General features: G+C 72.4%; 38 protein-coding genes and 1 pseudogene. 24 read left to right on the top strand and 15 right to left on the bottom strand.

The window, feature by feature from the left end; genetic code table 11:
* Window positions 1–59 precede the first annotated feature (59 nt).
* Complete coding sequence (locus ACFT2C_RS18430) at window positions 60–2,198, bottom strand: NPCBM/NEW2 domain-containing protein (protein WP_377208523.1); 2,139 nt, start codon at window positions 2,196–2,198, stop codon at window positions 60–62.
* Between the two features lie 245 nt (window positions 2,199–2,443).
* The gene (locus ACFT2C_RS18425) at window positions 2,444–3,331 is read right to left on the bottom strand and encodes a helix-turn-helix domain-containing protein (RefSeq protein ID WP_377208522.1); all 888 of its coding nucleotides are present in this window, start codon (window positions 3,329–3,331) and stop codon (window positions 2,444–2,446) included.
* A gap of 133 nt (window positions 3,332–3,464) precedes the next feature.
* Between ACFT2C_RS18425 and ACFT2C_RS18420 the strand changes: the two genes are divergently transcribed.
* From ACFT2C_RS18420 to ACFT2C_RS18395, 6 genes are read left to right on the top strand one after another with little or no spacing between them, the layout of a single operon-like run.
* Window positions 3,465–6,974: a DUF5107 domain-containing protein gene (locus ACFT2C_RS18420; protein WP_377208521.1), complete on the top strand. Its 3,510-nt coding sequence runs from the start codon at window positions 3,465–3,467 to the stop codon at window positions 6,972–6,974.
* A 44-nt stretch (window positions 6,975–7,018) separates the two neighbouring features.
* On the top strand, window positions 7,019–8,323 hold the full coding sequence (locus tag ACFT2C_RS18415) for an ABC transporter substrate-binding protein (RefSeq protein WP_377208520.1): 1,305 nt from the start codon (window positions 7,019–7,021) through the stop codon (window positions 8,321–8,323).
* Window positions 8,320–9,285 carry a carbohydrate ABC transporter permease gene (locus ACFT2C_RS18410; RefSeq protein ID WP_377208519.1) on the top strand — a complete coding sequence of 322 codons (966 nt, stop codon included), beginning with the start codon at window positions 8,320–8,322 and terminating at the stop codon, window positions 9,283–9,285. The genes ACFT2C_RS18415 and ACFT2C_RS18410 overlap by 4 nt, the downstream gene beginning before the upstream one ends.
* Window position 9,286: 1 nt before the next feature.
* Window positions 9,287–10,177 (top strand): carbohydrate ABC transporter permease, encoded by an 891-nt coding sequence (locus ACFT2C_RS18405; RefSeq protein WP_377208518.1) that lies wholly within the window; start codon window positions 9,287–9,289, stop codon window positions 10,175–10,177.
* The gene (locus tag ACFT2C_RS18400; protein ID WP_377208517.1) at window positions 10,174–12,285 is read left to right on the top strand and encodes an alpha-galactosidase; all 2,112 of its coding nucleotides are present in this window, start codon (window positions 10,174–10,176) and stop codon (window positions 12,283–12,285) included. Before ACFT2C_RS18405 ends, ACFT2C_RS18400 begins: the two co-directional genes overlap by 4 nt.
* Window positions 12,286–12,295: 10 nt before the next feature.
* Window positions 12,296–13,171: a hypothetical protein gene (locus ACFT2C_RS18395; RefSeq protein ID WP_377208516.1), complete on the top strand. Its 876-nt coding sequence runs from the start codon at window positions 12,296–12,298 to the stop codon at window positions 13,169–13,171.
* Here the strand turns inward: ACFT2C_RS18395 and ACFT2C_RS18390 are convergent.
* Window positions 13,137–14,909, bottom strand: coding sequence for an HNH endonuclease (locus ACFT2C_RS18390; protein WP_377208515.1), 1,773 nt, complete (start codon window positions 14,907–14,909; stop codon window positions 13,137–13,139). The genes ACFT2C_RS18395 and ACFT2C_RS18390 overlap by 35 nt on opposite strands.
* Before the next feature lie 184 nt (window positions 14,910–15,093).
* The gene (locus ACFT2C_RS18385) at window positions 15,094–15,906 is read right to left on the bottom strand and encodes a DeoR/GlpR family DNA-binding transcription regulator (protein ID WP_377208514.1); all 813 of its coding nucleotides are present in this window, start codon (window positions 15,904–15,906) and stop codon (window positions 15,094–15,096) included.
* Window positions 15,907–16,126: 220 nt separating this feature from the next.
* Here ACFT2C_RS18385 and ACFT2C_RS18380 point away from each other — a divergent pair, with 220 nt between their 5' ends.
* From ACFT2C_RS18380 to ACFT2C_RS18350, 7 genes are all read left to right on the top strand, one after another.
* The gene (locus ACFT2C_RS18380; RefSeq protein ID WP_377208513.1) at window positions 16,127–17,419 is read left to right on the top strand and encodes an ABC transporter substrate-binding protein; all 1,293 of its coding nucleotides are present in this window, start codon (window positions 16,127–16,129) and stop codon (window positions 17,417–17,419) included.
* 71 nt (window positions 17,420–17,490) lie between these two features.
* On the top strand, window positions 17,491–18,411 hold the full coding sequence (locus ACFT2C_RS18375) for a carbohydrate ABC transporter permease (protein WP_377208512.1): 921 nt from the start codon (window positions 17,491–17,493) through the stop codon (window positions 18,409–18,411).
* Window positions 18,412–18,413: 2 nt separating this feature from the next.
* Complete coding sequence (locus ACFT2C_RS18370; protein ID WP_377208511.1) at window positions 18,414–19,307, top strand: carbohydrate ABC transporter permease; 894 nt, start codon at window positions 18,414–18,416, stop codon at window positions 19,305–19,307.
* 42 nt (window positions 19,308–19,349) lie between these two features.
* Window positions 19,350–20,213, top strand: coding sequence for a ketose-bisphosphate aldolase (locus ACFT2C_RS18365; RefSeq protein WP_377208510.1), 864 nt, complete (start codon window positions 19,350–19,352; stop codon window positions 20,211–20,213).
* Between the two features lie 7 nt (window positions 20,214–20,220).
* Window positions 20,221–21,432, top strand: a complete 1,212-nt coding sequence (locus ACFT2C_RS18360; RefSeq protein WP_377208509.1) for an ADP-dependent glucokinase/phosphofructokinase — start codon at window positions 20,221–20,223, stop codon at window positions 21,430–21,432.
* A gap of 100 nt (window positions 21,433–21,532) precedes the next feature.
* Window positions 21,533–22,270, top strand: coding sequence for a sugar phosphate isomerase/epimerase family protein (locus ACFT2C_RS18355; RefSeq protein WP_377208508.1), 738 nt, complete (start codon window positions 21,533–21,535; stop codon window positions 22,268–22,270).
* The gene (locus tag ACFT2C_RS18350) at window positions 22,267–23,388 is read left to right on the top strand and encodes a Gfo/Idh/MocA family protein (RefSeq protein ID WP_377208507.1); all 1,122 of its coding nucleotides are present in this window, start codon (window positions 22,267–22,269) and stop codon (window positions 23,386–23,388) included. The genes ACFT2C_RS18355 and ACFT2C_RS18350 overlap by 4 nt, the downstream gene beginning before the upstream one ends.
* Before the next feature lie 30 nt (window positions 23,389–23,418).
* On the opposite strand, the gene ACFT2C_RS18345 is transcribed toward ACFT2C_RS18350, so the two are convergent.
* The gene (locus ACFT2C_RS18345; protein ID WP_377208506.1) at window positions 23,419–24,036 is read right to left on the bottom strand and encodes a TetR/AcrR family transcriptional regulator; all 618 of its coding nucleotides are present in this window, start codon (window positions 24,034–24,036) and stop codon (window positions 23,419–23,421) included.
* Window positions 24,037–24,099: 63 nt separating this feature from the next.
* Between ACFT2C_RS18345 and ACFT2C_RS18340 the strand changes: the two are divergent.
* The 3 genes and pseudogenes from ACFT2C_RS18340 to ACFT2C_RS18330 all read left to right on the top strand — a co-directional run.
* Window positions 24,100–24,762 (top strand): annotated as a pseudogene (locus ACFT2C_RS18340) (NADPH-dependent F420 reductase); the annotation flags it as partial.
* A gap of 242 nt (window positions 24,763–25,004) precedes the next feature.
* A complete protein-coding gene (locus tag ACFT2C_RS18335; protein ID WP_377208505.1) occupies window positions 25,005–25,766 on the top strand; it encodes a class I SAM-dependent methyltransferase in 762 nt (253 codons plus the stop codon).
* A 191-nt stretch (window positions 25,767–25,957) separates the two neighbouring features.
* The gene (locus ACFT2C_RS18330; RefSeq protein ID WP_377208504.1) at window positions 25,958–27,220 is read left to right on the top strand and encodes a ribokinase; all 1,263 of its coding nucleotides are present in this window, start codon (window positions 25,958–25,960) and stop codon (window positions 27,218–27,220) included.
* Window positions 27,221–27,390: 170 nt separating this feature from the next.
* Here ACFT2C_RS18330 and ACFT2C_RS18325 read toward each other — a convergent pair whose 3' ends face one another.
* The gene (locus tag ACFT2C_RS18325) at window positions 27,391–27,957 is read right to left on the bottom strand and encodes a GNAT family N-acetyltransferase (protein WP_377208503.1); all 567 of its coding nucleotides are present in this window, start codon (window positions 27,955–27,957) and stop codon (window positions 27,391–27,393) included.
* Window positions 27,958–28,082: 125 nt separating this feature from the next.
* Between ACFT2C_RS18325 and ACFT2C_RS18320 the strand changes: the two genes are divergently transcribed.
* Together ACFT2C_RS18320 and ACFT2C_RS18315 are read left to right on the top strand one after the other, a co-directional pair.
* The gene (locus ACFT2C_RS18320) at window positions 28,083–28,667 is read left to right on the top strand and encodes an AAA family ATPase (RefSeq protein WP_377208502.1); all 585 of its coding nucleotides are present in this window, start codon (window positions 28,083–28,085) and stop codon (window positions 28,665–28,667) included.
* Window positions 28,668–28,937: 270 nt separating this feature from the next.
* Window positions 28,938–30,548: an HNH endonuclease gene (locus ACFT2C_RS18315; protein WP_377208524.1), complete on the top strand. Its 1,611-nt coding sequence runs from the start codon at window positions 28,938–28,940 to the stop codon at window positions 30,546–30,548.
* A 50-nt stretch (window positions 30,549–30,598) separates the two neighbouring features.
* Here the strand turns inward: ACFT2C_RS18315 and ACFT2C_RS18310 are convergent, their stop codons facing one another.
* The 3 genes from ACFT2C_RS18310 to ACFT2C_RS18300 all read right to left on the bottom strand — a co-directional run bounded on the left by ACFT2C_RS18310 (window position 30,599) and on the right by ACFT2C_RS18300 (window position 32,165).
* On the bottom strand, window positions 30,599–31,306 hold the full coding sequence (locus ACFT2C_RS18310; protein WP_377208501.1) for a type II CAAX prenyl endopeptidase Rce1 family protein: 708 nt from the start codon (window positions 31,304–31,306) through the stop codon (window positions 30,599–30,601).
* A 98-nt stretch (window positions 31,307–31,404) separates the two neighbouring features.
* The gene (locus ACFT2C_RS18305) at window positions 31,405–31,692 is read right to left on the bottom strand and encodes an SHOCT domain-containing protein (RefSeq protein WP_377208500.1); all 288 of its coding nucleotides are present in this window, start codon (window positions 31,690–31,692) and stop codon (window positions 31,405–31,407) included.
* Window positions 31,692–32,165, bottom strand: a complete 474-nt coding sequence (locus ACFT2C_RS18300; protein ID WP_377208499.1) for a DUF6325 family protein — start codon at window positions 32,163–32,165, stop codon at window positions 31,692–31,694. Before ACFT2C_RS18300 ends, ACFT2C_RS18305 begins: the two co-directional genes overlap by 1 nt.
* A 155-nt stretch (window positions 32,166–32,320) precedes the next feature.
* Between ACFT2C_RS18300 and ACFT2C_RS18295 the strand changes: the two genes are divergently transcribed.
* Window positions 32,321–33,115 (top strand): hypothetical protein, encoded by a 795-nt coding sequence (locus ACFT2C_RS18295; RefSeq protein WP_377208498.1) that lies wholly within the window; start codon window positions 32,321–32,323, stop codon window positions 33,113–33,115.
* Between the two features lie 54 nt (window positions 33,116–33,169).
* On the opposite strand, the gene ACFT2C_RS18290 is transcribed toward ACFT2C_RS18295, so the two are convergent.
* Window positions 33,170–35,848 (bottom strand): LuxR C-terminal-related transcriptional regulator, encoded by a 2,679-nt coding sequence (locus ACFT2C_RS18290; protein ID WP_377208497.1) that lies wholly within the window; start codon window positions 35,846–35,848, stop codon window positions 33,170–33,172.
* Window positions 35,849–35,947: 99 nt separating this feature from the next.
* Window positions 35,948–36,907, bottom strand: a complete 960-nt coding sequence (locus tag ACFT2C_RS18285) for a zinc-binding dehydrogenase (RefSeq protein ID WP_377208496.1) — start codon at window positions 36,905–36,907, stop codon at window positions 35,948–35,950.
* A gap of 162 nt (window positions 36,908–37,069) precedes the next feature.
* On the opposite strand from ACFT2C_RS18285, the gene ACFT2C_RS18280 reads away from it, so the two are divergent.
* From ACFT2C_RS18280 to ACFT2C_RS18260, 5 genes are all read left to right on the top strand, one after another.
* The gene (locus ACFT2C_RS18280; protein ID WP_377208495.1) at window positions 37,070–37,948 is read left to right on the top strand and encodes a GNAT family N-acetyltransferase; all 879 of its coding nucleotides are present in this window, start codon (window positions 37,070–37,072) and stop codon (window positions 37,946–37,948) included.
* Window positions 37,949–38,076: 128 nt separating this feature from the next.
* On the top strand, window positions 38,077–38,496 hold the full coding sequence (locus tag ACFT2C_RS18275; RefSeq protein ID WP_377208494.1) for a CBS domain-containing protein: 420 nt from the start codon (window positions 38,077–38,079) through the stop codon (window positions 38,494–38,496).
* 97 nt (window positions 38,497–38,593) lie between these two features.
* A complete protein-coding gene (locus ACFT2C_RS18270; protein ID WP_377208493.1) occupies window positions 38,594–40,681 on the top strand; it encodes a glycoside hydrolase 43 family protein in 2,088 nt (695 codons plus the stop codon).
* Window positions 40,682–40,781: 100 nt separating this feature from the next.
* Window positions 40,782–42,119, top strand: a complete 1,338-nt coding sequence (locus ACFT2C_RS18265) for a cytochrome P450 (protein WP_377208492.1) — start codon at window positions 40,782–40,784, stop codon at window positions 42,117–42,119.
* Between the two features lie 225 nt (window positions 42,120–42,344).
* Window positions 42,345–43,448 (top strand): NAD(P)-binding domain-containing protein, encoded by a 1,104-nt coding sequence (locus ACFT2C_RS18260; protein ID WP_377208491.1) that lies wholly within the window; start codon window positions 42,345–42,347, stop codon window positions 43,446–43,448.
* Window positions 43,449–43,452: 4 nt separating this feature from the next.
* Here the strand turns inward: ACFT2C_RS18260 and ACFT2C_RS18255 are convergent, their stop codons facing one another.
* From ACFT2C_RS18255 to ACFT2C_RS18240, 4 genes are all read right to left on the bottom strand, one after another.
* Window positions 43,453–44,103 (bottom strand): DUF1345 domain-containing protein, encoded by a 651-nt coding sequence (locus ACFT2C_RS18255; RefSeq protein WP_377208490.1) that lies wholly within the window; start codon window positions 44,101–44,103, stop codon window positions 43,453–43,455.
* A 25-nt stretch (window positions 44,104–44,128) separates the two neighbouring features.
* Window positions 44,129–44,362: a ferredoxin gene (locus ACFT2C_RS18250; protein ID WP_377208489.1), complete on the bottom strand. Its 234-nt coding sequence runs from the start codon at window positions 44,360–44,362 to the stop codon at window positions 44,129–44,131.
* A 20-nt stretch (window positions 44,363–44,382) separates the two neighbouring features.
* Window positions 44,383–45,408 (bottom strand): fatty acid desaturase family protein, encoded by a 1,026-nt coding sequence (locus tag ACFT2C_RS18245; protein ID WP_377208488.1) that lies wholly within the window; start codon window positions 45,406–45,408, stop codon window positions 44,383–44,385.
* Window positions 45,409–45,518: 110 nt separating this feature from the next.
* On the bottom strand, window positions 45,519–46,934 hold the full coding sequence (locus ACFT2C_RS18240) for a CopD family protein (RefSeq protein ID WP_377208487.1): 1,416 nt from the start codon (window positions 46,932–46,934) through the stop codon (window positions 45,519–45,521).
* Window positions 46,935–46,993 lie beyond the last annotated feature (59 nt).

The following is a 46,993-nucleotide window of genomic DNA, read 5'->3' as shown; positions in this document are numbered from 1 at the left end:
GGGTATTTGTCGGCTCGAAACGTTTCGAGCCGACAAATACCCAGCACTCAACGACAGGGTCAGCAGGTGGTCGTGAGGGACAGCCAGTCGGTGCGGTCGTTGTAGCCGCCGTCGGCGGCGTCGCCCACGCGGAGGGACAGGTCGCGGACGCCCGTCACGTCCACGTCGAAGGGGACCTCCGCGCCCCGCTCCACGGTGCCGCTCGACCAGAGCGTCTCGCCGTCGCCGACGACGTCGAAGGTCGCCGTGCCGCCCTCGGGCCCCACGTTGCCGACGACGTCGTCGATCCCGACGCCGCCGGTGAGCCGGACGCATGCCCCGCCCAGGTAGTACCGGACGACCGACGGGCTGGCGACGCCGATCCCCGTCGGGTGCACGGCGCCGGCCACCGTGAGCGGCGAGCCGCCGCCCACGCTCTGGTCTACCGTCGGCTCCAGCCAGCCGCTGGTCGCGCTCACCCACGGGTGCCGCGACAGCACGACGCCGGCGCCGCTGGGCGCCGCGGGCGCGATCGTCACGCGCGACGGCGGCGTAGCACCGGCCGAGGCGCCGACGTACGAGACCGACGCCGCGACGCCGTAGCCACCCGTGCCGGTGCCTGGCGGCACGTCGACGGCGAACGTGACGGTGGCCGACTCGCCGGGGCGCACCGCGCGTGGGGCGGGTCCGGCGGGGCTGACGGTCCAGCCGTCAGGTGCCGTGAGCTCGACCGAGGGGCGGCGCGCCGACGTGCTGCCGTCATTGTCCAGCGTCACCTCGGCCGTCAGCCGGTCGCCAGCCGCGGCCAGCAGGTCGGTGGTCGGCGCGACGTCGTCGGCCCCGACGGCCGTGAACGTCGGCGGGGCGGCGACCACGCGCGGGACGCCGGCGGCCCGGGTGGGCGCGACCCGCAGCAGGGCGGCGCCGTGTGCCGGGACGGCGGCGCGGATCGTGCCCGCCGACTGCGTGCGGCCGTCCGTCCACGTGTCCAGGACGGCGAACGACCGCCCGCGCAGGCCCAGGTCGCGCGCGGTGGTCGAGACCTCGGCGGGCCGGTCGCCGCGGTTCAGCAGCGCGACGGCGACCGAACCGTCGGCCAGCGGCTTGGCCCACGTCTCGGTGGTGCCGGCCGCGCCGACGCGGGTGCCCTGGATGCCGAGCGGGTCCTGGTCGATGGCCAGGACGTCGTCGTCGAGCAGCATGTCCAGCGCGTCCTGGCTCACGGCGCGGGGGTCGCTGCCGATGACCAGCGGAGCCGCCGAGATCGTCCACAGCGAGAGCTGGGTGCGGAACTCCTCGTCCGTCATGCCCAGGCCGGGGGCCAGGTAGTCAGGGTCGCTGAAGTGCCCCGGCCCGGCGACCTCCGGGTGCCGCGCATTGGCGTCGAAGTTGCGCAGCACGTCCTTGAACCGGATGTCGCCCACGAACCCGACGTCGGTGTACGTGCGCCAGGACTCCGCGATGCCGGGCGCGTACGTCCAGGACCAGGTCGACTGCTGCTCCTCGGGATAGTCGCCCCAGTCCGGGGACGTGACGGGGTTGCACAGGTTGAAGATCATCGGCCGCCCGGAGCTGTTGTTCCGCAGCGCCTCGGCGAACTCGGTGAACGCCGTCTCCGGGTCGAGGTCCGCCGCGATGCCGCACAGGAAGTCGACCTTGACGGCGTCGTACCCCCACTGCGCGAACGTGTCAGCGTCGGTCTGGTAGTGGCCGCCGCCGCTGCCCAGGCCGCAGGACCCGGGGAGGTACGGTCCGGCGTCGGTGTAGATGCCGGCGCGCAGGCCGCGGTCATGGATCGCGTCGGCAAGCGCCGCCATGCCGTCGGGGAACCGCTCGGGGTCGCCCCGCAGGATCCCGTCGTCGCCGCGCGGGACGTCGGCCTGCCAGCCGCCGTCGAGCCACACGATGTCGTAGCCCGCCTCCGCGAGGCCGGACGAGACCAGGAAGTCGGCCACGCCCAGCACCTCGGCGGCGTCGAAGTCGCCGCCGAGGCCGAAGTAGGTGTTCCAGCCCTGGTAGGGCGTGGGGCTGGGGCTGGGGCTGGGGCTGGGGCTGGGGCTGGGGCTGGGGCTCGGCGCGGCGGTGCGTGCGCCGTCGGCCGTCGCGGGGAGCGCCGCGGCCGACGTGACCAGGGTCGTGGTGGCCAGGCCTGTCGTGACCAAGGTCGTCGAGATGAGGGCGGCGCATGTCCTCGCCGCCCAGCTGCGTACGGTGAACATCCAGGTCTCCTGACGTCGTCGTCGGTTCGGCCGGGGCCGAAGGAGGAACCCGCTCAGCAAAGCGCGCGCCGGCACCGCGACGGAATGCAGAACCCGACGACCTGCCTGGACGATCCGACGCGGCGGCTCGTCGGGGGGCGGCGCGGCGGACGGTCGGCAGAACGTCAGGAGATCGGTATTCCGAGGTACCGATCTCCTGACGTTCTGCCGATCAGCCGGGTTGGCCCGCGCCCCGGGGCCGGCGCTCAGCGCTCGCGGTCGTGGAGGCCGCGGCGGAAGTCCGTCGGGCTGCACGAGTGCACGCTGCGGAACTGGCGCGAGAAGTAGAACGGGTCGGGGTAGCCGACGGAGCGCGCGATGTCGGCGACCGGCAGCTCGGTGGTGATCAGCAGCTCGCACGCGCGCGCCATCCGCAGCCGCTTGACGTACTCGACGACGCCGCCGCCCGTCGCGGCCCGGAAGCGGGCGGAGAAGTGCGACGTGCTCAGGCCGAACCGGCGGGCGAGCGCCGCGACCTCGACGACGGCGTCCAGGTGCGTGCGGAGGTACTCCTGCGCGGCGCGGACCGGCTCGCCCCGGACCGGGCTGCCGGCGGCGGCGTCGGCCCCGACCTGGGCGAGCACCGACCACGCGGCGCCCGCGCAGCGCAGCAGGCTGGGGTAGGTCTCGTCGGTCTCGAGTGCCTGGACCACGCGCTCCAGGTCGGCGACGACGCGCACCAGGTCGTGCACCTCGACCACGGCCACGTCGTCCGGCCCGGCGTGCGCGGCCAGGTCGCGCTCGAACTCGTCGGTGTCGGGGCCGCGGGCGTGCATCCACCAGATCGTCCATGGGTCGTCGTCGTCCGCCCAGTACTCGTGCGGCACCGCGGCGGGGATGACCAGGGCCTGAGCAGCGCCGATGCGGTGCAGGCCGCCGGGCGTGCGGCACCAGCCGCGCCCCGCGGAGGAGACGATGACTATCGTCCCGATGGCGCCGTGCCTGCGCACGCGCCCGTGGTTCGCGGCGTGCGGGAAATAGCCCGCATCCGTGACCTGCAGGCGCGAGGTGGGGCCCTGCTTCGACGCAGCGCGGACCACGGTCGTCGGCAGCACCCGCAGGCGCTGTCCGGGGAAGCCGTCGCGGATTCGCACCCCTGGAGCGTAGCGTCACCGGCCGTGCCGCGTCAGCCAGCGGCCTGGGCGGCGCGGAAGCGTCGGATCGTCCAGGCAAGTGCGTCGATACGTCGCTTCCCGGGACCCGGTCCGGGTTCGTAGCGTCGGCCACATGCTCGATGAGGAGTCGCTGCTCGACCTTCCCGCACGGCCCGACGACCTGGCCGGCCGTGCCGCGGCCGCCTGGGAGGCGCCGCTCACCCTGACCACCTACGAGCCTCTGCCCCCCGACCGGTTCCCGGCGTACCTGGACCGGCGGGTGTACCAGGGGTCGTCCGGCCGCGTGTACCCGCTGCCGTTCCACCACCAGATCGCCGACGAGCCCCACCAGCGGGCCTGGCGCGCCGTGCACCTGGAGAACGAGTGGCTGCGCGTCGTGGTGCTGCCCGAGCTGGGCGGGCGCATCCACGTGGCCCGCGAGCGGGCCGGCGGCCAGGACTTCTTCTGGACGAACCCGGTGATCAAGCCCGCGCTGGTGGGCCTGGCCGGCCCGTGGGTGGCGGGCGGCGTCGAGCTCAACTGGCCGCAGCACCACCGCCCGGCGACCTACCTGCCGGTGGACGTCGAGATCGAGGAGGAGCCGGACGGCGCCGTCGTCGTCTGGTGCTCCGACCACGACCCGTTCACGCGGATGAAGGGCATGCACGGCGTGCGGCTGCGGCCGGGCAGCGCGGTGCTGGAGCTGGCGGTGCGGCTGTACAACCGCAGCGAGCTGCCGCAGTCGTTCCTGTGGTGGGCCAACGTGGCGGCCAAGGTGGGCGACGACTACCAGTCGTTCTTCCCGCACGACGTCACGTTCGTCGCCGACCACGCGCGGCGCGCGATCACCGCGTTCCCCCACGCGGACCGGCCGTACTACGGCGTCGACTACCCGGCCTTGGCGGGCGAGGTGCGCACGGCGGCCGGCGGCGTCGAGCTCACCGGCGACCGGCTCGACTGGTACCGCAACATCCCCGTGCCGACGTCGTACATGTGCCTGCGCAGCGACGAGGAGTTCTTCGGCGGGTACGACCATGCGGCCCGGCTCGGGTTCGTGCACGTCGCGGACCGCGCGCTCTCGCCGGGCAAGAAGCAGTGGACCTGGGGCAACGCCCCGTTCGGCCACGCCTGGGACGCGAACCTGGCCGACGACGGCGCCCACTACGTCGAGCTCATGGCCGGCGTGTTCACGGACAACCAGCCCGACTTCGCCTACCTCGCGCCGGGCGAGACCAAGGTGTTCTCGCAGTTCTGGTACCCGTTCCGCGAGGTCGGGCGGGTGGACCGGGCCACGCTGGACGCCGCGGTCCGCCTGGAGCGGTTGCGGACCCGCTCGGGTACGACGGCGCGGACCGGCGTCGTCGTGCCGCGTCCCTTGGCAGGGATCGAGGTGACGCTGTCGGCCGAGGGCCGGGTGATCGCGACCGAGGTGGCGGACGCCGACCCGGCGCACCCGGCTCAGCTGGCGCACGACCTGCCCGCCGGAACCGGGCCGCTCACGGTGACGGTGACCCATGCGGGACGGGTCCTGGTGACGTGGGAGGAGCCTTCGGTGGTCGCGCCCTCGCTGGTCGAGCTTGTCGAGACCCAGGTTTCGGCAAGCTCAACCAGCGAAGTCGCGACCAGCGAGGAGCCCGACACCGCCCAGGAGCCGCCAGCTCCTGAGGAGGTCGGCAGCGTCGAGGAGCTGGCGCTGATCGCGGCGCACCTCGAGCTCTACCGGCACGCGACCCGCGCGCCCGAGCCCTACTGGCACGAGGCGCTGCGCCGCGACCCGGGCCAGACGGACAGCCTGGTCGGCCTCGCACGGCGCGCCTACGCCGCCGGCGACCCGGCGCAAGCCCGCGACCACCTCGAGCGCGCCGTCGGGCGGCTGACCCGGCTGCACCGCAGCCCGCGCGACACCACCGCGCTCTACCTGCTCGGCCTGGTGCGCGAGGAGCTCGGCGACGGCGCCGGAGCCTACGACGCCTACGCGCAGGCCGCGTGGTCGCGGGCCTGGCGGGCCGGGGCCGGCTACCGGATGGCCCGCCTCGACGCGCGGGCCGGCCGCCACGAGCAGGCCCTGGCGCGGCTCGCCGACGTCCGCCGTACCGAGCCGGAGCACCTGCAGGCGCTCGCGCTGACCGTGGTGTGCCACGAGCGCCTCCGGCAGCACGCCGCCGCCGCCGAGGTGCTGGCCGCGGCCCGCGCGCTCGACCCGCTCGACGCCTGGCTGCGGCACCTGGACGGCCTGCCCGCGAGCGGCGACGCCCAGACCCTGCTCGACGTCGCGATCGAGCTCGCCGGGGTGGGAGAGCACGACGCCGCCCTCGCGTGCCTGGCCGAGGCCGAAGCGCGCGAGGACCACCGGCCCGCGGGGCAGCCCGCCGCCCGCCCGCTGCTGGCCTACCACCGCGCGCACGTGCTGCGGCTCGCCGGGCACCCGTCGGACGCCGCGGCCGAACGGGCGCGGGCCCGCACCATCGACGCGACCTGGTGCTTCCCAGGCCGGCTCGCCGACGCGGCGGTACTCCGCGAGGCGGCCGACGCCGAGCCGGGCGACGCCCGCGCCCGGTCCCTGCTGGGCCACTGGACCTACGCCGCCGGGCGCCGCGCCGACGCCCTGGCGCTGTGGCGGGACGCCGTGGCGCTCGACCCGGACGATGCGGTCGCCTGGCGCAACGTCGGCCTGGCCGCCGTCAACCACGAGCGTGACCTGGCCGCCGCGCGCGCCGCGTACGACCGCGCGCTCGCCGTCGCGCCGGGCGACGCCCGCCTGCTGTACGAGCGCGACCAGCTCGCCGCCCTGACCGGGACCAGCCCCACCGACCGCCTGGACGCGCTGATGGGTGGCGGTGAGCTCGACCGCGACGACCTCGCCGTCGAGACGCTGCACCTGATGATCACGGAGGGCCGGGCCGACCAGGCCCTGACGATCCTCGGTCGGCGCCGGCTGCACCCGTGGGAGGGCGGCGAGGGGCAGGCGCTGCTCGCCTGGGACCGCGCGCATGCCCACCTCGCCCTGGACGCGCTCGCCGACGCCCGGCCGCGCGACGCCGTCGGGCACCTGCGGGCGGCCCTCGCGCCGCCGCGCAGCCTGGGCGAGGCCCGCCATCCGCTGGCCAGCACCGCGTACCTGCACCTGCTGCTCGGGGACGCGCTGGCCGCCGCGGGCGGGGACGGCGACGGCGACGGCGCGACGGCCGCCGACGCGTGGCGCACCGCCGCCGCCCAGCGCGGCGACTTCGTCGAGATGAGCACGCAGGAGCACGGCGAGCAGACCTTCTGGACGGTCCTGGCGCTGCGCCGCACCGGCCGGCACGCCGCCGCGGAAGAGCTGACGGCGTCGCTGCGCGCCTACCGCGACCGGTACGCGGCCGAGGTGCCGCGCGTCGACTACTTCGCCACGTCCCTGCCCGACCTCCTGCTGTTCGAGGAGGACCCGCTGCGCGCGCGGGACCGGCGCGTGCTCTTCCTGGACGCCCAGCTCGCCCTCCTGGCCGACGACACCGCGGCGGCCGAGTTGCTGCGCCGTCCGGAGCTCGCGGCGTCCCGGCACGCGGCCGACCTGCGCCACGCCGTGGCCCGCCGGGGCGCGGCGCTGCTGCACGGACCCGAACCCGACCGGGCGGGCGCGGACCTACCCGCACCCGTGATCTGACGGCACCAGACGCGCCAACGACGGCGCACGGAGGAGGAACAAAGATGTCCCAGCGAACCACGACCTTCAATCGAGCACTGACCCGCCGCGAGCTGATGGCCGGCGGCATGACACTGGGCGCGGCGGGCCTGCTGGCCGCGTGCGTGGGAACGACGTCGGGCGGCGTCGGTGGCGGCGGTGCGAGCACCGGCACCGTCACCCTGCAGAACTCGGTGCAGGACGCGGAGCCCAAGGCCGCGCTGGAGGCGCTCGTCAAGGCCTATGACGGCGACGTCACGCTGAACTCGGTGGCGACCGAGCAGTTCCGGGCCCAGCTCACCAACTATCTGCGCTCGGGCGACGCGCCCGAGGTGCTGAGCTGGTACGCGGGGTCCGTGGCGCGCTCCTACGCCGAGCAGGACCTGCTGCTCGACGTGTCCTCCCTCTGGGAGGGCGACGGCGCGTGCGCCGGGTTCTCCGACGCCCTGCGCGCCCTGTCGACCGACGACGCCGGCAAGCAGATCTTCGTGCCGACCAGCTACTACTGGTGGAGCGTGTTCTACAAGAAGTCGGCGTTCGAGAAGTGGGGCGTCGAGCCGCCGACGTCGTGGGACGAGTTCCACGCCCTGTGCGAGAACCTCAGCGGCCAGGGCATCGCCCCGATGACGAACGGGCTGTCGTCCACGCCGTGGATGGCGTCGGGCTGGTTCGACTACCTGGACCTGCGGGTCAACGGCGCGCAGTACCACCGGGAGCTGCTGGCCGGCGAGCACGCGTTCAACGACCCCGAGGTCGTCGCCGTCATGGAGGAGTACAAGCGGCTCATCCCGTACTTCGACAAGAACGCGGCGTCCTACACCGCGCAGGACGCCGCGACGCCCATGGCCCAGGACAAGTCCGCCATGTACCTCGTCGGCGCGTTCGTCACCAGCTACTTCCCCGAGGACCAGCGCGACGACCTCGACTTCTTCTCGGTCCCGGTCATCAACGACTCGGTCCCGCTCGCGGAGGAGGCGCCCACCGACGGCTACTTCGCGGCAGCCAAGAGCGACAACCACCAGGGCGCGCTCGACCTGCTGTCCTACCTCGCCTCCGCCGAGTCGCAACAGCAGTACATCGAGAACTCGGGCTCCGCGAACCTGCCCACCTCGCCCGACGTCGACACCTCCGGCCTCAGCCCGCTCGTGCAGAAGGGCATCGAGCTGCTGAACAACACCGAGGAGATCACGCAGTTCTTCAACCGCGACTCCTCCGACGCCCTCCAGGCCACCGCCGACACCGCCCTGACCAAGTTCCTCGCCGAGCCCGACTCCATGAAGAGCATCCTCGACGAGTGGCAGACGGCGGCCGAGGGGGTCTTCGCGTCGTGAGCACGCAGACCTCTGCCGACGCGACGGCGCGGCGGGAGCGGGCCGGCGGGGTGCCGGGTGGCGGGGCCGGGCAGAACGAGCCCCGCCGCCGCTCCGGGCTCGCGCGCGTCCCGCTGCTCGTCTGGGTGTTCCTGCTGGTCCCGCTGGTGGCCGAGCTGTTCTGGGTGTTCTGGCCCGCGGCCAACTCGTTCTCGCTCGCCCTGACCCGCTGGGACGGGATCGGCCTGGCCGAACCCGTGGGCCTGCAGAACTTCCGCGACCTCGCCGCCGACCCGATCTTCCTGACCGCGCTGCGCAACAACGTGATCTGGGTGCTCGGGTTCGGCGGCCTGTCCGTGGTGGGCGGGCTCGTCCTGGCGGTCACCCTGAACAAGCCCGGCCCGCTGGTGAGCCTGTACCGCAGCGCGATCTACCTGCCCATGGTCGTCTCGCTCGCCGTCAGCGGCCTGTTCTGGCGCGTCATGTACGCGCCCGACGGGCCGATCAACGCGACCCTCGGCCTGCTCGGGCTCGAGTCCATGGAACGCCAGTGGCTCGCCGACCCCGCGGTCGCCCTCTGGGCCGTGCTCATCGCCGCCGTCTGGCGCCAGGTCGGCTACATCATGGTGCTGTACCTGGCCGGCCTCAAGGGCACCGACCCCACGCTCGAGGAGGCAGCCGCCGTCGACGGCGCGAACGCGTGGCAGCGGTTCTGGCGGATCGTCATGCCGCAGCTGCGCGGCGTGAACACCGTCGTCTTCGCCGTCACCGTCATCGACTCGCTGCGCACCTTCGACATCGTCTGGGCCATGACGCGCGGCGGCCCCTACAACGAGACCCAGCTCCTGAGCACCTACATGTTCCAGCAGGCGTTCACCACGGGGAACCTCGGCTACGCCTCGGCCATCGCCGTCGTCATCTTCGCCCTGGCGATCGGCTTCATCATCACCTACCTCGCCCGCCAGGCCCGGACGGAGGACTGACATGTCAGCACTCGCCCCACCCGTCGCGGCCGGCCCGTCCGGCTACGCCCGCAGCCGACGGCGCCGTCGGCCCCGCGCCGCCCGGTCCCCGTGGCTGCACGTCGCGATGATCCCGGTCACGCTCCTGTGGCTCAGCCCCATCGTGTTCGTCCTGTTCGTCGCCATCCGCTCCTACGACGACATCGCCGGCCGCGGCCTCGGCGCCCTCCCCGCATCGTTCAGCACCGAGGGCTTCGCCACCGCGCTCACCGACGGCGGCGTGCTCCAGGCGCTCGGCAACAGCGTCGTCGTCACCGCGTGGGCGGTCCTCGCCTCCCTCACGCTGTCGTCCGTCGCCGCCTACGCGCTCAGCCGGTTCGCCATCCCCGGCCGCCGCACCATCCTGCTCACCATGCTCGCGGGCAACCTCCTGCCCCCGCAGATCCTGCTCGTCCCCGTCGCCGCGATCACCGAGGCCATCGGCATCGCCGACACCCGCACCGCGCTCGTCGTCGTCCAGGTCGGGTTCGGCATCGGCTTCTACACGTTCGTGCTGCACGGCTTCATGCGGAGCCTGCCCGCCGAGGTCTTCGAGGCGGCACGGCTCGACGGCGCCGGCCCCGGCGGCATCTTCTGGCGCATCGTGCTGCCCCTGTCCCGGCCGGCGCTGGCGGCGCTCGCGGCGCTGTCCACCACGTGGATCTTCAACGACCTGATCTGGGCGATGACCGTGCTGCGCACCGAGTCGAAGTTCCCGATCACCGCGGCCCTGCTCAACCTCCAGGGCGGCTACGCGAGCGCGTGGAACGTGGTCGCGGCAGGATCTCTGATAGCGGCCGTCCCGACGGCGATCGTGTTCTTCATGTTCCAGAAGCAGTTCGTGTCCGGACTTCTCGTGGGGGCCAACAAGTGACCTGGATCCTGCCGACCCGCTCGGGCCGGTACGTCGTCGGCCCGGCGCCGGGCGCGGCCGGGCTGGTCGCAGTCGCCTGGGGGCCCGACGGCGGCGAGGCGCGCCCGCCGGCGGCCGCGAGGTCGTCCTTCGAGGCCGACCTGGACCTGCTCCCGCTGGAGGCGACCGCGCTCGGCACGCGCAACGTGCACGGCGCGGAGCTGGTGGTCCGGCGCGCGGACGACCTGCGCGGCGCGCGCCTCGGGATGTCGGGCGAGGTCACGATCAGCCGGGACGGCGTCGGCGCGACGCACCTCGTCTGCCCGCTGGCCGACGGCGTGCTGGGCCTCGCCGTGCGCCTGCACCTCCGGACCCACCTCGGCCACGACGTGGTCGAGAAGTGGGCCGAGCTGCGCAACGAGTCGGGGCAGCCGATCGAGCTGCTCCGGGCCTGGGGCGGGGCGTTCACGGTGCCCGTGCCGAACGGGGTGGGGGCAGGCCGGACGACGTCGGTCGAGCTGCTCGGCGGCGCGTGGTCGCGCGAGTTCACGCCGTTCGAGGTGGAGCTCGGCGCGGGGACGCTCAGCATCGGCAGCCGGCAGGGCATCACGTCGCACACGTACGCGCCCGTGGTGTCGGTGACGTCGAGCGAGCCCGGGCCGCGGCACGGGGTCGCTCTCGGCTGGAGCGGGTCATGGCGGATGGCGCTGGACGCCGTCCCGTTCGCCGACCACGTCCGGATCGCCGCCGGGCCCGACGACGAGTCGGGCATCCTCACGCTCCAGCCGGGCGAGGAACTGACCACTCCCGTCCTGGCCGGGGTGCGCGTCGAGGGCGACGCCGACGACCTGGCGCAGGCCTGGCATGCGTACCAGGCGACGCTGGCCCGCACGCGCGGCCCCGAGCACCGGCCGATCGTCTACAACTCGTGGTTCGCGACCACGTTCGACGTCCGCGTGGAGCACCAGCTCGAGCTCGCGGCGGCCGCGGCGGAGGTGGGCGCCGAGGTCTTCGTGGTGGACGACGGCTGGTTCCGCGGGCGCACCAGCGACCGCACCGCGCTGGGCGACTGGGAGGTGGACCTGAACCGGATCCCGGGCGGCCTCGGCCCGCTCGCCGACGGCGTCCGCAAGCTCGGCATGCGGTTCGGCCTGTGGGTCGAGCCCGAGGCCGTGAGCCCCGACAGCGACCTGTACCGCGCGCACCCCGAGTGGGCGCACCAGGCGGCCGGCCGCCCGCTGGAGACCCTGCGCAACCAGTACGTGCTGAACCTCGGCCGGCCGGAGGTGGAGGAGTGGGTGCTGGGCACACTCCGCCGGCTGCTGGGCGACGGCGACATCACCTACCTCAAGTGGGACATGAACCGCTCGATCGCCGACGGCGGCCAGAGCATCCTGGGCGGCGACGACTGGTCCTGGCGGCACACGCGGGCCTACTACCGGGTCCTCGACGCCCTGCGCGCCGAGTTTCCGCAGGTCACGGTCGAGGCGTGCGCGGGCGGCGGCGGCCGGATCGACCACTCGGTGCTCGCGCGGACCGACGTCGTCTGGCCCAGCGACGAGACCGGCCCGCGCGACCGCCTGGCGATCCAGCACGGGTTCCTGGGCGTGCTGCCCGCGTGGACCATGAGCTCGTGGGTCACCGACCTGCCGGACCAGCTCGATCGCGACCGGGCGGGTGAGCCGCCGAGTCTGGAGTTCCGGTTCGTGGTCGCGATGGCCGGGGTGCTCGGCATCGGCGCCGACCTGCTGGCCTGGGACGCGGCGACGCGGGAGCGGGCTTCTTCCTTGGTCGACCTGTACCGGTCGATCCGGTCCGTGGTGCACACCGGGCGGGTGCGCCGGCACGGGGTGCCGGGGGATGCGGCGTGCGCCGTGCAGTACACGGGCGCGGACACCGTGGTGGTGCTGGCGTGGCGGCGGCCCTCCGCCTACGGCCTCGCGGGCGGTGACTTCACGGTGCGCCTCGGCGACCTGGACCCTGAGGGGCGTTACCGGCTGCGGGGCGGGGACGGCGCGCTCACGGGCACGTTCACCGGCACGTTCACCGGCAAGGAGCTCGCCACCGAAGGCCTGGCGGTCGGATGGAACTGGCGGGACTGTGATGTCGTGATCCTCGACAAAATGTGAGGATGCGGAGGTGACTGAACCGCTTGTGACCGGGCCGGACGCGGGCGTGACCCGCCCGCTGACCGTCCGGACCGACTTAACGCTGGGCGGGCGCTGGACCTCGCTCGCCACGCCCGAGCGCGAGTGGCTCTGGCGCAACCCCCGGGTCGCCGATGCCGAGCGGGCCGCCGTCGCACCGGGCGACCCGTTCGTCGACGCGGGCGGAGGCGAGGAGTGCTTCCCGACGCTCAACGGCCCGAGCGATCACGGCGAGGTCTGGTCCCAGCCGTGGGCTGCCGACGACGACGACGGCGCGGCGCAGGTCAAGACCCGTGACCTCTCCCTCCGCCGTCGACTCAGTGCGGACGACGGGGTCGTCCGCGCGACCTACGCGATCGACGGCCCGCCCGGCGCCCCCGTCCTGCACGCCGTCCACCTGCTGCTCGACGTCGGACCGGGCGCACGCCTGGAGGTGCCCGGCCGACCCGACGTGCTGGTCGTCGAGTGGCCGGAGCGGGGCGGAACGGTGCCGTCCACCTGGCCCGACGGCGACGGAGTGCCCCTCGACATCCTGGGTCCCGACGACGGAACCGCCCGCTGCGCCGTCGTAGCAACCGACCGGGTCGACATCGTGGACGGCGCCGACCGCCTCTCGCTGAGCTGGGGCGTCGAGCCCGGCTACGCGGCCCCGGTGTCGTTCGTGGTGTGGCGCAACCTCGTCGGCTGGCCGAAGGGCGCGCCGTACCGCTCGATCGGCGTCGAACCATTGCTGGGCGCGGAGTCGAACCTCGACCGCGCCGGGCGCGACAGGTTGGCCCACCTGGACGAGAGCGGGCGGCAGGCGTGGTGGCTGGAGGCCAGGGCATCGCGGATCAGAAGGGCGGTTGGCCGGGTTCGACAGGGCTGATCGGAGCGGTGGGTACAGCGCCTGGTTCGGTGGTCAGGTAGGCGCGGGGCAGGCGTTGCCCGGTCTGTGCCCGGAGGGTCAGGTCGTGGCTGGAATCGGGGTCGATCTCGTCGAGGTCGATGTGGGTGTCCAGGACGGTGGGCGGGCGGGTGTAGGCCCGTCCGGCGGGGGTGATCCAGGTCGTGATGCCAGTGTGGGGGTCGCGGACGACATCCCAGCCCGCGTGGGTCTTGAGCAGGTGATGCTTGCGGCACAGGGGATGGAGATTCTGCGCCCTGGTCTGCCCAGGCATGCCCATGCCGCTGACCTCATGGTCGTAGGGGGCAATGTGGTCGAGGTCGCATCGCTCGGCGGGTGTGTCGCAGTCCCACAGGAATGCGCACGTGCCGTCTCGGGCTTCCACCACGGCGCGCAGCACTTTGCCGGGTCGGTAGGCGGTGGTGGAGTAGTCGGTCAAGGTTCCGGTGACGGGGTCGGTCAGCAGGCGTTGCCAGGTCGCGTCCTGGGCGATGAGGCGTGCCGTGTCGGCGGGAATGGGTCCGTACCCGGCGAGATGCCCGGGCGCGCCGTCCAGGCCGAGGAGCGCACTGGCGGGGACAGTGACGCGCACCAGCGGGCGGGTCGGGGTGATCCGCACCTGCTGGACGGGCGCCCGGCCGCCGCACGTGCACACTGGCGCCTGCGCATCACCGTCCGCGTGCGTGCCATCGGCGTCCACGGAATCGTCGCTCTCGTCAGGCGCGCTGAACCGGTCGGCGGGTAGGAGACGGCCCGTGATGATGCCGGTCAGGGAGTCGGCACGTAGCTGGGACAGAGTACGGTCCTCACCGGAGACGTGCCGCAGCTGGTGGGCCATATCATCGACCACGCCCCAGACCGCTGCGGCGTCCGTCGCGGGCAAGTACGCGGACAGCCAGCCCATGTCGTTCTCCGCCCGGTCAAGCTGCACGGTGCGACGCGTGGCCTCCGCGCGGGCGGTGTCGGCGGCGCCGTGTCGGTCTTTCGCGAAGGCGAGCATCCGAGCCAGCAGCCATCGCCACGTCCGGCGCGGTGCCTGTGGGAGGTACCTGGCGATTGCCTCCGCGCGCTCGGCGACCGTGAGCCGCGAGGCCGAACGCAGCAGGGTGTGGGCCTTGCGTACGTCGATCCGCCCTGCGGTCAGCGCAGCGATCACTGCGGGGTGCTGGTCGCCGGACTCGGCCCGGACCACGACCTCGGCGGCCTCCGGCTCGGTCACCACCAGCTCGGCGGTGACCTGCCCGACCAGCGAGCTGTGCGCGAGCGGGTGAGTTTCTCTCCGGGCGCGTTCGGCTACGACCCGCGCCTGGACACCTGCTGCCCACGACTGCAGGCGGCCGCACGCGACGGACAGGTCACCCAGCGCGTCATCGGGTAGGTCGGCCAGCAGACCAGTGTCCACGTCGACGACGTCGGTGACGACCTGGGCCAGCCGCGTGCCCGGCGCGCTGCCCAGGGCCTGCCGCAGCAGCTCGACCGGCCACAACACCACCGGCACCACGTCTGGTGGCCAGTCCGGCGCGCCAGCTTCGTCCGGCGGGCATTCGAGCATGGCGTCGTACGGCATGACGTCGTCAGGTACGTCGGGGACTGCGTCGTCGGGGACGAGACGCACCAGCCGCCCGTCACGCATGACTAGCTCGCCCGGAACGCCGTCGTCTGGGGTCTCCGCGTCCAGGAGGGAGCCGACTCTGCCGTCGTCAGACAGCGCTGCATGCATTCGACACACTCCTCACATCACCCGGGCATTCATTGACCAGAAACGTCGCCAACCACTCCATTGCTGCGGACATATGTTCGACTCTAGTCGCTCGCGCTGGACCCCGCACGTCTTCTGCCATCCGCGTAACAACGGCCGGCACCGGGTCAGGGGCGAGCGATCGCGGCCTGGCCCGGCCGCTCCGTCAGGGCGTGAGGATCTCGACCCCGCCGGCCTCCATCGCGGCGGCGATGTCGTCCGGCGGCCGCGTCTCGCAGACGAAGTAGTCGGCGCGGGCGAGCTCCGCGACCTGCGCGAACAGGCGGCGTCCGAGCTTGGTCGAGTCGGCGAGGACGGCGACCTTGCTCGCGTGGTCCATCATGGCCGCCATCATCGCGGCGTCGCCGAGGTTGCTGGTCGAGAACCCCTCGACGGACACGGCGCCCACGGCGATCAGGGCGAGGTCGGCCTGCACTGCGATCTGCTCGCCGTTCCCGACGACCTGGAAGCTGACGGGACCGGTAGTCGTCTGCGTGATCGAGCGCACGGAGCCGCCGAACACGTAGAGGTCGCGGTACGCCTTCGGCGGGACCTCGGCGGGGACGCGGAGGTTGTTCGTGGCGATCGTCAGGTCGCGGTGGCCGCGCAGGTTGCGGGCGACCGCCAGGTTGGTGGTGCCGCCGTTGAGCATCACCACCGACCCGTCCGGGACGAGCTCGACCGCGCGGCGCGCGATCGCCTCCTTCTCCTCGACCTGCATGCGCAGACGGACATCGAGGTCGCTGTCCTTCGGCGCCACGGACGACGCGCTCACCGCGCCGCCGTGCGTGCGGATCAGCTTCCCCTCGGCGTCGAGCTGGTCGAGGTCGCGGCGCACCGTGTCGATCGAGACGTCGAAGCGCTCGGCGAGCTGCGCGACGGTGACCTGGCCGTGCCGGCCGACGTAGTCGGCGAGGGCGGCGCGCCGTCCCGCGGGCAGCTGGCGTGCCGGTTCTCCCGCGTCGTCACTGGTGGTCATGCGGAAATTTCTAGCATAGGACGGCATCCCCGCGCGACTCGGGTCGCAGGAAACGGCAGTCCGAGAACAGGGGATCGGCCGCCTCGGATCCGCAGAATCCCGCCAAATAATGGATCGACGTCGGCTCTTGACCTCCTCGCTCGCTGGGGCTACTGTCTCAAAAGTTGCAGTAACGCGCAAAGAACAGCGCAGAACAGCAGAGATCAGAATGAGGAGTGAGATGAGCAACGAAGCTCAAGTCAGGCGGCGCATCGTCCAGGTCGCCGGTGTCACCGCCGCCACGCTCGGACTGCTCGCCACCGCCGGGTGCGGCGCCGGCGCGAGCGGCGCCGACTCGGGCGGCGACGTCACCATCGAGTTCGCCCAGTGGTGGGAGCCCGAGCTGCCGGACGGCGAGTTCCGGGCCCTGATGGACGAGTTCGAGGAGCAGAACCCCGGCATCAAGGTCGAGCTGATCAGCGGGCCCTACGCCGCCACCAAGGAGCAGCTCTTCGCGGGCGCCGCCTCGGGCACCATGCCCGACGTCGTCGGCCTCGACGGGGCCTGGGTCAGCGACTTCGCGTCGCAGGGCGTCATCACGGACCTGACCGCGCTCATGGACGAGGTGGGCTACGACGACAGCGAGCTGGCCAGCCAGGTCCAGGTCGACGGGTCCACCTACATGGTCCCCGTCGTCAACTTCGTCTACCCCATGTTCACCAACGACACCCTCCTGGCTGACGCCGGCGTCGACGCGCCGCCCACGAACCGCACGGAGTTCGCCGACGCCGCCAAGGCTGTCACCGCCCTCGGCGACGACACGAGCGGCTGGATCCTGCCGCTCTCGCTCGAGGCGCCCAACGGCGTCCAGAACGACGTCATGTCGTGGGCCTGGGCCTCCGGCGGCACGATGCTCGCCGACGGCCAGCCCGACGTGACGAACGACGACGTCAAGTCGGCGGTCGAGTACGTGCAGGGCATGTGGGACGACGGCGTCATCGCCCCCGGCTCCTTCACGATGAAGGAGCAGGACAAGGTCGAGGAGTTCACGAACGGCCGCGTCGGCATGATGATCGACTCGCTCGCGCACATCAACCTCATCCGCGAGACCAACCCCGACCTCAAGTTCTCGATCTCGGCGGTTCCCGCCGAGGACGGCTACGAGGGCGAGCGCGGGATCCCCTACGCCTCCTGGGGCATCGGCGTCGCCGAGAGCTCGGAGCACCCCGAGGAGGCCTTCAAGCTCGTCGAGTTCCTGATGAGCCAGAAGACCAACTCGAAGCTGTCCTCGATCGCCGGCGCCTTCCCGGGCAACACGACCTCGACGCCGGACTTCGTGGCCGACGACGAGCTCTTCGCCAAGGCGTTCGAGATCTACCAGGCGGGCTACCCGGCCAACGAGTTCACGGGCCTGCCGGTCGCCGAGCAGCTCATGCGCCTCTTCGGCGAGCAGCTCCAGGTCCTCCTGGACGGCGGACAGACGGTGGAGGAGATGCTGGACAAGACCGAGGCCGCATGGCAAGCGGAGTTCTAGGTCCCCGGCGATCGAGTGCCGTGCCGCGGTCCAGGCCGCGGCACGGCACCCCAGAGGAGGAGCAGCGAGCAATGCACGATGTGATAGTCGCGCCCGCCCCGCCGGCAGCGACCCCCCAGCCGGCGCGCAAGCGCAGGCAGTTCCGCAAGGTGGCCGAACCGTTCGGCTTCCTGGCACCGACCCTCGTCCTGATGTTCGTGCTGATGGTCGTCCCGGTCGTGCTGGTCGTGGGCTACTCGTTCATGGACAACGTGATCCTGAACAAGAACCCGGAGCTCGTCGGCGTCGACAACTTCGTCACGGTCCTGACCGACGGCGTGTTCCTGACCGCGACCGGCAACACCCTCGTCTTCACGATCAGCAGCGTCCTGGCGCACCTCGTCATCGGACTGTGCTTCGCGATGCTGCTCAACAGCCCCCTCATCGGCACCGTCTCCCGCGCGGTCTTCCGCGCCCTGTACATCCTGCCGTGGCTGTTCACGGCGGCCGTGATCGCGGTGCTGTGGCGCATGCTGCTGGCCCCCAACGGCGTCGTCAACTTCCTGCTGGACACCGACGTCGAGTGGCTCGCCTCGCCGGCCCTCGCGCTCGGCACCGTCACGTTCATCAACATCTGGGCCGGCTACCCGTTCTTCATGGTGAGCCTCCTCGCGGGCCTGCAGGGCGTCCCCGCCGAGCTGCACGAGGCGGCGACGGTGGACGGCGCCAACGGCTGGCAGCGGTTCTGGAGCGTGACGATTCCCCAGCTCCGGCCGATCATCATCAGCCTGACGCTGCTCGATCTCATCTGGACCTCGCAGCAGTTCGCGCTGATCTGGATGACGACGGGCGGCGGACCCGTCAACGTGACCGAGATGCTCAGCACGTACACCTACAAGCTCGCGTTCAGCCGCTACGAGTTCTCGCTCGCCTCCACGAGCGCCGTGCTGGTGCTGATCATGTCGATGGTGCTGGCGTACTTCTACGTGCGCCACCAGAGGGCGAAGGACTGACCATGGCAGAGACCATCGCCACGGCCGAGGCCGTGCGCACCGTACCCCGGCCCAGGTCCGCGCTCGATCGCCGGCGGTCGCGCCAGCGAGTAGGTGTGATCATCGGCCTCGTCCTCGGGGCGATCTTCGCCGCGGCACCCGTGCTGTGGATGCTCGCGAGCTCGTTCAAGTCGAACACCGAGATCTTCGAGCTCCCGCCCCGGCTGATCACCGGCAGCTTCTCGTTCGACGCCTACACCGCGATCTTCAGCGATCCCGAGAAGGTGCGCTTCTTCATCAACAGCTACGTGGTGTCGTTCTCGGTCACCGCACTCACGCTGCTGGTGGCGATCCACGCGGCCTACGCGTTCAGCCGGTTCGACTTCCCCGGCAAGAAGCCGATCAACATGGTGATCGTCAGCGTGCAGGCGGTGCCGCCCATCACGCTGCTGATCCCGTACTTCGGCATCGTCGTCGGGCTCGGCCTCTACAACACCTACCCGGGCCTGATCCTCACGTACATGGTGTTCACGCTGCCGTACGCGATCATCATGCTGACCGGCTACCTCAACACGATCCCCAAAGAGCTCGACGAGGCCGTCCGCGTGGACGGCGCGGGATCGTTGACGGCCCTCTGGCGCGTCCTCGTGCCGGTCTCGGTGCCCGGGATCGTCTCGGTCGGCGTCTACACGTTCATGATCGCGTGGAACGAGTACCTCTTCGCGCTCACGCTGACCCGCACGCAGGACATGCGCACGGTCCCGATCGGCATCCAGCTCCTCATGGGCCAGCACTCGTACGAGTGGAACGAGATCATGGCGATGAGCATCCTCGGGTCGATCCCCGTGCTGGTCCTGTTCCTCTTCTTCCAGCGCTACTTCATCAGCGGCCTCACCTCCGGATCAGTCAAGAGCTGACCGGCTTCCCGACCCATCCCCCACACATCGGAGAAACAGAGAGTGCTCATCAACGGCAAGGCCCTGCTCGATGTCGCCAACGCGAACAGCTTCGCGGTCCCCGCGTTCAACATCAGCGACTGGGCGATGTTCACCGGAATCATGGACGTCAGCGAGGAGCTCCAGGCTCCCGTCATCATCGCGATACATCCCGACGAGGTGAGCCACGTGACGACCGACCTGATCCAGGCCATCCGCTCGCGTGCGCACCGTTCGCCGGTGCCCGTCGTCATCCATTGGGACCATGGCGGCACGTACGAGCAGATGCTCGTGGCGATCCAGGCCGGCTTCACGTCGGTCATGATCGACGCGTCGCTGCTGCCGTTCGAGGAGAACGTGGCGCTCACCAAGAAGGTGGTCGACGCCGCCCACGTCGTGGGCGTCTCGGTCGAGGGCGAGCTCGGCACGATCGGCGCCAACGACAGCTACGGCGAGGCCGGCGCCGCCGAGATCACCTACACCGACCCCGCCGACGCCCTGCGCTTCGTGCGGGAGACCGGAGTCGACAGCCTCGCCGTCGCCATCGGGACGTCGCACGGCCTCTACCCGGCCGAGAAGAGCCCCGAGCTCAAGCTCGACCTGCTGCGCGAGATCAAGGGAATCGTCGGCATCCCGCTGGTGCTGCACGGCGGCTCGTCGAACCCGGACGAGGAGATCGGCCAGTCCGTGAAGCTCGGCGTCAACAAGATCAACATCTCGAGCGACATCAAGGTCGCCTACCACGAGCGCATGCGCGAGGTGCTCGGCACCGACCGCAAGCTGCGCGAGCCCAACGCGATCCAGCCCGAGCCGATCGCCGCCCTGAAGGCCACAGCCGCCCAGAAGATCCACCTCTTCGACGCCGCGGGCAAGGCCGGGCTCTACTGATCCGTACATGAGCGCCTCGATAGTGCTGGGACTCGGCGGGACCGTCGACTACGAGCTCGCCTGGGATGCCCGCGTGCTGGGGTCGCTCGCGTCGCACCACGGGATCGTGGCATCCGAGCTGGATGCCGCGATCCCCGTGGTCGACGAGCGCAGCCTCGTCGTCTCGATCCTCGGCTACCTGCGGGACGGCGTCGGCGGGGAGCGCTTCGTCGCGAGCCCCGAGATCCTCGACGCGTTCGCCGCGCGGTTCGACACCCGGGTGACCCTGGGCGGCACGTGCGTGCGGGCGGCGATCGCCATGCGCTCGCTCGGCGTCGAGTCGCTCGTCCACCTGGTCAGCATCGACGACCACGTGCGCCGGCTGCTGCCCGATGGCGTCTCGTACGTGTCCAGCGCCGACGCGGACTCGACCGACCCGCACCTGATCGTGCAGTACCCGGCGGGCGCGACGATCCGCGTGGGCGACGCCGAGATCGTCACCGAGCACCCGAACCGCCTGATCTACGTCAACGACAAGCCGAACCGCGAGCTCGTGCTGAGCGACGAGCTCGACGCGATAGTGCCGGACGCCCGGGTGTTCCTCGTGTCGGGGTTCAACACGATCCAGGACCCGGCCCTGCTCGAGGACCGCCTGCGGCACATCGAGCGGCTCCTCGGCTCCGTCCCGGCCGGCGGGGTCTCGATCTTCGAGGACGCCGGCTACCACGAGCCGGCGTTCAGCCTCCGTGCTCGCGAGGCGATGGCCCCCGCCGTCGGCGTGTACTCGCTCAACGAGGACGAGCTGTTCGCCTACCTCGGCCGCCGGTTCGATCTCCTGGACGCGGACGCCGTCGAGCGGGCCCTGCACGACATCGCGGCACTGATCCCGGCGCGCTGCCTCGTCGTCCACACGAAGCACTGGGCGCTGGCCCTGGGCGAGCGCGCCCAGGAGTTCGCCGAGGCGGTCCGCGGTGGCATCCTGATGGCGAGCACGCGCTATCTCGTGGGCGACGGCCAGACCGCCGAGGACTACGCCCGCACCGCCGCCATGGATCCGCCCGAGCGAGGGGTCGCCCTCGCGCGCGAGCTCGAGCGCCGGTTCGGCGCCCGGCTCGCCTGCCGGCCCGCCCTCGTCCTGACGACGCCGGAGCCGACCACCATCGGGCTCGGCGACACGTTCGTCGGCGGCTTCATCGCGGCCCTGGCCATGGCCATCACGACGGAGAATCTTCCAATGTAAGAATTTCTGGGTACGATCGTCGTGCGGCGCTGGGGGCGCGGCTGCGACGTGGCAGCCGGGCGGGCGCCGCGTCGCAGCCGTACCGAACGAAGGGGTTCCCATGCCGACGACATCCGTACAGCTCTACTCGGTCCGAGACGCCGTTGCCGAAGACCTGGACGCCGCGGTGGCGCGCCTGGCCGAGATCGGGCTCGAGCACGTCGAGCCGTATGCCTTTCACGAACGCACCGACGAGTACCGGCGCGCGTTCGCGGCCGTGGGCCTGACGGCGCCGTCCGGGCACGCGCCCGTCCTGGCCTCGGACAACCCCGAGGCGATCTTCGACGCCGCCGCCGCGCTGGGGATGACCACCGTGATCGACCCGTTCGTCCCGGCCGAGCACTGGCAGACGGCCGAGCAGGTGGCCGAGCTCGCCGAGCGGGTGAACCAGCTCGCGGCGCTGGCGACCGAGCGGGGCCTCGAGTTCGGGTACCACAACCACAGCTGGGAGCTGAGCACCCGCATCGACGGGCGGCACGCCCTGGAGGTCTTCGTGGGGCACTTGGCGTCCGACGTGGTGCTGGAGATCGACACCTACTGGGCCGGGGTCGGCGGCGCCGACACCCCGGCGCTGCTCGCCGCGCTCGGCGACCGCGTGCGCCTCATCCACGTCAAGGACGGCACGCTGGACGGCGACGTCATCAAGCAGCAGCCGGCCGGCTCGGGCGACGTGGGCGTGCCCGCGATCCTGGCCGCCGCCCCGCAGGCGACCCGCGTGATCGAGTTCGACGCCTACGCGGGAGACGTGTTCGCGGGCATCGCGCAGTCGTTCGCCTGGCTGGCGGAGTACGACCGATGAGCGGTGCCGGGACCCGCGCGGGCGCCGCCGGCGTCGGCATCATCGGCGCGGGCAACATCTCGACCGCGTACCTGGAGAACCTGACCAGGTTCCCCGACGTGGCGGTTCGGTTCGTCGCGGACCTCGACCAGGCGCGCGCCGCCGCCCAGGCCGAGGCGTACGGCGTGCCCGGCTCGGGCAGCGTGGACGAGCTGCTGGCCCGCGACGACATCGAGTTGGTCGTGAACCTCACCGTCCCGGCGGTGCACACCGACGTCGGGCACCGCGTCCTCGCGGCCGGGAAGCACGTGTGGAGCGAGAAGCCGCTCGCCCTCGACCGGGACGCGGCGTCCGCCCTGCTGGCCGACGCCGAGGCGCGCGGCCTGCGGGTCGCGTGCGCCCCCGACACGGTGCTGGGCGCGGGCATCCAGACGGCGCTGCGGGCGATCGCGCGCGGCGACATCGGGGAACCGCTGACCGCGACCACCATGTTCCACGTGCCGGGCCCGGAGTCGTGGCACCCGAGCCCCGACTTCCTGTTCGCGGTCGGCGCCGGACCGCTGTTCGACATGGGGCCCTACTACCTGACCACGCTCGTGCACGTCTTCGGGTCCGCGACGCGGGTCCAGGCCGTGGCCTCGACCTCCAGCCCGACCCGCACCATCGGGAGCGGCCCCCGGGCCGGCGAGGTGTTCGACGTGCTGGTGCCGACGCACCACGCCGCGCTGATCGAGTTCGGGCCCGGGCGCTCGGCGCAGTCGACGTTCTCGTTCCAGCACGCGCTGCCCCGGATGGGGCTCGTGGAGATCAACGGCACCGAGGGCACGATCGTCCTGCCCGACCCGAACACGTTCGACGGCAACTCGGCCCTGTGGCGGTACGGGGCGGACGAGCCGACGACGATCCCCGCCGTCGGACGGGCGCTCGGGCGCGGCGCCGGGGTGGTCGACCTCGTCCGCTCGGTCCGGCACGGCGGCACCGAACGCGCGTCGGGTGCGGTCGCGGCGCACGTGCTGGACATCCTGCTCGCCGTCCGGGACGCGGCGGACGGCGGGAAGCCCGTCGAGATCGACTCCGCCGTCGGGCCGGTGGCGCCGCTGCCGGACGGCTGGGACCCCACCGTCGCGACGACGGGGTAGTGCTACCGGCACCAGCCCGGCGCCGGCCGCCTACGGGCTGTCGGCGCCGGGAAGGAGCCGTTCCAGGAGCTCCAGCGAGCGGCGGACGTCGACGGCGTCGGGGTCGAGCAGCCACTGGAGCTGCAGCCCGTCGGACGCGGCGACGACGAGCGCTGCGGCGTCGTCCGGGTCGACGTCGGCGGCGATCGCGCCAGACCGCTGCCCGGCCCGGATCCGCTCGGCCAGGTCCGCCCGCACCCGCCGGTAGCGGGCGTGGACGAACTCGCGGGTCCCCGGGTGCTGCTGCCCCTGCAGCGCGTCGGTCGTCAGCGTCGCGTACAGCTCCACCAGCCCGGGGATGGAGCGGTTCCGCTCGGCGCTGTCCTCCATCATCGCCACCGCGGAGACCTCGGCGTCCGCGGAACGCTCCTTCTCCTCGTGCACCTGCGCCTCGTGCGTGCGGTAGACCTCCACGAGCAGCTCGTCGCGGTTCGCGAAGTAGTAGCGCAGCGCGGCGTGCGAGACGCCGATCGCCTCGCCGATCGCGCGCAGCGAAGCGCCCACACCGCGTTCGGCGAACAGCTCCAGGGCGCTCAGCAGGATCTGCGCGCGCCGCTCCGGTCCCTTCCGGTAGGACCGCTCGTGGGATCCCGCGTCGCCGTTCGCCATGGGGGCCATCGTACGAACGCCTGTGACGTACGACCCGCGCGCGGACGGAATGCGTCGCGGGCCGCTGGAGTTGCCCAGCGTATGAGCGTATTCGGCATCATCGGAGCAGGAAAGATCGGCAGCCAGGTCGCCCGCGTGGCGATCGCGCAGGGCAACGAGGTGGTGATCGCCAACTCGCGCGGTCCCGAGACCCTCGCGGACCTGGTCGAGGAGCTGGGGCCGAAGGCCCGGGCCGCGACGGCTGAGGAGGCTGCCGCGGCGGCCGACGTCGCCGTCGTGTCGGTACCGTTAAAGGCTTACCGGGACCTCCCGGTCGAGCCCCTGGCGGGGAAGATCGTGCTCGACACGAACAACTACTACTGGGAGCGCGACGGCCGCGTCGAGGCGCTCGACCGTGGCGAGGCGACGGTCTCCGGCCTGCTGCAGGAGCACCTGCCCACCTCGAAGGTCGTCAAGGCGTTCAACCAGATCATGGCCGCGAGCATCACGACCGACGGCACCCCGGCTGGGACGGAGAACCGCCGGGCCCTCGTGACCGCGAGTGACTACCCGGAGGCCGTCGAGCTCGTCACCCGGTTCTACGACGAGGCGGGCTTCGACACCGTCAACGCCGGACCGCTCAGCGAGTCCTGGCGCGCCGAGCGCGACCGGCCCGCCTACGTGTCGCGCCAGAACGCCGAGGAGCTGAAGGCGAACCTGGCGCTGGCGCAGCGCGTGCTCGACTGATCGCTGCCCGGTCACCGAGTTCGGTCCTTTGCCGCAGTGTGTTGCTGACTTCGGTCGGTTGCTCTGAGATCGGTCAATTAAACGACCGATCTCAGAGCAACCGGCCGAAGTCGCAAGGCCCTCCGTGCAACCGACCGAACTCGGCAGGCCGCCGTCGGGCGAATCGCCGGACGGGACTCACGCCCCGAACGCCTGGCGCAGGTCCTGCCGAACCCGGCGCGCCGTTCCGATAATCTCGGCGCATGCCGACGCCCAGCCCGGACGACCCCTGGTCCGCCGTCGCCGACGACTGGGGCCGGTACTGGGGTGCGTTCGCGCGGCCCGTGTGGGAGCCGCTGCTGCGGACCGCCCGGATCGGGCGCGGTACCCGGGTGCTCGACGTCGGTTGCGGCACCGGCGAGCTGCTGGAACACCTCCAGGAGCGCGGCGCCGTGCCGAGCGGCGTCGACCCGGCGCCGCGGATGGCCGAGCTCGCGCGGGCGCGCGCTGTCGGCGCGGACGTGCGGCTCGGCGACGTCGAGCACCTCCCGTTCGACGAAGGCGCGTTCGACGCGCTGCTCGCCGTGAACGCGCTCCAGTTCGCCGAGGACCACGACGCCGCGCTGGCCGAGGCCGCCCGCGTGCTGGTGCCGGGCGGCGTCGTCGGCCTGGCGGGGTGGGCCGAACGCGCGCGGAACGACCTGGACGCGATCAACGCCGCGCTCGCGGCCGCCGACGGCGAGGAGCCGCCCGAGGACGGCCCTCTGCGCGTCGAGGGCGGGCTCGCCGACGCGCTGGGCGGCGCCGGCTGGGACGTGCTCGACGGCGGCGTCGTGCCCGTGGCGTGGACAGCGCGCGGCGACACCGATCTGGTGCGCGGGATCCTCTTCGGCGAGGAGGAATCGACGATCGCGGACCTCGCGCCCGTCGTGGTCGACGCCGCCGCGCCGTTCCGGCGGCCGGACGGCAGCTACCGGCTCATCAACGCCTTCCGCTGGGCTGTGGCGCGCCGTCCGGAGCGCTGATCCCGCGGTCGGCAATCCGTCAGGTCATCGGCAACTCGAACTACCGACGACCTGACGTCTTGCCGACCGCCTGACGTACGACCGGCGAGACGGAGCTGGCGGACCAGCTCACCACGGGCTGGACTGAGGTCACGCAGTAAGCCGCGGGCTGAAGAACGACGTGTACTGAGGGAACGACTAAGGAGTGTGCCGTGAGCTGGTTGGAGGACCGGTCGGTGGCCGTGATCACCGGTGCCGCCGCGGGCGACGCCCTCCGGGGCACCACCGAGGGCTGGGCACCAGCGCAGACCGCTGATCGGCACGGGGGCCGCGTGCGCGGCATCGTGGGGGCCCTGCGCCCCGGTGACATCGGCGAGCGGTGGACCGCTCCGTTGGACGGGCGGATCGCGACGTCGCTGCCGGGCGGCGAGCAGCACATCGCGGACCTCGCGGCGCGCACCGTCGCGCTCGCGGAGCCGGCCGGAGTGAGCGCCGGCCGGGTCGTGGTCGTCGGGTCGGCGAACGTCGACCTGGTCGTCGACGTGCCCCGGCACCCCGCGGGCGGCGAGACGATCCTCGGCGGCGACCTGCGCCGCACGCCGGGCGGCAAGGGCGCCAACCAGGCGGTCGCCGCGGCGCGTGCCGGGGGAGCCGACACCACGTTCGTCGGGGCGCTCGGCCGCGACGAGTCGGGCGGGCTGCTGCTCGCGTCCCTCACCGGGGCGGGCGTGCGGACCGACACCGTCGAACGGGTGGACGTGCCGACCGGCACCGCGCTGATCACCGTCTCGCCCGACGGCGAGAACACGATAGTCGTGGCGCCCGGCGCCAACTCGCACGTGCGCGTCGGCGCGGCGCAGGCGGAGCGGATCGCCGCAGCCGACGTCGTCCTGGCGCAGCTCGAGATCCCGCTCGACACCGTGCTCGCGGCCGCCCGGGCGCGCCGGGAGGGTGCGCTGTTCGTGCTCAACGCGGCGCCGTCGCGTGAGCTGCCCGACGAGCTGTGGGACCAGGTCGACGTGCTCGTGGTCAACGAGCACGAGGCCGCCGACCTGGTCACGGGCCTGGCTCGCGTGCTTACACCGGGAGCGGGCTGGCCCATCCTGGCCGTTGCTGCCGCTGGCACCGTGACGCCCGAGGGGCTCGCCGACGCGCTGCTCGGGCACGTGCCCGCCGTCGTCGTCACTCTCGGCGGCAGGGGGAGCCTCGTGGTCCGGCGCGACGTGCCGGCCGTCCGCGTGCCCGCGGCGCAGGTCACGGTGGTCGACACCACAGGCGCCGGCGACACGTACTGCGGCGTACTCGTGGCGGCACTCGCCCGCGGCACCGGCCTCGCCGACGCCGCCCGCCTGGCCGGGGCTGCCGGTGCGCTCGCCGTCACCCGGCCGGGCGCGCAGGACGCCGTGCCGGCTGCCTCCGCCGTCGCCGCGCTGGCCCGGACGCTACCGGTCGAGAACTCGAGAGAGGCACCATGAGCTCCACGTTCGACCCCCTCGTCCCGCGGCCGATCGACCGGCCGACCGAGGTCGCCGTCGGGCCGCTGACCGCCCAGGTGAGCGTGGCGTCGCGTTGCAGGACGGGACGTTCCTCGACGTCGCGATGGTGGAGCGCGATGGGTGCTGGAGCTCGCGGGCGGGTGAGCTGGTCAGGCCGGGTCCACGGTCCGGCCGACGATCCATGCGTGCTTGCCGACCTGGCGGACGCGGCTGAAGCCGAGCTGCTCGAAGAGCTCGACGGTCGCGCTGTACAGGAATCGTCCGTGTGCCGTGCGGCCGGTCGTCACCTCGGGGATCGCCTCGACGAGGCCGCCGCCAGCCCGGGCGATCTGGTCGAGCGCTCCCTCGAGGCCGACCCGTGCGATGCCCTGGCCGCGGTGCTTGGTATCGACGTAGAAGCACGTGATGCGCCAGTCCGGCACGGGCGGCGCGTCCTTCGCGTACTGGACCCGGTGCTTGATGCGCGTGAGCTCGGCCGGGCTGCCGTACTGGCACCAGCCCTGTGCCTCGCCGTCGTCGTCGAAGACCAGGGCGGCATGGGCTCGGCCCGTTCGTACGCGGTCCTCCTTCGCGGCACGATGGTCCAGCCCGCGCTGACCGCCCTCGGGATGGAAGCCGATGCACCAGCATCCGCCGAAGACGCCGTTGTTGCGTTCCATCAGCTCGGCGAAGGCGTCCCACGTCGAGGCGTCGAGCGGTCGGCTGGTGTACGACATCGGGTTCTCCTCCGCGATCGGTTCTGCGACTCCACCGTAGAACCCGTTCCGGACGATCCACGTCCGGAACTATGGGGGCTTCGCGTCCCGGTTAAAGGCTTGCCGCCTGATGCGAGGGTGGCAGGGTGACTGTTCGGGAAACGCTGGCCGGCTGTCTGCTGATCACGGGCACGCCCGGCGCTGGGAAGACGACGGTGTCGCGACTGGTGGCCGAGCGGCTGCCGCGGGCCGCGCAGGTCGACGGGGACGTGTTCGGGATCATGCTCGTCAGCGGCGGGGCGAACATGCTCGACGAGGACGGGCGCTGGAATCCCGGACCCGACGGGCAGCATCAGCTGCGGCTCCGGATGGTGAACCTGTGCTCGGTGGCGGACAACTTCGCCGAGGCCGGGTTCACGCCGGTCGCGGACTCCGTCGTCGAGACGCGGGATGAGCTGCGCTTCATCGCCGGGCGGTTGCGGGCGCGGCCGCTGATGCTGGTCATGCTGTGCCCGCCCTTGGAGGTCGCGCGGCAGCGGAATGCGACGCGGGCGCCCGAGACCCAGGTGGACTACGACTTCGCTCCCTTGGCGCGGAACCAGCGGCGGGAGCTGGGCGCCGTCGGATGGTGGCTCGACTCCGGGGACCAGACGCCCGAGGAGACCGCCGACCTGATCGTGGCCGAGGCCGCGCGGCGGGCCGTGGTGCCAGAGGAGGCGCTGCGGTTGTAGGCCGACGTCGGCGCGGGGGCCGTGTGCCTGTCGGTTGAACTGGTTGGTTGGTTAGTCGGTCGCATCGCCGGCGCTTGCCGCGGGTTCTGCTCCTGGCAGATGAGGCCGTTCTCGCGGGCGATGCGAACGTGTGTGCGATAGGTTGGTGTCATGACGCGAACCGGTGAGACACCACCCCGAACGGCCGACGGGCCTGCCCCGTCCGTGCCGTTCGACGGCGTGACCACCGACGCGGCCGGTGTTCGGGTGATGCGTGAGCTGCTGGCGGCCATGATCTTGCCGGGTGCTTCTGACACTGCGTCGTCGGTGTCGAGGCAGGTGCAGTCGGAGTGGGTGGATCTGTTGGGTGAGCTGGAGGCGGTGAAGAACACCGTGACCGCGACCCAGGGCCGGCTTGTCGTGGCGTTGGAGGAGGCCACGAAGGCGGACGAGGCCCGGCAGAGTATTCGGGCTGAGCGGCGGGGTCGTGGTGTGCCGAGTCAAGTCGGTTCCGCGATGCAGGCCAGCCCGCATGCGGGGGCGGTGTTCCTGGGCACGGCCCGGGTATGGGTCACCGGGATGCCACACACCTTCGACGCCCTGCGCACCGGGGTGCTCTCGGCGTGGCGGGCGACGCTGATGGTGCGCGAGACGTCGCACCTCTCGGCGGAGGATCGGGCCCGGATCGATGAGGAGATCTGCGGGCCGGCCGGGCGAGCGGCGTTGGTTCGGATGGGGACCAAGCGGTTGGTCGCGCGGGTCAAGGAGCTCGCCGCGCAGTTGGATGTGCATGCGTGTGTGAAGCGGAACGCAAAGGCGGTGTCGGAGCGGTGTGTCTCGGTGCGTCCGGCTCCGGACCTGATGGTGTACCTGACTGCGCTGGTCCCGATGCGGCAGGGCGTGCAGGCCTACGCCCAGCTGAAGGCGCACGCCGACGCCACGAAGGCCGCGGGTGACGAGCGGGGTGCCGGGCAGATCATGGCCGACACCTTGATCGAGCGGGTCACGGGCAGGGACCCCGGCCACGCCGACGATGTCCCGGTGACGATCAACCTGCTGGTCTCGGACCAGACGCTGCTCGCTGGTGGTGACCAGCCCGCTGTCGTGCTCGAGGGCGCCGCTGCCGGTGCAGGGACGGTTCCGGGGCCGTTGGTACGGAACCTGGTCGCGCACGGGCTCGACGCCGACGCCGCGTGGCTCCGTGCGATCTACGTCGACCCGCGTGGTCGCCTGTTGGCGACGACGTCGACGTCCCGGTTCCACCCCCAGGGCCTGGCGCAGCTGTTGCGGGCGAGGGGGCAGGGCATCTGCGGCACGTCGTGGTGCGACGCCCCGATCCGCCACCTCGACCATGTGGTCCCGCACGCTGAGGGTGGTGCGACCAGCCTGGTCAACGGGCAAGGGCTGTGTGTCAGGTGTAATCACGCGAAGCAGGCACCGGGGTGGTCGCAGAAGGTCGCCGAGGTCGATGGCCGGCACGCGGTGGAGACGACCATGCCCACGGGGCACACGTCGGTGTCCGTCGCGCCCACACCACCGGTGCCGGTCACGCCGACCGCGGGCGTCTACGCGTCGACCGGATCCCAGTCATCCGGTCTGGTGCGGGGACCGGACCTGGTCAGTGAACCGGTTCCGGTGAGGGAGCCGGACCCGGTGAGGGACGAGGTCCCAGATGGTGCCGGGCAGCCCGCGCCGGCCTGGACCCCGGCCGTCGGTGTGTCCGGCCCACCGCCCGGACGCATCCCCCGCAGCCGGTACTCGATCGGCTGCCACACCGGCCGTGACCGGGGCGCGATCGCCTACCGGCCACCCCGGAACACCGGCCCCGGACGCCGGCCACCCCGGCACACCCGCCCGGCCGACCTCTCCTGGGCCCATCCACCCGGAGCACATACCCGCTGACCCGGCGACCGCCGCGAGCCGACCCTCGCGGCGGCCATCAGCATGCCCGGCTACACGATGCCCGGCACCAGCGCGTACGCGATCACCGTGATCGAGTTGTTGAAGGCGTGCACCACCACGCCCGGCCACACCGAATCGCTGCGTCGGCGCAGCTCGGCGGTGATGATGCCGACGATCAGGGCCGCGGGCAGCACGACGTTGATCCCGTGGAGGAGCGCGAAGATCACAGAGCTGCCCAGCGTCGCGATCACCGGCCCGTACCTGAGCAGCCCTGTGGTCACGACGCCGCGGAAGAGGAACTCCTCGCCGATCGGCGTCAGCACCACCAGCCCGATCGCTGTGAGCACCAGAAGCCACGGCCCGCTGCTCGCCCCTGCCGCGTAGCCGGCCTGGGTGTCGGTCGGGGCATCGGTCAGCGCCACGAACAGCGGCGTCAGCAGGCCCTTGGCCAGCAGAGCGACGACCCCGCCCGCGACGCCCAGCCACAGCCAGCGGGTAGTGGTCCGGCGGATGCCGAACGACTGCCACGAGCGCCGTCGTAGCGCTGCGGCGGCAACGAATCCGGCGAGCCCTGCGACACCCGAGAGGCACGCCAGGAGGGCACCACCCAAGGGGCTGGTCAGGTCGAACTGACCCGAGACGGCGATCGGGAGCCCGAACCCGACCGCCGCCATTGCGATGATTCCGACCAGCATCTCGGGCCAGCCTGGCCGTACAGGCTGGGCGGTCTTCGGACCGACGTCTGTCACGTGTTCCATGACAGCAGTCCAAACCATGTTCCTGGCACATGGTCAAGCGCTACGGCACGAGCACGGAGCGGCAGGGCGCCTCTTCGGCGCAAGGATGCTGGGTCGCGTCAGCCGGCGAGGAGCTTTGCCTTCTGCGCGCTGAACTCGGCGTCGGTGAGCACGCCGTCGTCCCGCAGGCGACCGAGCCGTTCGAGCTGGGCGTACATGTCGTCGGTCGCCGACGGGGCAGGAGCCGGCGGCGCGGCTGGTTGCGGTGGAGGTGGCGCATAGTCCTGCTGCGCGTAGGGGTCCTGCGCGGCCCAGCGGTTGGCCTGCCGCCGGGAGACCCGGTTCGACACCGCGGTGGCGGTGCCCGCGACGACCGCGGTGCGTGCCACGCCTCGGAGGAGTCCCATCACGTCGTCCTTTCCGTCTGCTGCGTGTCCCCGGCCAGTTGCTCGGCCTCCAGGGCGTCGAGGACCGCGATCACGTCCGTGACCGGGATCCGGCCGCCGGCGATCACCTGCGCTCCGACATCCCGCATCGCCGTCACGAACGGGCCGGCCCAAGTGTTCTCGTACACGATGATGCCGACCGCGTTGCCCGGGGCCGCCAAGGCGGCAGTCGCGTCGAGGTCGTCGTCGTCGAGCAGCCCGGACACCGCGCCCTCGAATACGGCGAGGTCCAGCTCGCCGTCGTTGTCGAGATCGGTGAGCGCGACGCCCACGGTGTCGCCGGCCTCGGTTCGCATCGCGACCCTGAGGTCGAGGATCCGGATGATCCCGCGTTCCACGAGGTCGATCAGCGCCGCGAGGCCCTTGCCCTGCAGCCTGCCGCCCGGGAACTCGAGGGCTAGGTAGTCGATGGGGCCGACGTCGAGGTCGGTCATCGGGGCCTCCTGCGGTGGTGGGCGGGATACACGGTCTCGCTCCCAGACTGGCAGCGCCGGGGGTGGTTGCGACCCACCCGGACACGGGTGGACCCGAGCCACCCGGCCCCGGGGCATGATCGAGAGACCGACTCCCGGAGGCCACCATGCCCGCCATGTCCGCCATCCCGACCTACGACGCTGAGCAGCTCGCCGGCATGCTCGCGATCCTGCCCGACGTGGACTCGGTCGAGCTCAAGCTCACCGTCCCCGACGACTTCCAGCGCTCCGCCGTGCGGCTGCTGGGCATTGACCCGCTGGACGCGGTCCTGCGCCAGGTCGTGTTCGTCGACACCCCAGACCTGCGGCTCTCGTCGGCCGGGGTGGTGCTGCGCGCCCGGCGGACCCAGCACAAACCCGGCGACCTGGCGGTCAAGCTCCGGCCGGCGATGCCGGCCGAGGTCCCCAAGGGTTTCCGCGACCACCAGGGGTTCAAGGTCGAGCTCGACGCGTCACCGGCCGGCTACACCTGCTCCTGCTCGCTGACCGTCGAGGCTCCCGATCGCCTGGTGCGCAAGCTGATGATCGGCACCCGCGGCGTCCGCGGCCTGCTCGACGACGACCAGCGGACGCTGCTGGACGAGCGTTTGCCGGACGGCGTCGGACCTGACGACCTCGTCGTCCTCGGCCCGATCAACCTGCTCAAGACCCGGTTCCGGGTGAAGGGGTACCGGCGACGCATGGTCGCAGAGCTATGGGTGCTGCCGGACGGCTCCCGGATCCTCGAGCTGTCCACGAAGGCACCCCCCGAAGAGGCGTTCCAGGCCGCCGCGGAGACGAAGGCGCTGCTCGCAGGGAAAGGGCTCGACCTGGGTGCCCCGCAGGAGACGAAGACCCGGTCCGCGCTCGCCGCGCTGACGGTACCGGAGAGCGAACGGACGGCCGGCGACGCTGCGCACGACGAGGGGTGATGCTTCACGGCGTCCGGTGTCATGGTCCCGGTTCCTCCCACGCCCGGGCCGGGCTCATCGGCGCCAGCCGTTCGACGGGCGGCCGTTGCGGCGCTGGCTCATCAGGGCCCGGGCCATGTCGGCCGCCTCCGCCCGCGATCCGCAGCCCAGCTTGCGGTAGATCACCTTGAGGTGGAACTTGAGCGTGTTCACCGAGATGAACAGCTCGTCGGCGACCTCCCGCAGGGTGAGCCGGCTCGGTAGCATCCGCAGGATCCCCAGCTGCCGGTCGGTGAGGGACTCGACGAGCTCGACAGGGGGAGTCCGGCAGGGGGGCGCTCCGGAGAGCGGGAGGCGGCGGAGCCGGTCCAGCCAGTCCTTCGACACCTGCCAGGCCAGTCCTTCGATCGACTCCAGGGTCTCGGTGCCCTGGGACGCCAGGGTCTGCACGAGGCCGTGCGTGGAGGCGAGCCGCACGGCGTGCAGGAGCGCTCCCTCGGCCTCGTCCGCATCGGGGGTCGTGCGGCTCACCAGCAGGCCGAGGATCACGTGGTGCCGCACGCAGCGCGGGGTGGCCTCGTGCAGCAGGGCGCGTGCTCCCTCGACGTCACCATCGGCGACGAGCACCTGTGCGGTCTCGACGCCGCCCCAGAACGGGTCGTCGATCTCGGCCGCCCACCGCCGGGCGTCGTCCGGTCGGCTGTCGGCCAGGGCCAGGAGGGTGCCGGTGCGGGCCAGCAGGGTGCGACTGCCACGACCACTGAGCTCGGTGTCCGTGATCTCGATGGCATCACCGAACGCCCGATCGGCGGCTTTGGTGTCTCCGGCGTCGACAGACGACTGGGCCAGCTCCAGGTGCGCGAGCAGCCGGCAGTGCGGAACGGGCTCGCACGACGTCTCGATCAGGCGCGACAGGAGGGGGAGCGCGGCCGACTGCTCGCCGATCTCGCGGTTGGCGAGCGCCTCGGCGGCCATGAGCTCGGTCCGCGCCGTCGTCAGGTGCGCCGCCTCGGAGGCCTGCAGGGTGCTGTGCACCAGGCGCAGGGCATCGACCGGGCGCCCCGCCAGTGCCGTCCCCAAGGCCCGGGTGGCCTCGAAGGCGATCCGTCGTTCGGGCGCGGCACTGAGCGAGCGGGCCGCCTCGCGTACCTCAGGACCGGCATCGTCCCACCGCTCGGTGAGTGCGATCTCGCGGGCCAGCACGTTCCATCCGAACCCGCACAGGGGATCGGTCGACCACTGGTCGCCGATCGTGGAGAGAGCCGACCGGGCCGACCGGGCCCCCGCGCTCCAGTCGCCGGAGATGGTCGCCGAGACCGCGCGCAGCATCTCGAGCCGCGCGAGCAGCCACGGCTCGAGCTCGGCCGCCGTGTCGGCCAGGTCTGCCAGGGTGTCCATGGTCTGGACGAAGGCGCTCCGGTCGGTGAAGAGCTGACACCAGGCGAGGTCGACCGTCGCGGCGGCGTCGCCGGTGGAGGCGTTCAGGGGGATCGCGGCGAGAATGCGCCGGACCGTGGCGTCGCGCCCGCCGTCGTAGAGCTGCGGGACGCACGAGGCCAGCAACCGCAGCGCAGCACGGTCCTCGCCCGCGTGCAGCAGGTGCTCGATCGCGGCGACCGGTTGCCCCGCGCTCTCGTACCAGCGGGCGGCACGCCGGTGGAGCTCGGTCACGTGCCCCGGATCCCGGCGGCGCAGCTCGGCCAGCAGGGCTTCCCGGACCAGGGCGTGTGTCTCGTAGGCCCCCGACGGATCCACGCGGGTGGCGAACAGCCCGCGTTCCTCGGCCAGCTCGAGCAGCTCGGGGGCGTCGGCGCGGCCGGCCAGGGTGCGCGCGAGGCCCGGCTCGGCCCGGTCCACGACGGACACCGAGACCAGGACGTCCACGATGTCGGCGGGCTCGCCGCTCAGCACCTCGTGCCAGACGTAGTCGCGGAGGCTCCGTCCGGCGTCGCCGTGCCGCGGGGCGTCGCGAGGTGCCCGGGCGTCCGCGGACCGCGCCGCCAGTGCGGCCAGCTGGATGCTGGCGGCCCAGCCATCCGCGTGCCGTGCGGCCCTGGCGACCTGTCGCGCTGGTAGCGCCGGGGCCAGGCGGGACAGCATCTCGGTCGCCTCGTCGAACGAGAACCGCAGCTCGGGAAAGCGGACCTCGCGGAGCGTCCCGCGGGCCCGGAGCCGGTCGACCGGGAGCCACGGTACGTGTCGGCTTGCCATGACGAGGTGCAGCCAGCGGGGGAGGCGCTGGACGAACGTGGCCAGCTGCGCGGTCTCCGCGGCCTCCCCGACCACCTCGAGGTCGTCGATCACGAGGACGCGCGGGTCGTACGGCCGGGACTCGAGGTCGTCGAGCAGGGACCCCAGGGCGTCGACCAGCGGCTGTCGCCGTCGGATCAGGTCGCCGACGGGCTCGGCACACCCCGGGGCGATCCCGTCGAGCGCGGCGAGGATGCTCAGCCACAGCTGGGCGGGGTCCCGGTCCGACTCGTCGACGGTCAGCCACGCGTGGGGCAGCTCCGTCCAGGTGACCCAGTCCCTGAGCAGTGCTGTCTTGCCCGAGCCGGCGGGCGCGGCGACGAGCGTGAGCGGCGCCTTGACCATCGTGTCCAGCAGCTCGATGAGCCGGAGGCGCCGTACGAGATACTCGGGGTTGACGGCGGGGCGCAGCTTCGCCCGGTAAACCGTCGCCAGGGGACCGTGGAGCCGGCCTGGTGAGCCGGCGCGGTCCATGAGCACGTCCCCGCTGAGTGAGTGCGTCATGTGCCCTCCACACGGTCTACCTCTTTGCAGAGTAGGTCCGCCTGACGTACTTCGCTGGTCCGGGCCAGACATCACCCACCCTCGGGGCCCGGCACACGGTCAAGGCACGAGCACGATCCGCCCGAACACCGTCCCGGCGTCCATCTGACGGTGTGCTTCGGCGGCCTGGCCCAGCGGCAGGATGTCGTGCACGACCGCGTGCAGCTCACCACGCCCCGCGGCGGCGAACAGTTCGGCCCGGACGGCGTCTCTGGCCGGCGTGGGAATGGTGTCGAGGCTGAACGTCGCGACGGAGCGAGACTGCTGGAAGGCGCTGATGAGCCGCTTGCCGAAATCGGCGGGCGGCATCCCGGCGACCGCACCGACAACGACCAGGCGCCCGTTCGGCGCGAGCCGGTCGATGAACTCGGAGGTATCCGGTCCGCCGACGATGTCGATGATCACGTCAAAGGACGCCGGGGCGTCCGGGTCACCGCTGCCGGCGCGGTCGAGCACGTGGGTCGCCCCGAGGTCACGGAGCCTGTCGCCGCGCTGGACCGACGACGTCGTCACCCCAACCGCGCTGGCGCCGCCACGGGTCGCGAGCTCCACGGCCGCGATGCCGATGCTCCCCGCGGCGCCGCGCACGAGCACCGACTCCGCCGACGTGAAGTGCGCGTGGGCCAGGGCGAAGTGAGCGACGGGGGCCGAGCTCCCGAACGTCACCGCGTCGATCGACGACAGCCCGTCGGTCAGCGCGACGACGTCGCCCACCTGCGCGAGCGCCTGCTCGGCGTACCCGCCGGTGCGCGTGAACGCCCATACCCGGCGCCCTGTCCATGAGTGGTCGACGTCCGCGCCGACTGCCGTCACGGTGCCGGCGACCTCGCTGCCGGGGATCAGCCCGGTCGTGAAGCCGTATCCGCTGATCGTCCCGCGACGGATCACCGCATCGACGCCGCCCACACCCATCGCCTCGGTCTCGATCACCAGCTGACCGGGCCCGGGGTTCGGCACGGGGACGTCGGTCACCACCATGCCGCTCGGGTCGCCGAACCGCTCGATCGTCACTGCTCGCATCATTGATCTCCGTTGCGTCATCAGGATTGCTCAACCGTGGCGACGCTAACGGACGGGGGCGTCCGTTTACGGGAAGTGAGAGCGACGACTGACCCGTTGCCCCACATCACATGCCGAAGTCGGAACTACCGCTCCGAAGGATCTCTGACTAAAGTCAGAGATATGACCCTCGTCGACACGGTCCGCCGCTTCAACCGCAGCTACACCCAGCGCATCGGTGCGCTGGACGAGTCGTTTCTCGGCACCGGCCGGCCGCTCGGTGCGTCGCGCCTCCTCTTCGAGGTAGGGCCCGACGGCGCCGCGGTGCGGGACCTGCGAGAGCGGCTCGACCTCGACTCGGGCTACCTCACCCGGCTCCTGTCCCGGCTGGCCGACGACGGGCTCGTCGACGTGCGTCCCGACCCGGCCGACCGGCGCCGTCGGCTCGTGACGCTCACCGCCGTCGGACAGACCGCCTACCGCGAGCTGGACGAGCGCTCCGAACGCAAGGCGCGCGGGCTGCTCGAACCGCTCACCGAGCGGCAGCGCGCCCGGCTGGACGAGGCGCTCGGCACCGCTGACCTGCTGATCCGTGCGGCGACCGTGCACCTGCGCGTGGTGGACCCCGTGAGCGACGCGGCCAGGACGGCGCTGGGGGAGTACTACGCCGAGCTCGGCCGGCGCTTCCCCGGCGGGTTCGCGCCCGAGCCGCGGGACGACGGCGCCGACGCGCTCCGCGCGCCGGGCGGCGCGTTCCTGGTGGCGACCAGCGACGGCGCCCCGGTCGCCTGCGGCGGAGTGCGTCGCCTCGACGACTCGACGGGCGAGATCAAGCGCATGTGGGTGGCGCCGGACTGGCGGGGCGCGGGCCTGGGCGCGCGGCTCCTGCGGCGCCTGGAGGACGAGGCGCGCCGGCTCGGCTACGCGCGGGCCGTGCTGGACACCAACCGGGCCCTGACCGAGGCGATCGCCATGTACGGGCGGGCCGGCTACCGCGAGATCGAGCCGTACAGCCGGGACAACCCGTACGCGGAGGTGTTCTTCGAGAAGCCTCTGGTCTGAGCGGAACCCGCGACAGGATGCGAGCGGCACCCCGGCGCGGCACGGTGGAGGTGTCGGCGAGGCAGTCGCCATCGGCCCTGCCGAGGCAAGCCACCTCGGGGGAGTCGCACCGAGGGAAGGAGCGCTCCATGGTCCAGCAGACAGTTGCCGATGTGATGACCCCTGCGCCGTCCACGATCGGCATGTCCGACACGCTCCAGACCGCGGCGCAGATGATGGCCGCGCAGGACGTGGGCGCGCTTGTCGTCCAGGCCGGGCACACGACCATCGGGATCGTCACGGACCGGGACCTCGTGGTCCGCGGCCTGGCCGAGGGTCTAGGACTCGAGGCGATGGTCGGCGAGGTGGCGAGCGAGGACATCGTCACGGTCGGGCCCGGCCTCCCCGTCGAGACGGCGGTCGAGGCGATGCGCGCCGCCGCCGTCCGCCGGATTCCGGTGCTCGACGGCGACAGGGTCGTGGGGATCGTCTCGATCGGCGACCTCGCCGTCGAGCGGGATCCGACGTCGGCGCTGGCGGACATCTCCGAGGCGGAGCCGAACGACTGAGTGAAGGGCGGTGCGGGTCAGGCGGATCTTGTCGGCCGCGGGCATTTAACGTTAAAGTCGCCCGACCCGGACCGCACTCGTGCAAGGGAGCCGCGCCATGGCCGGCATCGTGAGCGCCGCCCCGCCGCCTGACCTTCGCGGGTACACGTCGGCCGACAATCGCGACGGCACCTACGACGTTCCGTTGTTCGGCGCCGACGTGCCCGACGTCGCCGTCGAGCGCGTCCCCGCCGCCGAGAGCGGCGAGGGGCGCGACGTCTATTACATGATCAGCACGACCATGCACCTGAGCCCGGGCGCACCGATCATGCGGTCGTACGACCTGGTCAGCTGGGAGATCGTCAGCTACGTCTTCGGCCGGCCGACCCTGGCCGACGCGTTCGCGCTGCGCAACGGCCGCAGCTCCTACGGGCAGGGCCAGTGGGCCTCGTCGTTGCGGTACCACGCCGGCACCTTCTACGTGCTGTTCAACACGAACGACCTGGGCGGCGCGTACCTCTACTCCACCGACGACATCGAGAGCGGGACCTGGACGCGGACCGATCTGGGCCGCCGGCTGCACGACCCGTCGCTCTTCTTCGACGACGGAGACGGCGGCACGCCGTACGTGATCTACGGCTCGGGCTCGATCGGCGCCGTCCGGCTCTCCGACGACCTGACCCGCGCCGTCGAGGACTTCCCGAACATCCTGGACCAGGACGACTACCCCGGTGCCTCCTGGACAGGCGGCCTGTTCGAGGGCGCCCAGGCCTACCGGATCGACGGCGTCTACTACATCGCGACCATCGCGTGGCACTTCGGCCGTGGCGGGCGTCAGGTGGTGCTCTTCCGCGCGGACGAGCTGCTCGGCCGGCATGCCACGGCCGACGGCAGCAACCCTTACGAGGCCCGCGTCGTCCTGGACTCGGACGGGTTCGCCCAGGGCAGCCTGGTGCCGGTCGCGCGCCAGGCCGGCGGCACCGACTGGCACGGCATGTTCTTCCGCGACACCTTCCCCGTCGGGCGCATCCCCGCGCTCATCCCCGCCGAGTGGACCGACGGCTGGCCGGTCTTCGCCGACGACGGCGTGGTCGAGGTCGGGGACACGTTCGCCAAACCCATCCGGCTGAGCCCGGCGCAGGAACGGCTCGAGCGGCAGAAGAGCATCGTCGCCTCCGACGACTTCGACAACGACGCTCACCTGGCTCACCTGGACGAGGAGTGGGACATCCCCGAACCGCCCGACGACAGCTCGGAGCACGTGAGCGAGGCCGCCGTAGCGTTCAACGGCTCCCGGCTGGACCCGGTCTGGCAGTGGAACCACGCCCCGGACAACCGCTACTGGTCCCTCACGGACCGCCGCGGCTGGCTGCGCCTGACGACGGGCCACGTCGTGACCGGCGACTACGTGTACGAGAAGCTCGCGGCCCGCGACGCGCTGACCTGGTTCGAGGAGGCCCGGAACACGCTGAGCCAGCGGGTGTTCGGTCCGACGTCGTCCGCGGAGACCCGGCTCGACGTGTCCGGGATGAACGACGGCGACGTCGCTGGGCTGGCCGCCTACAACCGCGACTTCGCCTACGCCGCGGTCAAGCGGGTCGACGGCAGGAACACGCTCGGCGTGGTGCGGCGCCTGCAGCCGTTCGACGCGTCGATCGACCAGGCGGCGGTCGAGGCGTTCGTGCCCGGGACCGAGGTCGATCTGGCCGACGCCACCGAGGTGCACATCAAGGTCGACGCCGACTTCGTGTCGACAGCGGGTCAGGGCTGGGTGCAGTTCCGCTACAGCCTGGACGGCCGGCGGTGGGGACCGCTCGGCGAGCCGGTCGGCCCGCTCCGGCGCGACGGCGCCCTGTCCCATTTCATGGGCCACCGGTTCGGCCTCTTCGCCTACTCCACGCTGGAGGCGGGTGGACACGTGGACTTCGACCACTACCTGCTCAGCGACACCCTCACGGCCGACGGCGCCGCGATCGACACCGGCCTGCTCGACGCCGCGATCGTCCGTGCGCAGCAGCTCGACCGGCACGACTACCCGGCGGACGCCTGGCGCGCGATGCGGGTGGAGCTGCAGAAGGCGGAGGCCGCGCGAGGGCGTGGCTTCGGCACGCAGAACCAGGTCGATGCGCCGGCGCGCGCCCTGAGCCTTCAGCTGGCTCGGCTGGACGTCCTGGCGGAGCCTGGCGGGCCGGTGAGCGGCAGCTAGGCACCGCATGCGAGCGGTGAGCCGCCGAGGCATGGTGGATGTGTCGGTGAAGCCGCCCACCGTCGGCCCCACCGAGGGGGGAGTGCGACGAGGAGACGCGATGACCCGGACGCCGGTCGACCTGACCGCCCCCGAGTCCGCGCGCGTCATGGGCAGGGTGCTCGCCCCGCTGGTCGCCCAGGGGGCGATCGTCCGCCGTCCGCGCGTCACGGCCTGGGCCGAGCGGCACCAGACCGACCGCGCGGCCCGCGCCGTCCTGACCGGGCTCCGCGAGCGCCACGGCGGGGCCCCGCTGGTGCTGCGGTTCGGGACGCGGCGCCTCGTCGTGGTCACGGAGCCCGACGACGTGCGCCGCCTGCTCGAGGAGTCGCCCGAGCCGTTCACGCCCGCCACGAAGGAGAAGCGCGGCGCCCTCGCGCACTTCCAGCCCGAGGGCGTACTCATCTCGTCCACCGCCGAACGCTGGCACCGCAGGCCGTTCAACGAGACCGCGCTGCAGATGGGCCAGGCCGTGCACGACGAAGGCGCCGCGTTCGTCGACGCCGTGCAGCGCGGCGTGGTGGAGCTGACCCGGCAGCTCGACTCGACCGGCCGGCTCGACGCCGAGAGCTTCGCCGACGTCTGGTGGGGCATCGTGCTGGAGGTGGTGCTCGGTCCGAAGGCCGGCAGGGACCGCGACCTCGTAGAGCTCCTCGGGGCGCTGCGCCGGGACGCGAACTGGTCGTGGCTGCGCCCGAGGCGCCCGGCCCTGCGCGAGGACCTGGAGGCCCGGATCGGGTCCTACCTGCTGGCTCCTGAGCCGGGATCGCTCGCCGCCGCGGCCCATGACTGCGGACCGGCCACTGCGGTGGGCCAGGTGCCGCACTGGCTGTTCGCGTTCGACGCCGCCAGCGCGGTGACGCTGCGTGCGCTCGCCGTGGTCGCGTCGCGCCCCGAGGTGCGCGAACGGCTGCTCGCGGAGGCGGGCCCGGCCGGCCCGTCACCCTGGCAGACGGCGGGCCGGGGCCCGGCCCTCCTGCCCTACGCGCGGGCCTGTGTGCTGGAGTCCGTACGCCTGTGGCCGACGACGTTCGCCGTGCTGCGGGACTCGACCGGACCCACGCCCTGGGGGGAGCGGGCCTTGCCGACCGGAACCGGGTTTGTGATCGTGAGCTCGTTCTTCCACCGCGACCGGGAGCGCCTGGAGCATGCCGACGCGTTCGTCCCCGAGGCGTGGCTGGACGGCCGCAACGACGCCGACTGGGGGCTGGTCCCGTTCAGCGGCGGGCCGGTCGCATGTCCCGGGCGCAACGTCGTCCTGCTCGTCACCTCCCACCTGCTCGCGCGCCTGGCCGCGCGTGACCTGCGGGTCGAGCGCGGCCGCTACCTGGCGCGCGACCCGCTGCCGGCCACGGTCGATCATCTGGGTCTGCGCTTCCGGATCGCCGGCAGCGCCTGAGCGCTCAGCGGGCCCGAGCACTCAACGGGTGGCGCGGCGGTTCTGGAGGACCCCGGCCAGGAGCACGACCAGGAGGCCGGCGCGCAGGCCGGCCGGTCGGCGGGCTGCGGGCCGGAGCCCGTGGGGAACGACATGCGCACGAGCGTACGCACGGCGGCGGCCGGCAGAAAAATCGATTCGACCGACCTTCGGGAACATCCGTGGTGCGCAGGTGTTGTCCCCGGTGTGAACGAGGAGCTGCGCCGGGCGACGGTGGTCGTGATCGGGGCCGGGCAGGCGGGCCTGTCGGCGGCGTACCACCTGCAGCGCAGGGGTTTCGTGAGCGCCGTCGAGCAGCCGGACGCCGAACGCACCTCCGTCGTGCTGGACGCGAACCCGGCGCCGGGCGGCGCCTGGCAGCACCGCTGGGAGTCGCTGCGGATGGCGACCGTCAACGGCATCTTCGACCTCCCCGGCCTGGCCCAGACCGCCGTCGACGCCACCGAGGCCAGCCGCGCCGCCGTCCCGCGCTACTTCGCGGGCTACGAGCGGACGTTCGCGCTGCCGATCCTGCGCCCCGTCCACGTGGTCGCGGTGCGCCGCGCCGACGACGACCCGGACGGCGACCTCGTCGTGACGAGCGACCGCGGCTCCTGGGCCGCGCGGGCCGTCATCAACGCGACCGGCACGTGGACCAACCCCGTGCTGCCGCACTACCCGGGGCAGGAGACCTTCGTCGGGCGTCAGCTCCACACCCGCGACTACGTCCGGGCGGAGGACTTCGCGGGGCAGCGCGTGGCGATCGTCGGCGGCGGGATCTCCGCGCTCCAGCTCCTGGAGGAGATCTCCCGCGTGGCGACCACCCGCTGGTACACCCGCCGGGAGCCCGTCTTCCGCGAGGACGGGTTCCAGCCCGAGACCGCCGGCCGCGAGACCATCGCCAAGGTCATGGCCGACGTCGCAGCGGGCCGGCCCACCGGCAGCGTCGTGTCGTACACGGGGCTGGCCTGGACGCCCTACGCGCTCGCGGCCAAGGAGCGCGGCGCGCTGGAGCGCCGGCCGATGTTCAGGGCCATCGAGCCCATGGGCGTGCGCGAGGCGGACGGTTCGTTCACGCCGGTCGACACGATCCTGTGGGCCACCGGCTTCAAGGCCGACCTCGCACACCTCGACCCGCTGCACCTGCGGAACGAGCTGGGCGGCGTCGCGATGAACGGCACGCGGGCAGCGACCGAGCCGCGCGTCCATCTGATCGGGTTCGGGCCGTCGCAGTCGACGGTCGGCGCCAACCGCGCGGGCCGGGAGGCGGCGGCCGCGGTGGTGCGGGGGCTCCGGGTCGCCGTCGCGTAGCCGCTCAGGTGTTCGCCAGCCCCGCGACCAGGTTGATCAGCAGAGCCACGACCACCGTGCCGAACAGGTAGGCGAGCAGGGCGTGCAGCTGGGCGAGCCTGCGCATGGCGGACGAGCCCAGGTCCGTGTCCGAGACGGCGAAGCTCATCCCGACGGTGATCGCCAGGTACGTGAAGTCGGTGTACCGGGGCGGCTCGGTCTGGTGGAAGTCGATCCCGCCGGCCGGGGCCGTGTAGTAGGCGCGGGCGTAGTGCAGCGCGAACACGGTGTGCACGCAGGCCCAGGAGACGATCACCGCGGCGAGGACGGCGGCGATCGTGATGTCGCCGTTGCCCAGCACGCCCCCGACGAGCGCGACCGCGACGCCTGCCAGGCTGGCCAGGGCGGCGAGCAGCACGATCAGGCTCGCGACGCCGCGCGTCGGCTCCTCGCGCACCGCGTGCTCACTGGTCTCCTCGGGATCCATGGGGACGATCACCAGCACGGTCCAGAACACGAACACGAGCCCCGCACCCGCCCAGCCGCCCAGCCCGGCCGCCGCCGCGGAGTCCCACGAGAGCGGCCAGCCCAGCAGCGCGCCGACCAGCAGGGCCACGCCGATCCGTACCCCGGGCGGGCTGTCCAGCACCCGGCTCACCTGCCGCATCCGCGTCATGTCGCACAGTCAACCAGCACCGTGCTCAGCCCGGCGCGGCGGCCGGAGAATCGCCGGCGGCGTCCTCCTCGATGCGGATCGTGGCTGACGGGCACAGGGTCTCCGCCTCGCGGACGGCGGGCCACTCCGCCTCGGGCGGGTTCTCGTCGAGCACGCTGACGAAACCGTCGTCGTCGTACAGGTTCGCGAACACGTGCGGAGCCGTGCGGCTGCAGTTGCCCGACGCGACACAGGTGGTCGGGTTGATGGTGACCCTCATCGACGTGCGTCCTCCATGCTTCAGCCGCGGTACCGGCGGACCAGCGGGCAGGTGTACGGGTCGCGGTGCCTCAGGCCGACCTGGTTCAGGTAGGCGATGACCGTCCGGAACGCCGCGCCGAACGACGTCTCCGTGTAGGGGATGTCGTTCTCGGCGCAGTACCTGCGGACCACGCGCCGCAGCGCGGGCAGGTTCGGCCGGGGCGTCATCGGGAACAGGTGATGCTCCACCTGGTACTCCAGGCCGCCCATGAAGAAGTGCACCAGCGGCCCGCCCCGGACGTTGCGCGACATGTGGACCTGCCGGCGCAGGAAGTCGATCTTGGCGTCGTGCGGGACGGTGGGCATCCCGATGTGGTTGGGGGAGAACGCACCGCCCAGCAGGAACCCGAACACGGCGATCTGCACGGCCGCGAAGGCGACCGCCATTCCCGGCGGCAGAACGACGAACAGGAAGGCGAGGTAGCCGAGGACCCGGATTCCGACGAAGAGGATCTCGGTCCACCGGTGCGCGACGTCCTTGCGGGTGAGGATGGTCCTGAACGAGCTGACGTGCAGGGAGAACCCCTCGAAGAACAGCAGCGGCAGGAAGTAGAAGCCCTGGTACCGGGCGAGCCTCGCGGCCAGGCCGGTGCGCTGGTCGGTGACGTCCGGCGTGAGGGACAGCACCCCGGCCCTGACGTCGGGATCCTTCCGCTCCTTGTTCGGGTTCGCGTGATGGCGGTTGTGCTTGTCCACCCACCAGCCATAGCTCATTCCGTTGAGCAGCCCGACGAGGACGCGGGCCACCCACTCGTTCCAGCCCCGCGAGACGAAGATCTGCTGGTGGGCCGCCTCGTGCCCCAGGAACGCGAGCTGCGCCATCGCCAGGCCGAGCAGGGCCGCCAGGACGAGCTGGAACCAGGTGTCGCCCAGCACGGCCACGCCGACGAGGATCGCTGCCGTGGCCAGCGTCCAGGACAGCAGCATCGTCCAGTAGAAGCCGTATCGACGGCGCATCAGGCCGGCGCCGTTGGCCTCAATGGTCAGTTGATGAAACGTCTCCACATAATGATTCCCCAGCATTGCCACCTCACGGGACGACAACATCTCTTTCGATGTTAGCGAAGGCGCCGGTGCCATGTCGGCCCGGGTGGCGGCCGTGTCCGCGCGAGCGCTCAGTCCTCGACGGACGCGGCGACGAGCCAGGCAGTGATCAGCACGATCACCGCCATCAGCGACGTCTCGCGGGTGGTGCTGCGCCGCAGCAGATGGCCCGCCGTGCGGGCGCTGCGCCTCCGGAACCGTCGCGACTCGAGCCGGGGGACCACGCGGAAGTGGTTGTACGTCCCGACCGCCCCGACCACCGCGACGACGCCGATCTTGGCGAGCAGGAGGAGCCCCCACGTGCTCTCCCAGAGCTGTGCGGGGCGGTCGACGATCTCGACCGCCAGCACCACCCCGGCGGCGCCCACCACGGCGACGGACACGGCCGCGACGACGGAGAAGCGGGCGCCGATCAGCGCCGCGTCGAGCGCGCGCCCGTCGCGGCGTCGGCTGTGCAGCACGATCCCCGTCGCGACGACGCCGCCCACCCACGTGGCGGCGGCCGCGAGGTGGGCGACGTCGGCGCTCACGACGAGCCAGCGCGGCTCGGCGGTGTTGCTGTGGCCGCCCAGCACGTGCCCGGCGGCGACGAGCACGCTCCCGAGGATCGCGGGCCACGAGCCCGGCAGCGTGCGCCGGGCGCCCAGCGCGATCGCCGCCGCGCCCGCGGCCTGCAGGCCCAGGGCCCAGCGTGTGGTGGCGCTGAGCGAGCTCGCGATCGAGGGGGGCGAGACGGCGGCGGCGAGGTCGCCGTCCGCCATGTGCACGGATCCGGCCGAGACGTGGACGGCGAGGCCGACCAGGATCAGCAGGCCCATCCAGCGGACCGACCGGAGCACGACCGGGACGTCCTCCCGGTCCTCTCCGCGCAGCACGAGGCCGCCGAACAGCAGAGCGCCGGCGGCGACCAGCCCGCCCCACAGGGCCGCCGCGCTGCCCAGCCGCGCGACGGCCTGCGCGGCGTTGGCGGCGGGGCTGTCCATCGCCATGGCGTCGTGGTCCATGCCGTTCATGTTGCCCATGTCGTGGGCGCCGTGCGGCCCGTCGGTGTGCGCTTCGCCGGTGCCGGGCTCGGCGGGTTCGCTCGGGGCGGCGTCCGCCCCGGCGACGGTGAAGCCGAAGGAGCCCTCCAGGGGGTGGCCGTCCTGGGCGGCGGCGGTCCAGCTCACCGTGTAGTCGCCGGCGGCCAGCGGTTCGGCCGGCGTCGCGACGAGGACGAGGCCGCCCTCGGCAGAGGCGACGTCGGCCGCGACCGTGCCCGCCGGGCCGTCGACGACTATGCCGTCGCCGAGCGTGGTCACCGGGAGCGTGAACCGCAGCGCCACCTCGTCGACCGGGCCGTCGGACGTCGAGCCGGCGGCGGGCGTCGTCGACTCGAGCTTGGTGTGCGCGGACGCGTGCGGCGCGCACCACAGCGCGAGCACGAGCGCCGCGAGCAGACCGGCCGCCGTCCGGGTCGAGGCGCGCGTAACCGAGGGTCGGGCCATGGAGGACTCCTCACGAGCGGGTGGTGGGGGGGGGCGGCGGGGGGGCGGGGGCCGGGCAC

Origin of the sequence: Promicromonospora sp. NPDC057138 (assembly GCF_042670845.1) — a bacterium.
Taxonomy (GTDB): domain Bacteria; phylum Actinomycetota; class Actinomycetes; order Actinomycetales; family Cellulomonadaceae; genus Promicromonospora.
Note: the sequence above shows the minus strand (reverse complement) of the source record. Positions and strands in the feature narration are given on the sequence as shown.

Bases quoted from the DNA above. Each gene is read 5' to 3' on its own strand.
- ACFT2C_RS18255 (WP_377208490.1), bottom strand. From the start codon at position 44,103: ATGACGCGGATGCGGCAGGTGAGCCGGGTGCTGGACAGCCCGCCCGGG.
- ACFT2C_RS18415 (WP_377208520.1), top strand. From the start codon at position 7,019: ATGTCCCAGCGAACCACGACCTTCAATCGAGCACTGACCCGCCGCGAG.
- ACFT2C_RS18430 (WP_377208523.1), bottom strand. From the start codon at position 2,198: ATGTTCACCGTACGCAGCTGGGCGGCGAGGACATGCGCCGCCCTCATC.
- ACFT2C_RS18285 (WP_377208496.1), bottom strand. From the start codon at position 36,907: ATGCGAGCAGTGACGATCGAGCGGTTCGGCGACCCGAGCGGCATGGTG.
- ACFT2C_RS18360 (WP_377208509.1), top strand. From the start codon at position 20,221: ATGAGCGCCTCGATAGTGCTGGGACTCGGCGGGACCGTCGACTACGAG.
- ACFT2C_RS18345 (WP_377208506.1), bottom strand. From the start codon at position 24,036: ATGGCGAACGGCGACGCGGGATCCCACGAGCGGTCCTACCGGAAGGGA.
- ACFT2C_RS18310 (WP_377208501.1), bottom strand. From the start codon at position 31,306: ATGGAACACGTGACAGACGTCGGTCCGAAGACCGCCCAGCCTGTACGG.
- ACFT2C_RS18305 (WP_377208500.1), bottom strand. From the start codon at position 31,692: ATGGGACTCCTCCGAGGCGTGGCACGCACCGCGGTCGTCGCGGGCACC.
- ACFT2C_RS18375 (WP_377208512.1), top strand. From the start codon at position 17,491: ATGCACGATGTGATAGTCGCGCCCGCCCCGCCGGCAGCGACCCCCCAG.
- ACFT2C_RS18315 (WP_377208524.1), top strand. From the start codon at position 28,938: ATGATCTTGCCGGGTGCTTCTGACACTGCGTCGTCGGTGTCGAGGCAG.
- ACFT2C_RS18370 (WP_377208511.1), top strand. From the start codon at position 18,414: ATGGCAGAGACCATCGCCACGGCCGAGGCCGTGCGCACCGTACCCCGG.
- ACFT2C_RS18405 (WP_377208518.1), top strand. From the start codon at position 9,287: ATGTCAGCACTCGCCCCACCCGTCGCGGCCGGCCCGTCCGGCTACGCC.
- ACFT2C_RS18325 (WP_377208503.1), bottom strand. From the start codon at position 27,957: ATGTCGTACACCAGCCGACCGCTCGACGCCTCGACGTGGGACGCCTTC.
- ACFT2C_RS18250 (WP_377208489.1), bottom strand. From the start codon at position 44,362: ATGAGGGTCACCATCAACCCGACCACCTGTGTCGCGTCGGGCAACTGC.
- ACFT2C_RS18355 (WP_377208508.1), top strand. From the start codon at position 21,533: ATGCCGACGACATCCGTACAGCTCTACTCGGTCCGAGACGCCGTTGCC.
- ACFT2C_RS18390 (WP_377208515.1), bottom strand. From the start codon at position 14,909: ATGCATGCAGCGCTGTCTGACGACGGCAGAGTCGGCTCCCTCCTGGAC.
- ACFT2C_RS18265 (WP_377208492.1), top strand. From the start codon at position 40,782: ATGACCCGGACGCCGGTCGACCTGACCGCCCCCGAGTCCGCGCGCGTC.
- ACFT2C_RS18290 (WP_377208497.1), bottom strand. From the start codon at position 35,848: ATGACGCACTCACTCAGCGGGGACGTGCTCATGGACCGCGCCGGCTCA.
- ACFT2C_RS18275 (WP_377208494.1), top strand. From the start codon at position 38,077: ATGGTCCAGCAGACAGTTGCCGATGTGATGACCCCTGCGCCGTCCACG.
- ACFT2C_RS18280 (WP_377208495.1), top strand. From the start codon at position 37,070: ATGACCCTCGTCGACACGGTCCGCCGCTTCAACCGCAGCTACACCCAG.
- ACFT2C_RS18270 (WP_377208493.1), top strand. From the start codon at position 38,594: ATGGCCGGCATCGTGAGCGCCGCCCCGCCGCCTGACCTTCGCGGGTAC.
- ACFT2C_RS18240 (WP_377208487.1), bottom strand. From the start codon at position 46,934: ATGGCCCGACCCTCGGTTACGCGCGCCTCGACCCGGACGGCGGCCGGT.
- ACFT2C_RS18385 (WP_377208514.1), bottom strand. From the start codon at position 15,906: ATGACCACCAGTGACGACGCGGGAGAACCGGCACGCCAGCTGCCCGCG.
- ACFT2C_RS18335 (WP_377208505.1), top strand. From the start codon at position 25,005: ATGCCGACGCCCAGCCCGGACGACCCCTGGTCCGCCGTCGCCGACGAC.
- ACFT2C_RS18350 (WP_377208507.1), top strand. From the start codon at position 22,267: ATGAGCGGTGCCGGGACCCGCGCGGGCGCCGCCGGCGTCGGCATCATC.
- ACFT2C_RS18295 (WP_377208498.1), top strand. From the start codon at position 32,321: ATGTCCGCCATCCCGACCTACGACGCTGAGCAGCTCGCCGGCATGCTC.
- ACFT2C_RS18380 (WP_377208513.1), top strand. From the start codon at position 16,127: ATGAGCAACGAAGCTCAAGTCAGGCGGCGCATCGTCCAGGTCGCCGGT.
- ACFT2C_RS18420 (WP_377208521.1), top strand. From the start codon at position 3,465: ATGCTCGATGAGGAGTCGCTGCTCGACCTTCCCGCACGGCCCGACGAC.
- ACFT2C_RS18300 (WP_377208499.1), bottom strand. From the start codon at position 32,165: ATGACCGACCTCGACGTCGGCCCCATCGACTACCTAGCCCTCGAGTTC.